Genomic DNA, 55543 nt, shown 5'->3' with positions numbered 1-55543 from the left:
GAGCGGTGGTCGAGGTCATGACCACCGGACGGTACGGCGGCAGCCGACCTCCCGTCGGCGGAACCGCCGGCCTGTCACCGGACGGTAAGAAATGCCCAGGTGGTAAGCGTTCGGTAAGCACATTCCGGCCTCCGCCGGCCCGGTGCCGCCCTAGCGTCGGCGGTATGCCGACTCAGATCGACGTGGTGCTGCCCTGCCTGGACGAGGCGGCCGCCCTGCCCGGCGTGCTCACCGCGCTGCCACCCGGTTACCGGGCCATCGTGGTGGACAACGGCTCCCGGGACGGCTCGCCCGAGGTGGCCGCCCGACACGGCGCCCGGGTGGTCCACGAGCCCCGGCGCGGCTACGGCGCGGCGGTGCACACCGGCCTGGAGGCCGCCGACGGTGAGCTGGTCTGCGTACTCGATGCGGACGGCTCCTTCGACCCGGGCGAGCTGCCGGCCATGGTCGCGCCGGTCGCGGCCGGGACGGCGGATCTGAGCGTGGGCCGGCGGCGACCGGTCGGCGCCGGGGTGTGGCCGTGGCACGCCCGGGCCGGCACCGCGCTGGTCGCGGCGCTGCTGCGCCGTCGAGGCGTACCGCTGCGGGACCTCAGCCCGATCCGGGTGGCCCGCCGCGACGCGCTGCTCGCCCTCGGCGTCGCCGACCGGGCCTTCGGCTACCCCCTCGAACTGCTGATCCGGGCGGCCGCCGCCGGGTGGCGGATCCAGGAGCTGGATGTGACCTACGCGCCCCGGGCCGCCGGCACCCGGTCCAAGGTGTCCGGCTCGGTCCGGGGCACCCTGCGAGCCACCCGCGACTTCGCCGGCGTGCTGCGCACCGTGGACGGCCCCCGGTGACCGTCCTGCTGGTGGTCGCCAAGGCTCCGGTGCCCGGGGCGGTGAAGACCCGGCTCTGCCCTCCGGCCACCGCGGAGCAGGCCGCCCGGATCGCCGCCGCCGCGCTGCGCGACACCCTCGACGCCGTCCGCGCCACCCCGGGGGTCACGCCGGTGCTGGCCTGGGCGGGCCGGCTGACCGAGGCGGAGGACGCCGTCGAGCTGACCGCCGCGCTGGCCGGCTGGTCCGTGCTGGACCAGCGCGGGGTTGGGCTGGGCGACCGGCTCGCCAACGCGTACGCCGAGGTGGCGGCGGCGTACCCGGGCCGGCCGGTGCTCCAGATCGGGATGGACACCCCGCAGCTGACCCCGGCCCGCCTGACCGGCGCGGTCCGCCGGCTGCGCGTCGCCGACGCGGTGCTCGGCCGGGCGCGCGACGGCGGCTGGTGGTCGCTGGGGTTGCGCGATCCCCGGTACGCGGAGGTGCTGCGCGAGGTGCCGATGTCGACAGCCGACACCGGTCACGACACCTGGGCGGCGCTGACCGGGCGGAGACTGCGCGTCGCGCCGCTGCCGGTGCTCCGCGACGTCGACGAGTGGCCCGACGCCCTGGCGGTGGCGATGGAGGTGCCCGAGGGCCGGTTCGCCCGGCGGGTCGCGACGGTCCGGCTCGCCCTGGTGCCGGGGGACCGGCGGTGAACCCGGTCGACACGGCGGCCCGGCTCACCGGGCCCGGGGAACCGCTGGTCCAGGATGCCTTCGGCCCCGCGCTCGCGGGCCGGCCAGCCGGCGGGCGGTGGCTGGTGCAGGGTGACGGTGTGCGGAGCCGGCTGCCGGTGGACCGCTGGCACGGCCCGGCCGAGCCGGCGGTGGCCGTAGTGGTCGCCCGGTGTGCGGGGCCGACGCTCGACCTCGGCTGTGGGCCGGGCCGGCTCACCGTGGCGCTGGCCCGGGCCGGGCTGTCGGCGGTCGGTGTGGACGTCTCGCCGACGGCGGTGCGGCTGACCCGGGCCCGGGGTGCGGTCGCCCTGCACCGCAGCCTGTTCGATCCGCTGCCCGGCGAGGGCCGGTGGGCGCACGCGGTGCTGCTCGACGGCAACATCGGCATCGGCGGCGATCCGATCGCACTGCTGCGCCGGTGCGGTGCGCTGCTCGCGCCCGGCGGCACGGTCCTGGTCGAGCTGGAGCCGCCCGGGGCCGGGATGTGGCAGGGCCAGGCCCGGGTGGCCGCCGCGCACCGGGCCGGCCGGCTGCTGCTCGGCCCGGCGTTCCGCTGGGCCCGGCTCGACACGCACGCCGTGCCGCCGGTCGCCCGCGCCGCCGGCCTGACCGTGCGGGAGCTGTTCCACCGGGGCCGACGCTGGTTCGGCGAGCTGACCGTCGACCACCCGCTCGAATCCGACCACACCTGACCCGCGTCGGCCGGTCGACTCGGGTCAGGCCGCCGGGAGACGCACCACGAAGCGGCAGCCGCCGACGACGTTCTGCACGTCCACCCGACCGCCGTGCGCCTCGACCAGCCCTCGGACGATCGCCAGCCCCAGCCCGCCGGAGCCCTCCCCGCCCGAGCGGGGCGTACGGGCCGGCTCACCCCGGAACGCCACATCGAACAGTCGGGGCAGGTCGTCCTCGGGGATTCCGCCGCAGGTGTCGGCGACCGCCAGCCACGCGGCATCCCGTTCGCACCCGGCGTCCACCCGGACCGTGCCGTCGCTCGGGGTGTAGTGCACGGCGTTGAGCAGCAGGTTGCCCACCACCCGGGCCAGCTCGGGCTCGCTGGCCAGCACGGTCGGCCAGCCGGACTCGGCGGCCACCAGGCGGATCCGGCGGGCCTCGGCCAGGGGCGCGGTGCCGGCCAGCGCGTCGGAGACCACCTCGCCGAGCGGCACCGCGGACAGCGTCAGCCGCAGCGCCCCGGCGTTGATCCGGGACAGCTCGAACAGGTCGTCGACGAGACGGGTCATCCGGTCGGTCTGCGCGCGGATCCGCCGGTGGTACTCGGCCACCGTCGCCGGATCGTCGACCACCCGGTCCTCCAACGCCTCGGCCATCGCCCGCAGCCCCGCCAGCGGCGTCCGCAGATCGTGCGACACCCAGGCGACCAGGTCCCGACGGCCCTTCTCGACCCGTCGTTCCCGCTCCCGGGCCTGGTCCGCCCAGACCGCGGCCACCGCCAGCCGGCGACCGAAGTACCAGCCGACGCCGAGGCTGACGACCGCCGCCGCGGCCACCGTGAGCAGCACGACCTGGAGGTCGTGCGGAGACAGGAACATCGCCTGGGCGACCACCACCACCCCGGCCACCACGGCGGCCACGGTGACGGTGAGCAGGACGCACACGTGCACCGTGATCGACCGGTCGCGCAGCAGCCGCAGCGTCAACGCGCCGACCAGGCCGACGCCGATCGCCGCCCCGAGCGCCGCGCCGAAGATCAGCGCCAGGTCACGCATCGGCCGGCTCGTACCGGTAGCCGACGCCCCAGACGGTGACGATCCGCCGGGGCTCGGCCGGATCGTCCTCGACCTTCTCCCGCAGCCGTCGCACGTGGACGGTCACGGTGGACTGGTCGCCGAAGTTCCAGCCCCACACCCGCTCCAGCAGTTCGGTGCGGCGAAACGCCCGCCTCGGATGCCGCATCAGGTGCGCCAGCAGGTCGAACTCGCGCAGCGTCAGGGCCAGCTCGCCGCCGTGCAGCCGGGCGACCCGCGGCCCGGTGGCCACCTCCAGCCCCGCGTCGACCAGCACCTCCGCCGCCGGCCCGGCCTGCTCCCCGGCTCGGCGCAGCACCGAACCGACGCGCAACACCAGCTCGCGCGGCGAGAACGGCTTGCCCAGGTAGTCGTCCGCGCCCAGTTGCAGGCCGAGCACCCGATCGGCCTCGTCGCCGCGCGCGGTCAGCATGATGATCGGTACGCCGTCCGGCCGCTCCCGCAGCCGCCGGCACACCTGCAACCCGTCCAGCCCCGGCAGCATCAGGTCCAGCACCACCAGGTGCGGCGTCCGATCCCGCACGGCGTCCAACGCGGCCAGCCCGTCCCCGACGTGGCTCACGTCGTACCCGGCGTGCTCCAGGTAGCGGCAGACCACGTCGCTGACGGTCCGGTCGTCGTCGACCACGAGCACCCGCTGCGCCACCGGTCACCTCCCCGGCCAGCCTAGCCAGCACCAGCGCCGGGCCGAACCGGCAGATCTTGCGGTTCCCTTACGTCGGCGTCACCCTCATTGCCGCGGAGGACGGAAGCGCCTTGCTGGCCGACCCTCGGCGGCGGACATGCGCTGTCGCGTGAGCTGTCCCGCTCGCGGACGCGGGTATCAGCTGGGCTGAGGCGGACACTCCACGACTGCGATCGAGTTTCCGGCGAAAATCCGCAGGTGCGGGTGCTCAGAGAAGATCTGAACTGCCTCGTCGTGCGAGTCCGCTTCTACGATGGTGTAGCCAGTCATGGGGTCGGTGAAATCCTCGACACCCCGCGCTGTGACCAGCTTCTTCGCGTTTAATGGAGCGCCGGGATCGACGAGGGCCTTCTCGTTGGCCTGCGCCCATGACGCCCAAGCGTTGATGAACTCGGTCTGCTGCTGTTCGGTGAGTTCGGCCTTGCCGGCCTCATCGGCCGCGCCGTTGAAGAGTGCAAGGAACTTGCCCATCCCCGCATGGTACCGGCGGCCTGTTGATGCCGCCGAGCCATGAAGGGCCCGGGTGTGCTGGCCGGTCAGGCCGGCGGTACGACGGGAGAGAGCTGATGCGGATTCTGATCGTGACCGCGGGTTCGCGAGGTGATGTCGCGCCCTTCACGGGCCTGGGCCAGCGGCTGCAGCAGGCGGGCCACCAGGTAGCGCTTGCCGCACACGGCCGGTTCGCCGATCTCGTGCGCGAGGGCGGGCTGGAGTACCGGGCCCTTCCCGGCGATCCGGTCGAACTCGTACGCGCACGCACGGCTGCCCCCTCCCCAGAGGCCGCGCGATCGGTCTTCGCCGCGTTCCTCGACGAACTGGGCGAGGGTGTGTTGGCCGCGGCAGCCGCCGGCACCGACATACTGCTCACGGCTCACGGCCCGGCCCCGCTGGGCCGGCTCGTCGCCGAAGGCTTCGGCATCCCGAGCGTAGGCGTCTATCTCGCGCCAGGGGTTCCCACCAGGGAGTTCCCGCCACCCGGCTGGCCCGCCGGGCAGCTCCCGCCCGCTGACAACATCGCCGCTGGCCGCGACCTGCTCGCCCGGACCGACTCCCTCTACGCCGACGTTCTGCGGCGGTTGCGCGCCCGGCTCGATCTCCCCGCCGCCACCGCACAGGCGCCGGACGACTGGCCGATCTGCCACGGGTTCAGCCCAACAGTGGTGCCCCGGCCCGCCGACTGGCCCGCGACGGTGCGTGTGACCGGATACTGGTGGCCGGTCAGACCACCGGGGTGGCAACCCCCGGATCTGCTGGTCGACTTCCTGGGGGCCGGTCCCCCTCCGGTGTTCGTTGGGTTCGGCAGCATGACCCCGAGCCACGAGCGACTTCAGGCCGTCGTCGAGGTCGCCGTCAAACGTGCCGGCGTGCGCGCCGTCGTCCAGTCCGGCTGGGCGAGACTCGAACCCGAAGGTGACGACATCCTGCGTGTCGGCGACCTGCCCCACGACTGGTTGTTCCCCCGCACGGCTGCCGTGGTCCATCACGCCGGAGCAGGCACCACCGGCGCCGGGCTGCGTGCGGGAGTACCAGCGGTCCCGGTGCCCGTCCTGGTCGACCAGCCCTTCTGGGCGGACAGGCTGCACCGCCTCGGCGTTGCCCCGCACCCACTGCCACTGCATGAGCTGACCGCCGACACCCTGACCGCAGCGCTGCGGTCCTGCCTCGACCGATCGACCTATCACGAGCGCGCCACCGAACTTGCTCGCCGGATCCGCTCCGACGACGGTCCTGCTGTTGTGCTCTCGCTCATCACGCAGCTCGAAGACGGGCGCTGACGGGTGAGCAGGTGAGGCCCGGCGTGCGGTGGTGGTCCAATACCCGGATCGCGCGGTCCCGACCGAGTGATCAGCGGGCCGGCGCCGGCTGCGTACGATGCGGGGCTGAGTTCCCCTCGTCGCGGCGGAGGTATCGGACAGATGGCAGGCCAGCACGAGGGCTTCGCCCTCGGCGTCGACCTCGGTACCTCCAACACGGTCGCGGTGCTGCGCTGGCCGGACGGGCGGACCCGTCCGCTCTTGATGGACGGTCAGCCGGTCAGTCCGTCCGCCGTGTACGCGGACCCGGACGGCACGCTGCACGCCGGTTGGGACGCCCGGCGGTTGGCCCAGGCCGATCCGGCCCGGTTCGAGGCGAACCCGAAGCGTCGGGTGGATGAGCCGGGCGTGTTGCTCGGTGACCGCTCGTACCCGCCGGCCGAGCTGCTCGCCGCGGTGCTGGCGGCGGTCGCGCGGGCCGCGGTGGGCACGGTCGGCTTCCTGCCTCCGGCGGTGGTCACCTGCCCGGCGGCCTGGGACGCGACGCGGCGGCAGGTGCTCGGTGACGCCCTGATGCGGGCCGGCTGGCCGCAGGCGGCTGAGCACACCCTCGCCGGGCCGACGCCGCCGGGCACCCGGCTGCTGCGTGAGCCGGTGGCCGCCGCCCGCTACTACACGCAGGTGCTGCACCGGCCGGTGCCGGTCGGCGGCGCGATCGCGGTGTTCGACTTCGGTGGCGGGACGCTCGACGTGGCGGTGCTACGCAACGAGGGCGCCGACCCGTGGGGTGACTCGGGCTTCAGCGTGGTAGCCGACGGTGGTCTGCCCGACCTCGGTGGCCTGGATCTCGACGCGGCGCTGGTGCAGCGGGTCGGCGAGCTGGTCGGTGACCGGCACGCCGCGCAGTGGGCCCGGCTGGTTCGCCCGGCGGATCCGGCGCAGCGCCGCGACCAGGTGCGGCTGTGGGACGAGGTCCGGGGTGCCAAGGAGACGCTGTCCCGGTCCACCGTGGCGCCGGTCGCCGTACCCGGGGTGCCCGATGCGGTGCGGCTGACCAGGGCCGATGTCGAGCGGGTGGCCACGCCGCTGCTGCGCCGCGCGGTCGACCGCGCCCGGGAGGTGATTGCCGCCGCCGGGCTGAGTCCCGACCAGCTCGCGGGGCTGTTCCTGGTCGGCGGGTCGTCGCGGATCCCGCTGGTGGCCCGGATGCTGCACGCCGAGCTGGGGGTGGCCCCGACGGTGCTGGACCAGCCGGAGTTGCCCGTGGCCGAGGGGGCGCTGACGGACCTGCCGCTGCGCCGACAGCTGCCCGCGCCGGCGTACGCCGGGCCACCCCTCGCCCCGCCCGCTCCGGCCGCAGCACCCGCGCCGCCGGCACCAGCCTCGCCGGCCAAACCGCTGGCCTCGCCAGCCGGACCGCCGCCCGCACCAGCCGTACCCGCGCAGGCGCTGGCCGCACCGGCCGGGCCGTCGTTCGCGCCGACCTCGCCAGCCGCGCCCGGTTCGATCGCGGCGACGGTGCCGGCCGCCGCTGGTTCCACCGCGCCGACGGTGCCGGCCGCTGCTGCTTCGACCGCGCCGACGGTGCCGGCCGCTGCTGCTTCGACCGCGCCGACGGTGCCGGCCGCGCCGGCCCGCGTACCGGCAACCCTGGCCGGCGGTTCCGGTGCCACCCCGCCGCCGACCGCCCCGGCTTCCCCGGCGCGCTGGCGGCAGGCCCGCTGGCTCGTGCTCGGCGCGGTGCTCGCCCTGGCCGGGGTGGCCACCGCGGCGACGCTCTATCTCCTCCGTGACCGTTACCCGGACCTGGAGTTCCGGTCGCTGCGTGAGCTGTCCCGGCCGCCGGCCGGCCCCGAGAGGCCGGCCGGTACGTGGACGGCGGTGCTCGAGGACCGGGCCTACCTCGGGTACCCGCTGGCGGACAAACGGCTGGAGGTGGTCGCCGTCGACACCGGCAGCGGCGACGAGCTGTGGCGCAAGCAGACCGAGGTCACCGCCGACGACTGGGCGGGGCTGGTGGCCGTCCCCGGGGCGGTCGCGGTCATCGCCGACGCGCCGGGCGACAGCACCCCCCGCGAGCTGGCCGTCCTCGACGGTCGCTCGGGCGCGCAGCGCTGGAACCGGGCCATCCGTGGTGACGACACCGTGTACTTCGCCGACGGTGTGGCGGTGCTCGTGGACCGGGCCGGCGGCCGACTGGTCGGCCTGCGTCTGAGCGACGGCGACGAGACGTGGACGGAGCCCAACCCCCGCGGCCAGTACGAGGGCCGTCGCACCGTCGTCTGGCCGGTGGGCACCGACGAGGCGGCCGGCGGGCCGGCGTACCTCGACGGCTCGCCCCGCAACCCGTGGACGAGCAAGGGACGGCGACTCGTGCAGATCGGTGCGGACCGGTCGGCTCGGTTGCTCGACATGGCCACCGGATCCGTGCTGCGCCGGTGGGACAACGTCGCGGACCTCGACGACCTGGTGGTGGCGCACGAGGACCGGCTCTACGTGGCCGCGAATGACGGCGGGTACCAGCTGCTGGCGTACGACCTGAACTCCGACGCCACGCCCGTGGTTCTCTATCGGGCCGGGGACGATCAGCGCCGCCCGGCGGAGCTGGTCGCCTGCGGAAAGCGGCGGGCGTGCCTGCTGGAGGTGCCGAACAGCGAGGCCGAGCGCACCGAGGTGGTGGCCGCGACCGAGGGTGAGAACACGGTTCGGTGGTCGGCACCGAATGTGACCGGCCTGGTTCCGCTCGGCGCCCAGCTGCTCGCCCAGCGGGAGAGCCCGGAGACGACCGTCACCCTCTTCGACGCGAAGGGCAAGCCGGTGCTGCGGGACCGCCGGGGAGTGGCGGTCCGCCTCGATGAGGGAAACCTGCTGGTCTTCGCCAAGGCGCCCAGCACGGTGGCGGACAACCGGGTCCTGGCCGGCGTGTGGGCCGAGTCGGGCGAGGTCGACGAGCTGGGTGAGCTTCAGGACGTCCGCAGCGCGTCCTGCTCGTGGAACACCCGGGTGATCGCGTGCGGCGCGGACAAGGACTTCGTCCTGTACCGCTTCGCCGACGACTGACCGCGGCGGCCGGGCAGCCGGCCGGCCTCGTCAGGCCCGGATGATGTTGGTGCCGTCGACCCGGACGGGGATCTCGGTGAGCCCCCGCGTCGCGGGGCCACCGAGGCGAGCGCCGTCGCTGGCCGAGAAGGTGGAGTTGTGCGCCGGGCAGGTGATGACCCCGCCGTTGGGCGCGCCGACCCGCACGCCCTGGTGCGGGCAGGTCGCGTCGTACGCGGTGAAGGCGCCGGCCTCGGGCTGGACCACCAGCACACCGTCGACGACCGTGCCGCCGCCGACCGGCACGTCGGCGGTACCGGCCAGCACGGTGCCGGGTGTGGCAGCAGCCTGACCGGCGGGGGAGTCGCCGGCGCCGCAGGCGCTCAGCAGTCCGGCCGCGCCGACCGCACCGGCCCCGGTCAGCAGCGCCCGCCTGCTCAGGCACCAGCGGTTGTCGCGGAGGAACTCCTGCCCGTCGTACACCGTCGTCAACCTCTCCGTCGGCGGACCGGACGGTTCTCGTCCGGGCGCGGTCGCCGCATCGGGCGACGACGCGCCCGGGTGGGTCCGGTGGCTCGCCGGACCAGCCTGCCGCACCAGGCTGAACACGCGGTGCGAGCCGGCTGAATGATGGCTGGGCACACGTCCGCCGACGTCGCCGCGCCGGCCGCCGGGACGGCCCGTACGATGCTGCGGTGATTCTTCGGGGTACGGTCCGGGCCGATCGTCCGCTGGTGGTGCTCGCCGTCGAGGAGGAGGCCCGGTACCTCCCGCCGGAGCTGCCGGTGCTGCTCACCGGGATGGGCAAGGTGAACGCCGCCAGCGCGGTGGCGGCGGTGCTGGCCGCCGGCCCGCGCCCCGCCCTGCTGTTGAACCTGGGCACGGCGGGAGCGCTGCGGCCCGGCTGGGCCGGCATCCACGAGGTCGCCACGGTGCTCCAGCACGACCTGGACACCGCGCTGCTGCGCACGCTGACCGGCCAGACGTACGGGGCGCCGCTGCCGCTGGCCGCCGAGGGCGCCGTGCTGGCGACCGGCGACACGTTCGTTGCCGACGACGCCGCACGGGACCGGTTGGCGCAGCGCGCCGACCTGGTCGACATGGAGGGGTACGCGGTGGCGTGGGCCGCCAGCCAGGCCGGCGTGCCGTGCCGGCTGGTCAAGCAGGTCAGCGACGAGGCGGGGGAGGGCGCGGCGCGGACCTGGCGGGATTCGGTCGACGCCTGCGCACGGGACCTCGCCGAGTGGGCCGCCCGACACCTCCCCTGACGGTCGCGGGGTCAGTCGTCGGTTCGCCGCCACTCCAGCCCCGGCCTGGTCTCCCGACCCCCGCCGGGGGTCAGGATGTGACCGGCCAGCCCGGCCGCCACGACCACGGTGACCAGCAGCGGCGGCCAGCCGCCGGCCCACGGCAGCACCAGCAGCGGCAGGAGCTGCCAGGCCAACCGCCGCCACGACACGTTGTTGGTCACCATCCAGGTGAACAGGACGCGCCCGAGCACGAACAGCAGCGGACCGCCGACGATCAGCATGAGCCACCGCACCGGCGTCGCTCCGGTCGGCCGGGCGATGACCAGGTCGAACGCCGCCGCCGTGCCGACCACGCCGGCCAGCATCACCAGATGGGTGTACGGAGCCAGTCGGGACGCCAGCCTCGCCTCGGCCCCGGCCAACAGGAACTGACCGGCCCGGAAGACGTAGATCTGCCAGAGCAGCAGCATGATGGCGAAGGCGCAGGAGAGGGCGATGAGCCGGAAGCGGTCGAGCTGCGTCCCGCTGACCTCCAGGGTGGGCACCAGGATGATGTCGCCGAGGGCCAGGATGATGAACTGCTGGTACCGCTCGCCCAGGTGCCCGGTGGTCCGGTCGTACTGCTCGATGGGCACCTGACCCAGCCAGGGCGTCGGGTACCGGACCGCCGCGAAGAACAGGTCGATCGCGATCGCCACGGCCCAGAGTCTCCAGTCCGGCGCACCGGTCACCGCACCGGCGATCCAGAAGACGCCGGAGACCACGAACCAGAACAGGAACCGCGTGGCCCGTCTCTTGGCCGCCTGGTGCCCCTGCCGGTGCAACGAGGTGATCAGGACGACGCCGCGCACCACGTGCGTGGTGACGTACGCGATCGCGAAGACCATCGCGTGCCCCGCCGAGAGCATCGGCAGCGCCGCCGCCATCCCCACCGACCCCACCATGGCGACCATCAGGATCACCTGGATCGGGCGCTGATCAGGGTCGTAGAACTCGGTCGTGGTCGAGGTGACCGACCAGGTCCACCAGATGGCCGTCAGCGTCAGCAGCACCTCCGCGGCGCCGGTCCAGGATTCACGTTCGGCGATCAGCTTCGAGACCAGAGCGAGGGCGGCCACGAAGACCACGTCGAAGAGCAGCTCCAGCAGGGTGGCCCGGGCCGATCCTTCCGGGCGGCGTACCAGCGCCGCAGTGCCTCCGGTGGTCATGCCCGGCCTCCCGCCGCATCCTTGGAGGATTATCGGCGGCGCCGGCGGGGCCCGTCCCCGGATCGACGATTCCCGCCGACCCCTGGTCACCCGCGCGACGGGGCGTGGTTGCCATGGCGACAGCCGCCGGGCGATGCTTGACGGAATCCATATATCTCGATCTCTTCGGAGGTTCGGATGCGCCGCAGCCCGCTCGTCGCCCTCGTCCTGACCGCACTCCTGCTCGTCGCGCCCGGCGCGGCGCAGGCCGCCGTCCCCGACCGGGCCGGCCCCGCCGCGCCCGCCGCCGACCCGACGGCCGTGCTGGCCGGCGTACGCACGCCCGGCACCGCCTGGGGCCACGACCCGGCCACCGGCCGGATGACCCTCACCGTCGACGACACCGTGGCTCCCGCCCAGCTGGCGGTGCTCCGGACGGTGACCGACCGGGCCGGCGCTCTGCTGCGCCGGGAACCCGGAACGCTGCGCACCCTGATCGCCGCCGGACAGGCCATCTACGGCGGTGGCAGCCGCTGCTCGCTCGGCGCGAACGTGCGCAGCGGCAGCACCTACTACGTGGTCACCGCCGGGCACTGCACCACCGTCGCCGGCGCCTGGTACGCCGACAGCGCGCAGACCACCGTGCTCGGCACCCGCACCGCCACCAGCTTTCCCAACAACGACTACGGCCTGATCCGCTACACCGGCCGGATCGCCCACCCCAGCGCGGTCTACACCTACCCGGGGCTGTTGACGATCTACGGCGCCGGCAGCGCGTACGTCGGTCAGGCGGTGTGCCGCAGCGGCGCCACCACCGGGGTGCGCTGCGGCACCGTCACCGGCCTCAACCAGACCGTCAACTACGCCGGCGGCAACGTGGTCTACGGCCTGATCCGCACCAACATCTGCGCGGAGCCGGGGGACAGCGGCGGGCCGCTCTACGTGGCGGCCACCGGCACCATCATCGGCATCCTCTCCGGCGGCAGCGGCAACTGCACCTCCGGCGGCACCACCTACTACCAGCCGATCGGGGAGGTGCTGGCCGCGTACGGGCTGACGCTGCCCTGATCCTCGTCGCGCCGGGCTGGACGGGTTGCCCGTCCTGCGCGACGCGCCTAGGCTCGGCGCACCCCGAACCCCCGCCCGGAGGACGTGTGCCGACCCCCGACGCCCGACCCGACCTCGCGACCATCCCGGCCGGTTCCCCGTCGGTCGAGGTGGCCACGGTGGGGGAGACCATGGTGGTGCTCTGCCCCGCGCCCGGCGAGCCGTTGGAGCACGCCGAGCGGGTCGCCGTCTCGGTCGGCGGCGCGGAGTCCAACGTGGCCGGCTACCTCGCCCGGCTCGGGCACCGGGCGACCTGGGTCAGCCGGGTCGGCGACGACCCGTTCGGCCGGGCCGTCGTGCGGCACGTCGCCGCCACCGGCGCCCGGGTCGATCTGGTGGCCGTGGATCCGACGGCCCCCACCGGGCTGTACGTCAAGGACCCGGGCCCGGCGGCGACCGAGGTGCACTACTACCGCGCCGGCTCGGCCGCCTCCCGCATGGACCCCGACGTGTTGGCCGACCGGCGGCTCGCCGGCGCCCGGGTGCTGCACCTGTCCGGGATCACCCCCGCGCTCTCCGCCACCTGCCGAGCGCTGGCCGAGCACGCGGTGACCGACCGGCCGTTGCCGGGCGCGCTGGTCAGCTTCGACGTCAACCACCGGGCCCGGCTCTGGCCCGCCGACCGGGCCGCGCCGGTGCTGCGCGACCTCGCCGACCGCAGCGACCTGGTCTTCGTGGGCCAGGACGAGGCGGACACGCTGTGGGGCACCGCCGACCCGGTGGCGGTGCGCCGGCTGCTGCCGGGACCGGCGACGGTGGTGGTCAAGGACGGCGCAGTGGGGGCCACCGCCCTGTGCCGCGACGCCGAGGCGGTCTTCGTCCCGGCGCCCCGGGTGGCGGTGGTGGAGCCGGTCGGCGCCGGAGACGCGTTCGCCGCCGGCTACCTCGCCGGGCTGCTGCGCGGCCTCGACACGGTACGGCGGCTGCGTCTCGGGCACCTTTTCGCCGCCCAGGCGCTGGTCAGCAGCGGCGACAACGCCCCGGTGCCGCCGTGGGCCTGGTTCGAGCGGCTGCTCGACGCCCCCGTCGAGACCTGGTCGCCGCTGGACCTGACCGCCCGCGATCTCGGATGGAGTGGATCATGACGACTGCGGACTTCGACCACGTCTTCGGTACTGCCCGGGTGATGGCGATCCTGCGCGGCCTGCCGGTGGCGGAGACCGTCCGGCTCGCCGGCCGGGCCTGGGACCTCGGCATCGACGTGGTGGAGGTGCCGGTGGCGACCGCCGACGCGGTGCCGGCGCTGCGCGCGGCCGTCGAGGCGGGCGGTGAGCGCGGCCGGGTCGTCGGCGCCGGCACCGTGCTCGGCGTGGAGCAGGTCGCGGCGGCGGCCGACGCCGGGGCCGCGTTCACCGTGGCGCCCGGCCTGGACCTCGCGGTCGCCGACGCCGCCGCCGCGCGCGGCCTACCGCACCTGCCCGGCGTGGCCACGCCGACCGAGGCGCAGCAGGCGTTGCGCCACGGCCTCACCTGGCTCAAGGCGTTCCCCGCGATCGCCCTCGGACCGGCCTGGTTCCGGGCGGTCGCCGGTCCGCTGCCCCAGTTGCGCTTCGTGGCCACCGGTGGCCTCGACGCGGGCAACGCCGGCGCGTTCCTCGACGCCGGCGTGCGGGTGGTGGCGGTCGGCTCGGCGCTGGCCGATCCCGACCAGTTGGACCGGCTGTCCGAGCTGGTCGCCCTCGGAGCGTCCGCCCACTGAGCCCGGGCCGCCGCCCGGCGTCAGCCGGTGGCCGCCGCCCGATCGAGAAAGAGCAGCCGGGCGCGCTTCTCCGGCAGGTCGATGAGCGGGCCGGGCCGGAAGCCGGCGCGCACGAACCGGTCCACGGCCTTGTCGTTGCGGGCGTCCGGCTCCATGACGATCCGCAGCCGGCCCGGGTCGGCGAGGACGAAATCCAGGATCGCGCGGAACAGGGTTCCGGTGAAGCCGCGCTCGACCGTCACCGGTGGCCCGATGAGCAGGTGGACACCGACGTCGCCGGGGCGCACGTCGTAGCGCTCGCCGACCGGGTCCGCCTCGGGCTGGTAGGTCTGCGCCAACGCCACCGGCACGCCGTCGCGGTGCACCAGGTACGCGTGGTGGGTGGCCAGCGAGTCCAGGTACGCGTAGATCTCGCGCACCCGCTCACGGCTCGCCTCCCGCATCCCCCAGAACCGGGCCCGCTCCTGGGTGACCCAGCCGTGCAGCAGGTCGACGTCCTCGTCGGGCCGCACCGGACGGATGGTCACCACTCCGAAACCGGGGATGTCCCGCCGGTAGTGGTGCGGATCGACGGTCGTCGGGTCAGTGCTCATCCCGCTCCTCGGTGAGCTGCTCCCAGTCCGTGGTCACCGGCAACAGCTCCCCGGCCAGCCAGGCTGGGCTCTGGTCGTCGTGGTGCGGGTCGCCGGGCACCCCGCAGGCGCCCAGCGGGACCACCCAGCGGCTGTCCTCCCGACGGGCCAGGTCCCAGACGAAGCGCGCGGCCGGCCCCCGGAAACACCGGTGCGTCACCCCGGGCACGCTGGAGGTCGCCAGCACGCAGTCGTGATCGCCGGCGAGGCGGGGGCCGGGGTCGGCGTCCGGGTCGGGCAGGGCCCGCCACGGCGTCAGCCGGTGCAGGTCCCCCCAACGCACCGGACCGTCCGCCGCGCCGGCGACCTCCTCGGCCGTCGCGCGGACCAGCGCCGCCACGTCCAGGCCGGGCAGCCGGGCGGTGCCGAGCAGGTGCTCCAGCGCGTAGCCGACCCGCGGCGTCAGCGCCAACCAGGGCGCGAACACGTCCGGGTACGCCGGCGGCTCGGCCAGCGCGGCCAGCGCCGGGTGGGCGGCGAGCCGGCGTACGACGGACTCCCGCAGCATGGCGAAGTCCGCGGCGTCGGTGCTGTCGACGGCCATCCGCCGGTCCCAGCGCAGCAGCCGATCGCGCAGCGCGCCGGCGTCCGGACCGAGCCCGGTCACCCCGGCCAGGACCGCCAGCAGCGGGCCGGCCGACGCCAGGTACGTGTCGGTGTGCACCGCGGCCAGCCGCTCGGCCGTCCAGTCGCGGCCGGCGTCGAGCAGCTCGGCGATCCGGTGCGCCCGGTGCGGCGGGGCGAACTCGACCCCGAGCGGCGCCGCCAGCCCCCGCTCGTTGGCCATCACCGCGCGGCCGGCCACCTCGGCCCGGGGCAGCGGCGTGTACCAGCCGCGCCAGGCGTACTCGGCCCGCCAGGCCGGCACCACCCCCCGGCCGTTGCCCGGATCCCGGACCGGCACCGCGCCCGCGACCCGGTGCAGCAGCCCGCCGGCGGTGTCCGCCGCCTGCACCACGTTGACCGGCTCCACCCAGTGCCGCAGCGCCCGGTCCACGTCCGCCACGGTCCGGGCGCGCAGCAGCTCCGGCAGCGCCGCGAAGCCGAGTTCGGCGCGGACCCGGGGTGGATAGCGGAGGCTGATGGCCGCGGACGCGTCCGGCCCGCCGGCGATCACCGGGCCCCGCTCGGTCTCCACCACCTCGACCTCGACCGGGTCCGCCCCGGCCACCTCGATCGTCTCGACGTGGGCGTGCACCGGTCGCCACCCGTCCGGGCCGAACGCCTCGACCACCGGACCCTGGCGGCGCAGCCGCTCGGCGTACACGTCCTGGTAGTCGGCCATCGCGTTGGTGATGGCCCAGGCCACCCCGCCGGTGTGCGCGAAGTGCGCGATGCCCGGCACGCCCGGCATCGCCAGCCCGACCACGTCGTACTCCGGGCAGGCCAACCGGATCTGCTGGTAGACACCGGGATCCTCGATGAACCGGTGCGGGTCACCGGCGAGCAGCGCGGCCCCGGTGCCGGTCCGTTCGGCCGCGAGGAGCCATCCGTTGCTGCCGGCCACGGCCGGACCGTCGGTGGCGAACAGATCGATCGCGGCCGGACCGAGCCGGTGCGCCACGTGCTCGCGCCAGAGCTTGCTGGGGAAGCCGGCGAACAGGATGTGGTGGCCCAGCCAGACGGCCAGCGGCGTCCACGGCTGCCACCGGCCCGGGGTCAGCCCGGTGGCGGCGAACTCGGGCGTCCGGGCCGCCCCGGCGGCGAGGCCGGCGTTCACCCCGGTCACGTACGCGCCCACCCAGGCGGCGGTCGCCGGGTCGAGCGCGGCGTGGCAGCGGCGGGCGGTGTCGTCGAGCCGGACCTGCCGGGCGAACCGGTCCCAGCCGAGCGCGTCGACGCCGAGGAAAGCGGCGCTGGTGCCCTGGGCCCGGTGCCGTTCCACCTCGATCTGCCAGGCCCGGTCGTACGCGGTCACCCGCCCCTGCGCCGTCGCCAGGGCCAGCGGGTCGTCGGCCCGCAGGTGCGGCACGCCCCACCGGTCGCGGAACCGCTCGGCGCTCACGCCGGCTCCGGGGCGGGCGCGGCGCTCCGACGCCGGGCGGCGGGGATGACCAGAGGGGTGCCGGTCTCCGGATCGTCGATCACCCGGCAGGGCAGCCCGAACACGTCGGCCACCAGGTCGGCGGTGACCACCGAGGCCGGTTCCCCGGAGGCCACCACCCGCCCGTCGCGCATGGCGATCAGGTGGGTGGCGTACCGGGCGGCGTGGTTCAGGTCGTGCAGCACCGCGACCAGCGTGCGTCCCTGCTCCTCGTGCAGGCGGGCGCAGAGGTCCAGGATCTCGATCTGGTGGGCGATGTCGAGGTAGGTGGTCGGCTCGTCGAGCAGCAGCAGCGGGGTCTGCTGGGCCAGCGCCATGGCGATCCAGACCCGTTGCCGCTGGCCGCCGGAGAGCTCGTCGACCGGGCGGTCGGCGAGGTCGGCGACACCGGTGGCGGCCATCGACTCCTCCACCACCCGTTCGTCCTCCCGGGACCACTGTCGCAGCAGCCCCTGGTGTGGGTACCGCCCCCGGGCGACCAGTTCGGCGACGCTGATCCCGTCCGGCGCGACCGACGTCTGCGGCAGCAGGCCGAGCGTGCGGGCCACCTTCCGGGCGGGCACCTCGTGGATGTCCCGACCGTCCAGCAGCACGGCGCCGGTGCTCGGGCGCAGCATCCGGGACAGGGCGCGCAGCAGGGTCGACTTGCCGCAGGCGTTCGGGCCGATGATCACCGTGAACGACCGGTCGGGCACCGCCACGGTCAGGTCCTCGGCGATGACGCGCCGGTCGTACGCGAGGGTCAGCGCGGTGCCACCGAGCCGTGAACTGCCGGGGTGCATGGGTGCTCCTTCGAAGGCGTCGCGGGTGTTCACAGCCGACCCGCCCGGCGTTCCATGGCCAGCAGCCAGACCAGGTAGCCGCCGCCGATCACCCCGGTCACCACACCGACCGGAAGCTGGTGCCCGGTGAAGGCCCGCTGGGCCAGCAGGTCGGCGCCGACCAGCAGCGCCGCGCCGACGGTCATCGACGGCACCAGGTTCGGGCCGGGCGCCCGGGTCAGCCGCTTCGCCACGTGCGGCGCGACGAGCGCCACGAAGGACACCGGCCCGGCGGCGGCCGCCGCGAACGAGACCAGCAGCACGGCCGCGGCGAGCAGCAGCAGGCGTAGCCGGCGCACCGGCACGCCGAGGGCGCTGGCCGTGTCGTCGCCCAACTCCATCATCCGCAGCGCCGGGGCGCAGCCGATCAGCAGCAGCGGCGCCAGCACGGCGGTGACGGCGAGCAGCGGCCCGGCGTTGGCCCAGCCCCGCCCGTCCAGGCTGCCGGTGAGCCAGAGCACCGCGCGGGCGGCGTCCATCAGCGGCGCCCGGGTCAGCAGGTAGCCGTTGACCCCGGTCAGGATCGCGGAGATGCCGATGCCGACCAGGATGAGCCGGAAGCCGTGCACCCCGCGTCGCCAGGCGAGCGCGTAGATCACCAGGCCGGTGGCGAGACCACCGACGACCGCTGCGCCGGCCAACGCCAGGCTGCTGCCGCCGAGGACGATCACGACCAGCGCGCCGGCCGACGCACCCTGGGTGAAGCCCAGGATGTCCGGGCTGCCCAGCGGATTACGGACCAGCGACTGGAACACCGTGCCGGCCAGCGACAGCGCCGCGCCGACCAGCAGGGCGGTGACCAGCCGGGGCAGTCGTAGCTCGTGCACGATGAACTGCTCCGCCGGGGTGCCGCCGCCGGTCAGGGTGCGCAGCACGTCGGCGGCGCTCATCGGATAGTCGCCGCTGCCCACGGCGACCAGACCCAGCCCGGCGGCGAGCAGCGCGGCACCGGCGCCGACGACCAGCGCGCGGGGACGGAACCGCAACGAGAGCCGAGAGGTGCGGATGACGGTCACGGGTGAGCCACCCGTCCGCGGGTGACCAGCCAGAGGAAGAGCGGACCGCCCAGCACGGCGGTGACCATGCCGACCTGGAGTTCACCCGGTCGACCCAGCACCCGGCCCAGCACGTCGGCGCCGAGCAGCAGCACCGGCGCGAGCACCGCGCAGTATGGCAGCAGCCAGCGCAGATCCGGGCCGGTCAGGGCGCGGACCAGGTGCGGCACCAGCAGCCCGACGAAGACGATCGGCCCGCAGGCGGCGGTCGCCGCGCCGCAGAGCAGGGTGACCGCGACGATCACGGCGGCCCGGATCAGCGCGGGTCGGGCGCCCAGGGCGCGCGCCGCGTCGTCGCCGAGCGCGAGGGCGTTCAGCGGGCGGGCGGCGCCGAGCGCGACCAGCAGACCGACCAGGATGAATGGCAGCACCCGGGTGACGGTCGCGGAGTCCGCGCTGGCCAGTGAGCCGACCGTCCAGAACCGCAGCCGCTCCAGCGAGGCGGTGTCCAGCAGCATCACCGCGCTCACGTACGAGTAGAGGGTGGCGTTCAGCGCCGCGCCGGCCAGCGCGAGGCGGGCCGGCGTGGCCCCGCGCCCGCCGCCCACGGCGTAGACCAGCGCGGTGACCACCGCCGCGCCGAGCAGCGCGAACCAGACGTACCCGCCGATGGCCGTGACGCCCAGGAAGGCGGCGGCGGTGGCGACCGCTGCGGAGGCGCCGGCGTTGATGCCGAGCAGCCCGGGGTCGGCCAGCGGATTGCGGGTGAGGGCCTGCATCACGGCGCCGGCCACCCCGAGGGCCGCGCCGGCGATCAGCCCGAGCAGGGTGCGTGGCAGGCGCATCCGGTGCACCACCGCGTACTCGGTGGCGTCGCGGTGCAGCAACCCGGACCAGACGTCGCCGAGCGGCATGGACTTCGCGCCGACCGCGATGCTGAGCAGCAGGACGACGCCGAGCAGCGCCACCGCGCCGACCAGGCCGGCGGCGCGGGCCGCCTGGCGACCGCGCCGCGCCGGCGGTGAATCGGGGGATGGTGTCGCCAACCGGGCCGGTACGGCACGTGCCGGTCTGGTGGCGGAGGGTGTGGCGTCCAGTGTGGGCTCCGGGGTGTGGCGACACGACGTACCGCTGTTGACAACGAACGAGGTTAGGCTAACCTAACCCCGCTGCCCTGGTCGACCCCGGCCGTTCCCCTGATCGAAAGACACCGCCATGCCCGATGCCCTGTCCGCCCGTCGCCTCTCCCGTCGCGGCCTGCTGGCCGCCGGTGGCGCCGCCACGCTGGCCACCCTGCTCGCCGGCTGCGGCAAGGATGACGCCGCGAAGCCCGCTGCCAGCACCGGAAGTGGCCCCTGGTCGTTCACCGACGACCGCAACCAGAAGGTCGAGGCGGCAGCTCGTCCGACCCGCGTGGTCGCCTTCACCGGGGTCGCGGCTGCCCTGATCGATTTCGGTCTCGACAAGCAGCTCGTCGGCGTGTTCGGCGAGACCAAGCGCGCCGACGGCACGGCCGAACCGCAGGCCGGTGACCTGAACATCGAGGCCGTGGAGATCCTCGGCAACGTGTGGGGCGAGTTCAGCCTGGAGAAGTACGCGGCGCTGCGCCCCGAGCTGCTGGTCACCCACATGTACGACCCGGACGCGCTCTGGTACGTGCCGGACGAGAGCAAGGCCAAGATCCTGCCGCTGGCGCCGAGCGTGGCGATCACCACCGCCCGGGTGCCGATGACCAAGCCGATCGAGCGGTACGCCGCGCTGGCCGAGTCGCTCGGCGCCGACCTGTCCGCGAAGAAGGTCACCGACGCGAAGGCCCGCTTCGAGGCCGGCGCCGAGGCGGTCCGCCAGGCCGTCAAGGCCAACCCGGGGATCAAGGTCATGGCCTGCTCCGGCAGCCCCGACCTGTTCTACGTCTCCAACCCCAAGGTGAGCACCGACCTGATGTACTTCGCCGAGCTGGGCGTGGACATCGTGGTCCCCACCAAGCTCGAAGCCGGTGACTACTTCGAGGCGCTCAGCTGGGAGAACGCCGGCAAGTTCCCGGCCGACCTGATCCTGCTGGACAACCGCAGCACCGCGTTGCAGGCCAAGGACCTCACCGCCAAGCCCACCTGGCAGCAGCTGCCGGGGGTCAGGGCCAACCAGGTGACCCCGTGGGACACCGTGCCCCGCTTCTCGTACGCCGGCTCCGCGCCGCTGCTGGAGAACCTCGCCACCGCCATCCGGAACGCGAAGAAGGTCAGCTGACGCCATGACCGCGAGCACCGTCGAACTTGTCGCCCTGCAGTACCGCTTCTACGCCGCGCACGTCGTCCGGGCCCGCCGGGTCGGCGCCTCGCTGATCCGGGTCACCCTCGGCGGCGCGGAGCTGGTCGACTTCGCCGGTGGCGGCCGGGACCAGAGCGTCTCGCTCTTCCTGCCGCACCCGGGGCAGGACGCCCCGGTGGTCCCGGTCGAGCTGGGTGAGGACTGGTTCGGCGCCTGGCGGGCTCTCCCGCCGGAGGTGCGCGCGGTCATGCGTTCGTACACCATCCGGGAGCACCGCCCGGCCGCCGTCGAGGTGGACATCGACTTCGTCAGTCACGGTGACACCGGTCCCGCCGCCCGCTGGGCGGAGCGGGCGGGGCCCGGTGACCGGGTGCTGCTGCTCGGCCCGGCGGTGCGGGACAACCGCAGTGTCTGCTTCCGCCCGCCGGACGGCACCGACCTCGTGGTGCTGGCCGCCGACGAGACCGCGCTGCCGGCCGTCGCCGGCATCCTGGCCTGGCTGCCCGCCGGCGCCCGGGTCCGCGCCTGGATCGAGGTGCCGGCCGCGGCCGACATCACCGAGCTGCCCACCGCGGCGGACGCGGAGATCCGCTGGATCGTGCGCGGCAGCACCCCACCCGGCAGCGACCTGCTGGTCAGCGCGATCCGCGCCGCCCGGCTGCCCGCCGCCACCCCGTACGCCTGGATCGCCGGCGAGTCCGGGGCGGTGCGGGCGCTGCGCCGGCACCTGGTCGGCGAGCGGGGCATCGACCGCCGGCGGGTGACCTTCGCCGGCTACTGGCGGCGCGGGCTCTCGGAGGAGGACCTGCGCGCCGAGGCACTGGCCGGCGCCACCGCCTGACCGGCGACCCCCATCTGAAAGGCAGCACGCTCCCGGCGCCAACGCGCCGGGGGAGGGTTCCGGCTGCCCATCGTCGAGAACGTGGAGGACATCCCGTGACCGTGCCGACGTATTCCGTCGAGACCACCGCGCCGCCGTCGGCGCCGGCCGCCGCGCACGCCCACCTGCTGCACGGCGACTCGGTCGAACAGTACCGGCGGACACTCGCCGACGGCGTCGAACGGGTCGCCCGCCGGGTGGCCACCGTGGGCCGGCCCAGCACCGGGATCACCCCGGCCGAGCTGGCCCCCGTGGTCGACCGCGTCGACCTGGACCGGCCCCTGGGCAACGCCGACGCCGCACTGGACGAGCTGGAGGACGTCTACCTGCGCGACACCGTCTGGTTCCACCACCCCCGCTACCTCGCCCACCTGAACTGCCCGGTGGCCATCCCGGCGCTGCTCGGCGAGGCGGTGCTCACCGCGGTGAACTCCTCCCTGGACACCTGGGACCAGAGCGCCGGGGCCACCCTCATCGAACGGCGTCTGATCGACTGGACCGCCGAACGGATCGGCCTCGGCCCGAACGCCGACGGTGTCTTCACCAGCGGGGGCAGCCAGTCCAACCTCCAGGCGCTGCTGCTGGCCCGGGAGGAGGCGTGCGCCGCCGCGATCACCCCGGCGGCCCGCGCCGAGCTGCTGCCCCGGCTGCGCGTGCTCACCTCCGCGGCCGGCCACTTCAGCGTGCAGAAGTCCGCCAAGCTGCTCGGCCTGGCCCCGGACGCGGTGATCGCGGTGCCCACCGACCCGCAGCGGCGGATCCGGCCCGCCGCCGTCCGTGACGAGATCGCCCGGTGCCGGCAGGCCGGGCTGGTGGTCATGGCGGTCGTCGGCACCGCCGGCACCACCGACTTCGGCTCCATCGACCCGATCGCCGAGCTGGCCGCGGTCTGCTCGGCGGCCGGCGTCTGGCTGCACGTGGACGCCGCGTACGGCTGCGGGCTGCTGGTCTCGCCGACCCGCCGGCACCTGCTCGACGGCATCGAACGGGCCGACTCGGTGACCGTCGACTACCACAAGTCGTTCTTCCAGCCGGTCAGCTCCAGCGCACTGCTGGTGCGGGACCGGCGGGTGCTGCGGCACGCCACCTACCACGCCGACTACCTCAACCCGGCGCGGATGGTGGAGCAGCGGATCCCCAACCAGGTCGACAAGAGCCTGCAGACCACCCGCCGCTTCGACGCGCTGAAGCTCTGGCTGACCCTGCGGGTGATGGGCCCGGACGCGCTCGGCGAACTCTTCGACGAGGTGATCGACCGGGCCGCCGACGCCTGGGAGCTGGTCAGCGAGGATCCCCGCTTCGAGGTCGTGACCCGCTCCCAGCTGAGCACGGTGGTCTTCCGTTACCTGCCCACCGGCCCCGGCCGGGAGCTGGCCGACGCGGCCAACCTGCACGCCCGCGAGGCGCTGGCCGCCTCCGGCGCCGCGCTGGTCGCCGGGACCCGGGTCGACGGCCGGCACTTCCTGAAGTTCACCCTGCTGAACCCGGCCACGACCGTCGACGACGTCGGCCACGTGCTCGAACTCATCGCCGCCCACGCCGGGCGGTACGTGCTGGAGCACACCGCCGTCGACCTGACCTGCCACGTCGGCTGATGCCGGCGTCCCCGAACGCGCCGCGTCGGCTGGCGCCGAACCCGAACCCGTGCCTGGAGGGCAGGATGTCCACCCACGACTTCATCGCCATCGGGCTGGGCCCGTACAACCTCGGCCTGGCCTGCCTCACCGCCCCGATCGACGACCTGGACGGGGTGTTCCTGGAGGCCCGGCCGAGCCTCGCCTGGCACCCCGGCATGCTGCTGGAGTCGGCCCGGTTGCAGACCCCGTTCATCGCCGACCTGGTCAGCCTGGCGGACCCGACCTCGCCCTACTCCTTCCTCAACTACCTGAAGGAGATCGGCCGGCTCTACCCGTTCTACATCCGGGAGAGCTTCTACCCGCTGCGCAGCGAGTACGACGCCTACTGCCGGTGGGCGGCGGCCAAGCTGCCGAACCTGCGCTTCGGCCAGACGGTCACCATGGTGGAGTACGACCGCACCGACGAGCGGTACGTGGTGCGGGCCAGCACCGGCGCGGGGGAGACGGTCGAGTACCGGGCCCGGCACCTGGTGCTCGGCACCGGCACCCCGCCGCACCTGCCCCCGGCCGTCGCGGGGCTGCCCGGCGACGCGGTGCACAACTCGCGCTACCTGGAGCACCGGGACGCGCTGCGCACCAAGCGCAGCATCACCGTGGTGGGCAGCGGGCAGAGCGCCGCCGAGATCTACCACGACCTGCTCGGCGACCTCGACCGGTACGGCTACCAGCTGAACTGGGTCACCCGTTCGCCGCGGTTCTTCCCCCTCGAATACACCAAGCTCACGCTGGAGATGACCTCGCCGGACTACGTGGACTACTTCCACGCGCTGCCCGAGGCGACCCGCTACCGGCTGGAGTCGGAGCAGAAGGGCCTGTTCAAGGGCATCAACGCCGACCTGATCAATGACATCTTCGACCTGCTCTACGCGCACAGCGTCGACGGGCCGGCGAACACCCGGCTGCTCACCAACACCGAGCTGACCAGCGCCGAGCACCACGACGGGGCGTACACGCTAGGGTTGCGCCAGGTCGAGCAGGAGCGCGACTTCACCCTGCGGACCGAGGGTCTGGTGCTGGCGACCGGCTACCACTACCGGGTGCCGGAGTTCCTCGCGCCGGTGCGCGACCGGATCCGCTGGGACGCGCACGGCCGGTTCGACGTGGCCCGCAACTACAGCATCGACCACACCGGCCGGGGCATCTTCCTGCAGAACGCGGGCACCCACACGCACAGCATCACCTCACCGGACCTGGGCATGGGCGCGTACCGCAACTCATGGATCATCCGGGAGCTGCTCGGCCGGGAGCACTACCCGATCGAGAAGAGCATCACCTTCCAGGAGTTCGGCGCGCCCGCCGGGGTGGCGTCGTGACCGTCGTCTTCGCCCGCGTCGACGACCGGCTCGGTGAGTTCGCGCTACGGACCCTCGACCCGGACTCCGACGCCGCGCTGCTGCACGCCTGGGTGACCCACCCGAAGGCGGCGTTCTGGCTGATGCAGGACGCCGACCCGGCTCAGGTGGCCGAGGAGTACCGGCGGATCGCCGCCCACCCGCACCACGACGCGTACCTCGGCCTGTACGACGGGCGTCCCGCCTTCCTGGCCGAACGCTACGACCCGGCGCACGTCGAGCTGGTCGGCCTGTACGACGCCCAGCCCGGGGACGTCGGCATGCACTTCCTCTGCGCGCCCACCGGCGCCCCGGTGCACGGTTTCACCCGGGCGGTGCTCACCACCGTCATGGCGTGGCTCTTCGCCGACCCGGCGGCCCGGCGGGTGGTGGTCGAGCCGGACGTGCGCAACACCGCCGTGCACGCGCTGAACGCCGCCGTCGGGTTCGAGGTCGTCGGCGCCATCGCCAAGCCCGAGAAGGAGGCGCTGCTCAGCGTCTGCACCCGGGCGCAGTTCCACGCCGCGACCGACCGCGCGACCCGACGGGCCGCGACCGACCGCGCCGCCGTCACCCGACCCGAAGGAGCCCCGGCGTGACCACCACCGCCATCCCCACCCAGCCGTCCTCCGCCGCCGCGTCGGGCGCCGTCGACCCGGTCCGACATCTCACCCCGCAGCGCTGGGCCCGGGCCAACCGGCTGCTGGTCCGCAAGGCCCTCGCCGAGTTCACCCACGAACGGCTGATCACCCCGGAGCCCGTACCGGCCCCCGACGGCGACGACCGGCAGTGGTACGAGGTCCGCAGCGACGACGGCACCGTCACCTACCGGTTCGCCGCTCGGGTGCTCGCGTTGGCGCACTGGCAGATCGACCCGGACAGCATCACCCGGCACCGCGACGGCGCCGCGCTGCCGCCCGACGCGGTCGACCTGATCGTCGAACTGCGCGACAGCCTCGGGCTCTCCGCGCGGGTGCTCCCGGTCTACCTGGAGGAGATCACCTCCACCCTCGCCGGCGCCGCGTACAAGCTGGCGCAGTCCGCGCCGAGCGCCGCCGAGCTGGCCGGGGCGGACTTCCAGACCATCGAGACGTCGATGACCGAGGGCCACCCCTGCTTCGTGGCCAACAACGGCCGGCTCGGCTTCGGCGTCGACGAGTACCACCGGTACGCCCCGGAGGCCGCCGCGCCGGTCCGGCTGGAGTGGCTGGCCGCGCACCGGGACCACTCGACGTTCAGCAGCGCCGCCGACCTCGACTACGACACTCTCATCGAGGGTGAGCTGGACGCGGACACCCGGGCCCGGTTCGCCGCCACGATGGCCGACCTCGGGCTGGACCTCGCCGACTACCACCTGATCCCGGCGCACCCGTGGCAGTGGTGGAACAAACTGGCCGTCACGTTCGCCGGTGAGCTGGCCGAGCGTCGGCTGGTGCACCTCGGCCCCGGGCCGGACGACCACCTCGCCCAGCAGTCCATCCGCACCTTCTTCAACGTCACCGAGCCGCGCCGGCACTACGTGAAGACCGCGCTGTCGGTGCTGAACATGGGCTTCATGCGGGGGCTGTCGGCCGCGTACATGGCGGCCACCCCGGCGATCAACGACTGGCTGGCCGACCTGATCGCCGGCGACGAGGTGCTCGCCGGCACCGGGTTGACGGTCATCCGGGAGCGGGCCGCGGTCGGCTACCGGCACCGGCAGTACGAGGCGGCGACCGACCGCACCTCCCCGTACCGCAAGATGTTCGCCGCGCTGTGGCGGGAGAGCCCGGTGCCGGGTCTCGCGCCGGGTCGACGACTGTCCACCATGGCCGCCCTGCTGCACGTGGACAGCGACGGCGGCTCGCTGGCGGCGGCACTGATCGCCCGGTCCGGGCTGGCGCCCGAGGTGTGGCTGCGCCGCTACCTGGACGCCTACCTGACCCCGCTGCTGCACAGCTTCTACGCCCACGACCTGGCCTTCATGCCGCACGGCGAGAACGTCATCCTGGTCCTCGACGAGCAGGACACGGTCGAGCGGGTGATCTTCAAGGACATCGCCGAGGAGATCGCGGTGATGAGCACCGAGGTCGAGCTGCCGCCGGCGGTGGAGCGGATCCGGGTCGAGGTGCCCGACGACACCAAGCTGCTGAGCATCTTCACCGACGTGGTCGACTGCTTCCTGCGCCACCTCAACGCGGTGCTGGTCGAGGCCGGCGTACTGACCGAGGAGGACTTCTGGCGTACGGTCGCCGCCTGCGCCGCCGACTACCTGGACCGGGTGCCGCACCTGGCCGAGCGGGCCCGCCGCTACGACCTGTTCGCCCCGGAGTTCGCGCTGTCCTGCCTCAACCGGCTGCAACTGCGCGACAACCAGCAGATGATCGACCTGGCCGACCCGTCGGCCGCCCTCCAGTTCGTCGGCACGCTGGTCAACCCGCTGGCCCGCTACGCGCCGGCCCGGTGACACCGGTCGCGCCCCGGCCGGGTAGGCGAGCCTGACACCCGGCCGAGGCGCGACCGCGCGAGACGCCCGCGTATGCAACCGACGCTGTGGCGCATGGCCAGGGCGCTCACCGGCCGGTGCAATGGAGACATGAGTTTCCTGCGCACCACGAGCCTGATCGCCGCCACCGTGACCACCGGCCTGACCGCCGGGCTATTCACCGCGTTCGCGTACGCGGTCATGCCGGGCCTGAGCCGCACCGACGACCGGACTCTGGTGCTCGCCATGCAACGGATCAACGAGTCCATCCTGAACGGGTGGTTCGCCGTCTGCTTCGGTGGTGCGCTGGTGTTCACGCTGCTGGCGGCGGTGTCACACCTGGGCGCCGGGCACCGCGCGGTGCTGCCGTGGATCGTCGCCGCGCTGCTGCTGTACGTGGTGGTGCTCGGTGTCACCGCCGTCGTCAACGTGCCGCTCAACAACGTGCTGGCTCAGGCCGGCGACGTCGACCGGGTCGCCGATCTGGCCGGCCTGCGGGAGCGCTTCGAGGCCGCGTGGGTGCGCGGCAACGTGATCCGGGCCATCGCCTCGACCGGCGCGTTCGGGCTGCTCACCTGGGCGCTGGTCGGGCTCGGCCGGCTGTCCGGCTGAGCGCGCTCCGGCTCAGTCGACCGTGCCGATGCGCCGGAAGGCGCGGGCCAGCTGGACGAGATCGAGGCCCTCGAGGTGGTCCAGGAACCGCCGCCGCACGGCGGCCAGGTGGCTCGGCCAGGACTCCTCGAGCCGGGCGAAGCCGGCGGGGGTGAGGACGGCGTTCCAGCCGCGGGCGTCCTGCTCGCTGCGCACCCGCTCGACCAGGCCCTGCGTCTCCAGCCGGGTGATGGTGCGGGTCATTCCGCTGAGCGAGAGCTGGCACTCCGCGGCGAGTTCGTTCATCCGCATCTGCCGGCCCGGCGCCTCGGAGAGGACCCGGAGGGCGGTGTACTCGGTCAGCGGCAGCTGACGGTCGCCGGTCATGTCGGTGTCGATGGCCCGGGGCAGGACGAACATCAGCTGGCCCAGGGCGCGGACCAGCGCCTCCTCGTCCGAGTTGAGGGGACGGAGGGGCTCTGCGGAGGTGCCGGACATACCCCCATCCTAGTTGCTTGACCGAGCAACTGCGTGCCCGCGCTGTGATCCTCGACATGGTGCCGACATTTGCTTGACCAAGCAACAAGTGGCTAGCGTTCACGTCGCCAGGCAAGGACTTCTGAAAGGCGCAACCATGACCAGGATCGGGATCATCCTCGGGAGCACCCGCCCGGGCCGCAACGGCGAAGCCGTCGCCCGCTGGGTCCTCGAGGTCGCCAAGCAGCGCTCCGACGCGGAGTTCGAGCTGATCGACCTGCTCGACTACAAGCTGCCGCACCTCGACGAGGCGTACCCGCCGGCGATGGGCCAGTACACCCAGCCGCACACGCTGCGCTGGGCCGAGACGATCGCGTCGTTCGACGGGTTCGTGATGGTCACGCCCGAGTACAACCACTCCACCTCGGGCGCCCTGAAGAACGCCATCGACTTCCTCTACGCCGAGTGGAACAACAAGGCCGTCGGCTTCGTCAGCTACGGCTCGGTCGGCGGCGCACGGGCCGTCGAGCACCTGCGCCTGATCTCCGGTGAGCTCCAGATGGCCGACGTGCGGTCCCAGGTGGCGCTGTCGCTCTTCACCGACTTCGAGAACTTCAGCGTCTTCAAGCCCAACGACCACCAGCGGGACGCCCTCAGCGTCACCCTGGACCAGGTCGTCGCCTGGAGCACCGCGCTCGCGCCGCTGCGCCAGAGCTGACCGCTTCCAGCGATCCGGAGCCGGCCGTGGGGATCCCTCCCGCGGCCGGCTCAGCTCGTCGGGAGGTCGCGGGTGGTGCCGTCGCCGACGGCGCGCAGCTTGTCGGGGTTGGCGACGTTGTGAATGGTGGTGATGCGGCCGTCGGCGTCGATGTCGAACGTGACGGTGGCGATCACCCGGCCCGCGCCGTTGAACACCACGCCCGGCCCGCCGTTGATCTCGACCAGGGCGGCGCGCATGTCGTCGGGCTGCACGCCCTGGTAGGTGACGGTGCCGATGGCCGCGAACCAGGCGGCGACCGTCTCCGCTCCCACGATCGGGCGCAGGGCCTGGCGAACCTTGCCGCCGCCGTCGGTCCACAACGTGACGTCCGGCGACAGCAACTCCATCAGGGTGTTGATGTCGCCGCCGGTCGCGGCGGCGAGGAACCGCTCGGTGACCCCGCGCTGCTGGGACCGGTCCGCGGTGAAACGCGGTCGCCGGGCGCGCACATGCTCCCGGGCGCGGTGCGCGGCCTGGCGCACGGCGGCCTCGGAGCGTTCCACCGCCACCGCGATCTCGGCGTGGCTGAAGTCGAAGACCTCCTTCAGGACGAACACCGCCCGCTCCAGCGGGCTGAGCGTTTCCAGCACCACCAGCATCGCCATCGACACCGACTCGGCGTCGGTGACGGTGTCCGCGGTGTCGCCCTCGGTCAGGACGGGCTCGGGAAGCCACGGCCCCACATAGGTCTCGCGTTGATGCTGGCTGGAGCGCAGACGCTGCAACGCGAGATTCGAGACGATGCGCGCCAGGTACGCCCTCGGGTCGGCCACCTCGGAGCGGTCGGCCCCGGACCATTTGATCCACGCCTCCTGGACGGCGTCCTCGGCGTCGGCCGCGGAGCCGAGAATGCGGTAGGCCACCGAGAACAGCAGGTTGCGATGGCGGTGGAACACCTGCTGGTCGGCGTCCGACCGCGGGCGGGTCACCGCGCATCCCGGAGCCGGGTGAAGCGACCCCCGCGCGGCCAGAACGCGCCGGAGGAGGGCAGCTTCACCATGCGGCGGTACGTCGGCCAGGGGGAGGCGCTCACCGTCTCCTTGTACCAGACCGCCACGCGGCCGGTCAGACACACCCGGCGGGGGCTGTCGTCCGGGTGGGTGAACTGCACGACCGCGTCATGGCGGCCCAGGCTCACCGGGGTGTGGTAGTACCCGAACCGGAACGGTCGGGGCAGCTTGCCGTCCAGCGCGCGGGCGATCGACACCGCCGCGTGCACGCCGGTCGGCATGCCGCTCTGGCAGGTGCCGTGCAGGACGCCGTAACCCTGGCGGATCGCCGCCGCGTCACCGATCGCGTACACGTCCGGGTGCGACACCGACCGCAGTGTGGCGTCGGTGACGACACGACCGCGTTGGTCGACGGTCAGATCCGCGGCGGCCGCCAGCGGTGACACCCGCGTACCGCCCGTCCACAGGACGACGTCGGCCGCGATGGACGTCCCATCCGCCAGTTCGACCGAGTCGGGCAGCACCTTCGTCACCGCCGCCCCGCAGCGCACCTGGACACCGAGACGGTCGAGCGCGGCCCGCAGGTACGCCCGGGCCCTGGGGTTCATGGTGACGCCCGGTTCCTGCCGGCCGACCAGCACGACGTTCAGCTCCGGATGCCGCTCGGCGATCTCCGCGGCCGACTCGACCCCGGTCAGCCCGCTGCCGACCACCACCACCGTGCCGCCGGCCAGCCGCGCCAGCCGCTCGGCCAGCGACGCCGCGTCCTCGGCGCTGTCCAGGGTGTACGCGTACTCCTCGACCCCCGGCACCAGCGCCGTGTCGGCCACGCTGCCCAACCCGTACACCAGCGTGTCGTAGTGCAGGACCCGGCTGTCGTCGATCCGGACGGTCTTCGCCTGCGCGTCCACCGCCGTGACCCAGCCGCGGACGAACTGCGCGCCCGTGTCGTCCAGCAGCGCCGGGATGTGCATCTCACGCAGCTGCTGCCCGGTCGCCACCAGGTGCAACCGCAACCGTTCGGTGAACCGCTCCTGCCCGTTCACCAGGGTCACCTGCACGTCAGTGCGCCGCCGCGTGCGGGCGGCGAGCTGGATCGCGGCGGCCATGCCCGCGTACCCCGCGCCCAGGATCAACACGCGGTGTGCGCTGGCCGTGCCGGCTTCGTGTGCTGCGCTCATCGTCTGGCCTCTCTCGTTGTGTGACGACCACGAGATGCGCGCCGCCCGACGATTCGTGACATGGCTCGGTGTGACGGCCGACACAGCCGGTGCGGGGCGTCCCGGGCCACTACCCTCGTCGCCATGAGCCGACCTGTCGGGGCGGTCCGGCCTCCGCTGTGGCGCGACCGCATGTTCGGCACGTACTGGATCGCGCAGTCGCTCTCCGCGGCCGGCGACTCGTTCGCGTACCTCGCGGTGCCGCTGCTGGTGCTCCAGGCGACCGGCTCGGTGGCCCGGATGGGCCTGCTCACCGCCGTCGCGGGCGCGGCATCGGTCGTCGCCGGGATCTTCGGCGGTGTGCTGGTCGACCGGTACGACCGCCGCACCCTGATGATCGTGGCGGACCTCGCCCGCCTGGTGCTCTACGGCCTGGTGCCACTGGCCTGGCTCGCCGGGCCGCAGGTCTGGCTCCTCTTCGTCGTGCTGCCGATCTGCGAGGCGGCCGGGATGGTGTTCCAGGTCGCCGCGGTGACCGCGGTGCGCAACCTGGTCGACCGCGATCAGATCACCGAGGCCAACGGGCGGTTACAGGCGACGTACGCGGCGGCGGCCGTGGTCGGGCCGCTGCTCGCCGGCGTGGTGTCGGCCCGGTTCGGCCCGGCCGTGGCGATAGCCGTCAACGCGGCGAGCTTCGCGGTCTCCGCGGTCGGCCTGTGGCTGATCCGGCTGCGACCCGTCCAGGACGACGACGCCGCCCCGGTGACCCGGCAGCGACCGCTGGTCGAGTTCCTGGCCGGGGCGCGGTTCCTGTGGCGTCAGCCCGTGCTCCGCGCGCTGACCGTGCTGCTGTCGGTCTTCATCTTCCTGACCTACGGCTTCACCGACGTGCTGATCTACCACGTCACGCACGACCTCGGCGGTTCCGAGGGCACCGTCGGCACCGTCCTCGGCCTGGCGGCGGTCGGCACGGTCGCCGGGGCGCTCCTGGTGGCCCCGCTGCGCCGCCGGCGCGGCTTCGGCGTCACCTGGATCGGCGCGCACGCGATCTGCGGTCTCGCCGTGGCGGGCGTCGGCCTCGCGACGACCGTGCCGGCGGTCACCGCGCTGACCGCCGTGTACCTGTGCTGTCTGAGCGTCGGCGGGATCTGCTCGATGTCGCTGCGCCAGGAGATCACACCCGATCACCTGCTCGGCCGGGTCACCTCGGCGTTCTGGAGCACGCACTACGCCCTCGGGCCGGCCGGGGCGGTCGCGCTGACCTGGGCCGCCGCCCGCTACGGCGCCGCGGCGGTCGCCGTCGTGGCGGGGGCGGGGTGTCTGCTGGTGGCGGTCGGCGGCCTGTTCACCCCGATCCGTCGAGCCGGCGCGGAGCCGCCTCGGTTGCCCGCCGCCGTACCGGCAGATCCGGTCACAACTCCTGGTACATGACGTGCAGGCCGACCCGGCCGAGGGTGGGGTGACGGAACGCCCCCGGGACCGTGCCGATCACCTCGAAGCCCTCCCGCCGGTACAGCTCGACCGCCGACCGGTTGCACTCCACCACGGCGTTGAACTGCATCCCGGCGTACCCCTGGTGGCGCGCCCATCCCACCGCGTCCCGGCACAGCGCGGTGCCCACGCCCCGACCCCGGGCGCCGGCGGCGACCATGAAGCTCGCGGTGGACACGTGCGAGCCCGGCCCGGGCCGGTTGGTGCCCATCTTCGCGGTGCCGAGCACCCGCTCACCGTCCACGGCCACGACGGTCCGCCCGGGTGGGGCCTCCGCCCACATGCCGTACGACTGCTCGGCGGTCATCGCGGGGTCGTAGGGGAAGGTCTCCTGTGCCCGGATCACCTCCTCGATGATCGGCCACACCTGCGACCAGTCCTGGTCGACGAACTCCCGAATCAGCACCGGGGGAGGCTAAGCCCCGGACGAGCCCCGGACAATCGGTTATCCCCGGGGTGCATCCGGGCCGCGCACCCGATGCGAAGCATGGATCGTGACGAGACGTCACGGATCCGTCGCTTCGACGAAAGGCCCGCTGATGAAGATCGCACGACTCGCCGCCCGGATGGCGGTGGGCGCCATGGCCACCGCGCTGGCCACCACCGCTGTGGCCGTGCCGGCCGCCCAGGCGACCGGCAAGACCAAGCCGCTCGGCACGACGTCCCTCGCCCAGGTGCTCACCAAGGACAAGAGCGGCTTCGACCGCAACTCGCGTGACTTCGACGTGCTGACCGCGGCCGTGCTGGCCGTTCTGGAGGCCAAGCCGAACTCGCCGGTCAAGGTGCTCACCGACGGCACCGTCGCGCTGACCGCGTTCATCCCCACCGACGCCGCCTTCCAGCAGTTGGTCCGCGAGATCACGCAGGCCCGGAAGCTGCCGAGTGAGAGCGCGGCCTTCACCGCCGTCGCCGGCCTGGGCATCGACACCGTGGAGAACGTGCTGCTCTACCACGTGGTGCCCGGTGCCACGATCGACCGCAGGACGGCGGTCCGGGCCGACGGCACGGACCTGCCCACCGCGCTCGGTTCGACCGTGGAGGTCGACGTGCGCACCTACCTGTACATCTTCCGCCAGGTGCGGCTCATCGACGCCGACACCAACGACCGTGACGCGCGCGTCACCACCTTCGACGTCAACAGGGGCAACCGGCAGATCGCGCACGCCGTGGACCGGGTGCTGCGCCCGATCGACCTGCCCTGACCCGGCCGGGTGGCGTCCGACCACGCGTCGGACGCCACCCGCGTCAGTCCCGGTCGAGCGCGGCGATCTCCTCGTCGAGCAGGGCCGTGAGCTGGGCGTGCCGCCCGGGATGGCTCCGCGCGGTCATGCCGCGGCTCGGCATCTCCACCGTCATCAGCAGGTACAGGTGCAGTCGGTAGAGACCGAGCCGGCGGCACGCCGCCGCGTCCAGCACCAGCGGCTCGGTGGTTGCGGCACGGTAGCCGCGCAGCAGCGGATGCTCCGGCTCGTCCTCGATCCGCCGGAACAGCAGCGGCGAGACCAGGTCCAGCAGCGGATCACCGAAGAGGAACCGTTCACCGTCCACCAGCCCGGACAACCGCAGCCGGCCGTCCGGGTCGGGCGCGGCCAGCACGTTGCCGTCCCAGCAGTCGAAGTGCAGCAGCGCCGGGCGGCGCACCTCGTCCAGCACGCCGACGTGCCGCCCCACCAGGGCCCGCAACCGGTCCGGAGTGACCGGCAGCGGGACGGCCCAGTCGGCGGCGTCGTCGAGCAGCGCGTCGAGCATCGCGGCGAACGCCTCCGACCAGGTCGCCCCGGCCGCCCGTGCACCCTCGTAGCCGAACCGGTCGCCGGTGATCCGGTGCAGCGTGGCGAGGGTCGCCCCGAGGTCGTACCGCGCCGGGCCGTCGTCGACCGCCGCGTCGGCCGCGGCCAGGTCGGGCAGCGACCGGCCGGGCAGCATCCCGGTCATCAACCATTCGCCGTACGCCGGGTCGGCGCCGTGGTGCAGCACCGGGGGTACGGGCACCTGCGGCGCCCGCTCGGCGACGAGCCGGAAGTACCGCGCCTCGGCCGCGCAGAGCCCGCGCTCGTAGCGCAGCAGCGGCGTACCGGGCGGCGGGGACAGTTTCAGCACCACCTCGCGGTCGTCGTCGAGCCGCACCCACCAGACCGTGGCGTACCCGCCGCCGTCGAGCGGACCGGCGTCCAGGACCCCGACCCGCGGCCCGAACGACGCGTGGACCAGGTACGTCACGTCGTCCGTCGTGAGTGGACGCTGTGTCGGGCTGACCAGGGTCATGAGGCGTCGTCACCCCGACGCGGCCGTGGCGCCGCGCCCGCTGTGTCCCGTGTGGACCGTGGGACGGGGCCGGCGGTGTCCCGCCGGACCAGCTCGGCGGGGAGCACCTCGACCCGGGGCGCCGGCGCCTCCGCGCCAAGCACCAGGGACATCGCGCGGACCCCCATGTCGACCAGCGGCAGCCGCACGGTGGTCAGCGCCGGGGTCACGTCCCGGGCGATCGGCATGTCGTCGAAGCCCACCACGGAGACCCGCTGCGGCACGGCCAGCGAGCGGGCCCGCAGGGTGGCCAGCGCGCCGATCGCCATCGAGTCGTTGAGCGCCACGATCGCGGTCAGCTCCGGGTCGGCGTCCAACAGCCGGGCGGTGGCCTCGGCGCCGCCGTCGCGGTCGAACTCGGCGTACCGGATCCGCCGCTCGGGCAGGTCGTGGCCACCCTCGGCGAGGGCCTGCCGGAGCCCGGCCAGTCGGTCGGTGGTCGTGGTGAGGATGCGCGGGCCGGCCACCACGCCGATCGCCCGGTGGCCCAGGTCGCACAGCTCCCGGCCGGCCAGATAACCGCCGGCCCGGTTGTCCGGCATCACCGCGTCGCCGGAGTGCTCGTGCCGGCCGATCACCGCGACCCGCCCGCCGGTCGCCTCGTACGCGGCGAGCTTCTCGTTGAGCTGCCGGGTGAACGCGTCGTCGTGGTAGCCGGAACCGGCCAGGATCAGCGCCGCCACCTGGTGCCCGCGCAGCAGCTCCACGTACTCCAGCTCGCGGTCCGGGTCGCGGTAGCTGTTGCAGATCATCAGCAGCCGGCCCTGATCGGTGGCGACCCGTTGCAGCCCGCGCGTGATCTCGGCGAAGTACGGGTCGGAGACGTCGTGCACGATCACGCCGACCGCGCTGCGATGCGAGCGGGCCAGCAACTGGGCGTGCGCGTTCGGCACGTACTGCAACTCGGCGACGGCGGCGAGCACCCGCTCGCGCAGCTCGTCGGTGACGGGCTTGCTGCTGCCGTTGATCACGCGGGAGGCGGTGGCGGGCGAGACGCCCGCGCGCCGTGCCACGTCGGACAGGGTCGCCATGGCCGCCCCTCGGTCTGTTGACGGCGTTTCGCCGTGCCGGCTAGCGTCACGGTACCGCAGAGAAAGCCCTTTCCCGCAGGGAGGCCCGGCCATGTCCGAACGCTTCGCGGTGCTTCACCTCGGCGACCTCACCGTGCTGCCGGCGGCGGCCGACAGCGACGACCACGTCGATGCCTGACCGGTCGGCCCCGCTGCCCGGCGGGATCGGGGTGTCCCGGCTGCGCGTCTACGACACCGTCGCGCCGGACGGCGTGGTCGGCGGCACCCCGCACGTGCATCTGTGCTGCACCGAGGGGTACGTGGTGACCGGCGGCGAGGGCGCGGTGCAGACCCTGACCGCGGCCGGCTACCGGGAGATTCCGCTGCGGCCGGGCGCGGTGGTCTGGTTCGAGCCGGGCACCGTGCACCGTCTGGTCAACGGCGGCGGGCTGACCATCGTGGTGCTGATGCAGAACAGCGGCCTGCCCGAGGCCGGCGACGCGGTGCTCACGTTCCCGCCCGAGGTGCTGGCCGACCCGGCCGCGTACGCCGCCGCCGCGGCGCTGCCCGGCGGGGGAGCGCCGGGCGCCGACGTGACCGCCGCGTACCGCCGACGGGATCTGGCAGTGACCGGCTTCCAGGCGCTGCGGACGGGCGGACCTGCGGCGCTGGCCGCGTTCCACTCCGCGGCGGTGGCCCTGCGCAGGCCGTTGCTGGCGCGCTGGCGGGAGCGCTGGGCGGCCGGCGCGGGTCGGGCCGCCGCCGGCACCGGCGAGCAGCTCGACGCCCTCGACCGGGGCGACCCGGGGCACCTGGGCGAGGCCGGTGTGTACGCGGTGGACGAGCCGGTCGAGCGGGGCCGGCTGGGCATGTGCGGCCTGCTCGACACCTACCCGGCCACCGCCTGAGCGTCCTTCTCGGCACCTGACCGGCCACCGCCTGAGCGTCCTTCTCGGACGGTCGGCGCTCGGTCATGGCTGATCGACTCGGGTTCGGTGAAATCGGGGTGATCGAGGGCAGGCGATGGCCCGGTTTCCAGGAAGTCGAGTCGACCTTGGAACGACCGTCGCGGGCGGGGCCGGGGCGGGCGGCGAACAGATCGAGGAAAGGCCTTGCCTGGCGTCGGGGTGCCGCCTACGCTCCTGGAAAGCGTTTGCCTGATACGCCGACCGGCCCGGTCCGTGGGTGCCCGTGCCGGGCTTCGAGGAGGTTCCGCGTGACCGAGAACGCTCTGGGCACGGCGGGCCAGCAGGCCGCCACCGAGGCGGCGGGCGGTGACCGGACGGCCACTTCCTCGCCCCCGCCCGGGTCCGCCGGTGGGCCGGCTCCCGTCGACAGCGCCCAGCCGTCCACCGTGGGCGGTCCACCACCCGACGCTGGCGGCCGACCGCCACGACCGACGCTCGGCCGGCGGGCGCTGGCACTCGCCGACTCGCTCTGGCGCCCGGCGCTGGTGCTGGCGGCGTTCTTCGCCGCCTGGTGGTTCGTCGCCGCCCGGGAGTACGTGCCCAACTATCTGGTGCCCACCCCCGGTCAGGTCTGGACCACCATGACCGACCAGTGGTCCGAGCTGGCTCGGCACACCATGGTCACCCTCTATGAGACGGTGCTCGGCTTCGTGCTGGCCGCCGCGCTGGGCCTGGCGGCAGCGGTCGCCATCGCCTACTCGCGCACCCTGGACAAGGCGCTCTACCCGATCGTCCTGTTCGCACAGGTCATCCCGAAGATCGCCATCGCACCACTGCTGGTGGTCTGGTTCGGCCTCGGCCTCACCCCGAAGATCATTCTCGCGGTGCTCATCGCGTTCTTCCCGGTGGTCATCTCCGGCGTGGCCGGCCTGCGCTCCACCGACCCGGAACTGCTCGACCTCGCCGCCACCATGGGCGCCGGGCCGTGGCGCACCTTCCGCAAGATCCGCTTCCCGAACGCGCTGCCGCACCTGATGGCCGGCCTCAAGGTGGCGGTCACCCTCGCGGTGGTCGGTGCCGTCGTCGGTGAGTTCGTCGGCGCCAGCGAAGGGCTCGGCTACGTCCTGTTGCTGGCCAACGGCAACCTCGACGCCCCGCTGCTGTTCGCCGACCTGATCCTGATGTCCGCCATCGGCATCGTCCTGTTCGTCCTCGTCGAGATCGCCGAGGCTCTGCTCATCCCGTGGCACGCCAGCCGCCGGGCCGGCGTGTCCCTGACCACCTCCTGACCGACCCCATCACGGAGGCACCGATGAAACGCACCGCCACCACCATCCTGGCCACCGCCGCGCTGCTGCTCGCCGCCACCGGCTGCGGCGGGAACGACTCCGCCGGCGAGACCGGCGCCGACGGCAGCAAGCAGGTCACCCTCACCCTCAACTGGGTGCCCTACGGCGAGCACGCGCCCTTCTACTACGGCCTGCAGAAGGGCTACTACTCCGCCGAGGGCATCGAGCTGAAGATCCTGCCCGGCAACGGCTCGGGCAACACGGTCAAGCAGGTCGCCCAGAAGCAGACCGACTTCGGCTGGGCCGACAGCCCGGTGCTGCTCAAGTCCGTGGCCAGCGGGATGCCGGTGCGCAGCCTCGGCGCGTACCTGGAGAAGGGCCCCTCCTCGGTGGAGTTCTTCACCGAGGAGAACATCAAGACCCCGGCGGACCTCAAGGGCAAGACCGTCGGCGGCACCCCCGGCGACGCCCTCTACGCGACCTTCCCGGCCTGGCTGGAGAAGAACGGCCTCAAGAAGGACGACGTCAAGGTCGTCAACGTGGACGCCGCCGGCAAGATCGCCGCACTGGCCGAGGGCAAGGTCGACGCCATCATGGGCTTCTTCCACGACCAGGCGCCCACCATCGAGAGCAAGACCGGCAAGAAGGTCGACGTGCTGCTCTTCGCCGACTACGGCATGAACCTGCTCGGCACCGGCCTGATCGCCAACACCCAGACCCTGCAGAAGGACCCGGAGCTGGCCCGTAAGTTCGTCCGGGCCACCCAGAAGTCCTGGGCCGAGGCCGCCCGCGACCCGGCCGGCGCGGTGAGCGCGATGACCGCCCTCGCCGAGAACGAGCCCGCGCCCGAGGTGCTCACCAAGCAGCTCACCCTCAACCTGCCGCTGATCGGCGCCGACGGCCCGCCCGGCGTGAACACCGAAGCCCAGTGGAGCGAGACCATCGACCTGATGTCCCGCTACGCCGAGCTGAAGGACCCGGGCGCGCCCAACGCGTACTGGGACGCCTCGTACGCGGCCCAGGGGTGACCCCGGTGACCGCCGCGCCGGCGCAGGCCGGCACCGCCATCGGGATGTCCAACCTGACCGTCCGCTTCAGCTCCCGGCGGTCACAGACCACCGCGCTGGACGACGTGTCGCTGGACATCGAGCCGGGGGAGTTCGTCACCATCGTCGGTCCGTCCGGCTGCGGCAAGTCCACGCTGTTGAAGATCGTTGCCGGGCTGGTCCGGCCGACCAGCGGAGAAGTGTCGCTGCTGGACCGCCCGGTCCGCGGTCCACAGAAGGAGATCGGCTTCGTCTTCCAGAAGGCCGCGCTGCTGGAGTGGCGCGGCGCGCGGGCCAACATCCTGCTCCAGGCCGAGATGCGCGGCATGGACCGGGCGCAGGCGGCCCGCCGGGCGGACGAGCTGATCGAGATGACCGGCCTGACCGGCTTCGAGAAGGCACTGCCGCACGAGCTGTCCGGCGGTATGCAGCAGCGGGTGGCGCTCTGCCGCGCGCTGCTGCACGCCCCGCCGGTGCTGCTCATGGACGAGCCGTTCGGCGCCCTGGACGCGCTGACCCGGGAGCAGATGAACGCCGAACTGCACCGGATCTGGCGGGAGACCGGCACCACGGTGGTGCTGGTGACCCACTCCATCGCCGAGGCGGTCTTCCTCGGCACCCGGGTCGTGGTGATGAGCGCCCGACCCGGCCGGATCATCCGCACCTTCCCGGTCGAGCTGCCGGCGCACCGCGACTACGCGCAGGTGATGTCGGATCCCCGCTTCGACCGGCTCGCCACCGACCTGCGCGGGTTGCTCGGCAGCGCGGCCGCCAACCACTGAGCCCGCATCGGCACGACCAGCACGACGGAAGGAACACCATGACCCGCAGGTCGATCGGCATCATCGTCAACGGCGTGACCGGAAGGATGGGCTACCGGCAGCATCTCGTCCGCTCGCTGCTGGCCATCCGCGAGTCCGGCGGCGTGACGTTGGCCGACGGCACGACCATCTGGCCGGAACCGGTCCTGGTCGGGCGCAACGAGACGAAGCTCCGCGAACTCGCCGAGCGGCACGGGCTGACCGACTGGACCACCGACCTGACCTCGGCGCTGGCCCGGAACGACGTCGAGATTTACTTCGACGCCCAGGTCACCCAGCAGCGGGAGAAGGCCATCCGGCAGGCCATCGAGGCCGGCAAGCACATCTACACGGAGAAGCCCCTCGCGGAGGACACCGCCGGCGCGCTCGACCTGGCCCGGGCCGCCGACGCCGCCGGGGTACGCACCGGCGTCGTGCAGGACAAGCTCTTCCTGCCCGGCCTGCGCAAGCTCAAGCGGCTCATCGACGGCGGCTTCTTCGGCCGGATCCTGTCGGTGCGCGGCGAGTTCGGCTACTGGGTCTTCGAAGGCGACTGGCAGCCGGCCCAGCGTCCGTCCTGGAACTACCGGGCCGAGGACGGCGGCGGCATCACCGTCGACATGTTCCCGCACTGGCACTACGTGCTGGAGGAGCTGTTCGGCCGGGTGGCCGCCGTGACCTGCGTGACCGCCACCCACGTGCCCGAGCGGGTCGACGAGGACGGCCGCACCTACCCCGCCACCGCCGACGACGCCGCGTACGGCATCTTCGAACTCGACGGCGGGGTGATCGCGCAGATCAACTCGTCGTGGACCGTGCGGGTGTACCGCGACGAACTGGTGGAGTTCCAGGTCGACGGCACCGAGGGCAGCGCCGTCGCCGGCCTGCGCACCTGCCGGGTGCAGCACCGGGCGGTCACCCCGAAACCGGTGTGGAACCCGGACCTGCCGGTCACCGAGGACTTCCGGGCGCAGTGGACCGAGGTGCCCGACAACGACGAGTTCGACAACGGCTTCAAGGTGCAGTGGGAGGCATTCCTGCGGCACGTGGTGGCCGGCGAGCCGTTCCGCTGGGACTTCCTGGCCGGCGCGCGCGGCGTGCAGCTCGCCGAGCTGGGGCTGCGCTCGGCCCGCGAGGGCGTCCGGGTCGAGGTGCCGGAGCTGACGTCATGACCGCGGAGGTGGTGCTGCCCGGCGGGCGGCGGCACCGGCTCGCCGGGGGGAGCGGATTTCCCCGCCCGGCCGCCCCGGCGACCAGCCGGATCGCGTACGCCGCCGCGCACGTGGTCGCCGACCCCGCCGGGGAGAACGTGCCGGGCGCGCCGGCGACGGTGGACTGGGACACCACCCTCGCGTTCCGGCGGCACCTCTGGTCGTACGGGTTGGGGGTCGCCGAGGCGATGGACACCGCCCAGCGGGGGATGGGGTTGGACTATCCGGCCACCCGCGAGTTGATCCGGCGCAGCGCCGCCGAGGCGCGCGCGGTGGGCGGACGGATCGTCGCCGGGGTCGGCACCGACCAGCTGCCGGCCGGTCCCGCCACCCTGGCCGCGGTCACCGCGGCCTACCGGGAGCAACTCGACGACGTACGCGCGGCCGGCGCCCGGCCGGTGCTGATGTGCAGCCGGCACCTGGCCGCCGTGGCCCGCGGCCCGGAGGACTACCTGCGGGTGTACGACGATCTGCTGACCGCCGCCGACGAGCCGGTGGTGCTGCACTGGCTGGGTCCGATGTTCGATCCGGCGCTGACCGGCTACTGGGGTGCGGTCGACCTGGAGCTGGCCGCCGACACGGTGGTCGAGCTGATCAAGGCGCACCAGTCCAAGGTGGATGGCATCAAGGTGTCGTTGCTCGACGCCGCGCGGGAGGTCGCGTTGCGCCGCCGCCTGCCCGCGGGCGTACGCCTCTACACCGGCGACGACTTCCACTACCCGGAACTGATCCGGGGCGACGAGGTGGGCCACTCCGACGCGCTGCTCGGGGTGTTCGCGGCCATCGCGCCGGCCGCCGCCGCCGCGCTGGCCGCCCTGGACCGGGGCGACCTGGCGGCGTACGACGAGATCTTCGCGCCGACCGTGCCGCTGGCCCGGCACCTGTTCGCGGCGCCGACCTGGCACTACAAGACGGGGATCGTGTTCCTGGCGTGGCTGGCCGGGCATCAGGACCACTTCACGATGGTGGGCGGCGCGCAGTCCGGCCGGTCCCCGGCGCACCTGGCCACCCTGCTCACCCTGGCCGACGCCGCCGGGCTGCTGCCCGACGCCGACCTGGCCGCCGCCCGCGCCCGGGCGCTCTTCACGGTTGCCGGAGTGCGGCAATGAGCCTGGAGCGCTTCTCGTTCAACCAGGCCACCGCCCAACACTGGCCGCTGCCCGAGGTGGTGGCCGGCTGCGTGGCGGCCGGCGTGCCGGGCATCGGGCTGTGGCGGGAGCCGGTGGCCGCGTACGGGCTGGCCCGCTCGGCGAAGCTGGTCCGTGACGCGGGCCTCACCGTCACCTCGCTGTGCCGGGGCGGCTTCTTCTCCGCCGAGGACTGGCGTACGGAGAACCTGCGGGCCATCGAGGAGGCGGCCACCCTGGGCGCCCCCGAGCTGGTGCTGGTCTCCGGTGGGCTGCCGCCGGGCAGCCGGGACATCGACGGCGCGCGGCGGCGGGTCGCCGACGCCATCGGCGAGCTGGCCCGGCACGCCGCGGCCGCCGGGGTACGCCTGGCCATCGAGCCGCTGCACCCGATGTTCGCAGCCGACCGCTGCGTGATCACCACCCTGGGCCAGGCGCTGGACATCGCCGAGCGTTTCGACCCGGCGGTGGTGGGCGTGGTCGTGGACGCGTACCACGTCTGGTGGGACGACACGGTGTACGCGCAGATCGACCGCGCCGGAGCCCGGATCGCCGCCTTCCAGGTCTGTGACTGGGTGACCCCGCTGCCGGAGGGGGTGCTGCTCGGCCGGGCGCTGCCCGGTGACGGCTGCATCGAGCTGCGCCGGCTGCGCGAGGCGGTCGACGCGGCCGGTTACGCCGGCCCGATCGAGGTGGAGGTCTTCAACGCCGAGGTGTGGGCGCGCCCGGGCGCGGAGGTGCTGGACGCGGCGATCGCCGGCTACCTGCGTCACGTTGTCTGACCGGCCTCCCGACGGCGCGCGTCCGTCCACCGTGGGCGAACTGACCGGTGGACGGCGCTGGCCGTCGGCGGTCGGCGCGTGGCTCGGCATCGGCACCGCCCCGGCCACCCTGGTGCTCGGCGCGGCGATGGCCGCGCGGCACGGCGGCGCGGTTCCGGTGGCCGGGCTGCTGGTCGGCGGGGCGCTGATGGCCGCGCTGCTCTGGGGACAGGGCCGGATCGGCCTGCGCCGGCCGCTCGGCGACGGCGGGACGCTGACCGCGGTGCTGCCCGCGTACCTGGGGAACACCTCGCGGCTGCTGCTGGCGGCCGTGCTGACCGTGTCGATGGTCGGCTGGAACGGGTTCAACGTCGGGCTCGGCGGCGCCTCCCTGGCCGCCCTGACCCACCTGCCGGGCTGGGCGGGGCCGGCGCTGCTGGAGGTGGCGGTCCTCGCCGTCTCCTGGGCGCCGGCCCCGTTCGGCAACCGGATCGCGGTCCTCACCACGCTCAGCGCGGTGGTGCTGGTCGGCTGGTGCCTGACCGTGCTGCCGCCGCCGGGCACGCCGGTCCGTGTCGCCGGCGGCGGGCTCGCCGACGCGTCCGCCCTGATCGGGTACGCCGCGGTCTTCGCGCTGCGCGCACCGGACTTCAGCGTGGGCCTGGCCCGGCGGCGGGACCTCGCCTGGTGCGTGGGGCTGCTGGTCGGGCCGGCGCTGCTGGGTCTGCTGGCCGGCGCCGGCCTGTGGCTGCGTACCGGCTCGGCGGACGTGGTCGCGCTGCTCGCCACCGGGTCGGGGCTGGCCGCGTACGCGAATCTGTTCGTCGCGGTGGCGGTCTTCGCCGCCGCGCTCACCACCACGTACTCCGGTGCGCTGGCGATGCGCGGCCTGACGCCGCGGGTGCCGGCCCGCGCGGCGATGCTCGCCATCGCGGTGCTCGGCGGGGCGCTGGCCGTGGCGCGCTTCGACCGTCTCGTCCTGCCATGGCTCACGCTGCTGGCCGCCGCGCTGCCGGTGCTGGTGGTGCCGATGGCCGCGGAGGCGGCGGCCCGCCGGCGGGGTCGCGCCCCGCGTACCGTGCCCGCCTGGTGCTGGGTGCCGCCGGCGCTGCTCGCGGTGGCCTGCACGCTCGCCGGGGTGGGCGTCGCCCCGCTGCTCGGGCTGGCCCTCGCCGGGGCGTGCACGGCGCTCTGGCGGCGCCGCCATTGATGCTGGTCCCGCCGGACGACGAACTGCTCGCAGTGGTGGTGTCGACCACCCAAGACCAAGGGTTCGGGATCCGTGCACATCCCACTGACTGCTTGGCGTCGATTGAGGGGTTTTGCAGGTGGGGGAACTCTGGCAGCGGAGACGCAGCCCGCGCAGTCGAAGCCGATTCAAGATAGGCTCGTGGCCAGCATCCTTCTGTCGTCGCGCTAAAACTAAGGACTACCGGCAGCAACGTCCCGAGCAACTTCGGCGGTACACCACCGACCTGATCGGACGGTGGAGTGAAGTGGACTGGACTGGAGCGGGCTTGGGGAATCATGTATCCACGCCGGAGGAGTTCGGCCGATATGCCTTCGCTATCCAGTCGGCAATCAGCATCCCGGGCGTACGTACAGTCCTCTACGTGAACGACTTGGACACACTGGATCTGACGGGCCTAGCGGAGGTCGCCGCGGTGCACTACCGCTGGAAGGGATTCAGCAGCCACACTGAAGTGATCTGTCGGATCAAGGGTATATCCTTAGTTCAAGTGGACGAGCTGGAATTCACTCAGGGCGCAAGAGTTCTTTGGCCCAAGCGCACTCCGGATCCTTTAGCGACCGGCCTCAGCGCCTTTCCTGGGAAATTCCAGGCTGTCATTTTCGACAGCTCCGACCTCGCCGGGCTGAACTTCACGCGTATTGACACGGTATTCATCCGATTCGAGCACCTACTGTATGGTGCCGTTGCTAAAACGCGCGTGCGGCCCGGGCCTCTTGCTGGGTTGCAAGAGTCGATCCGGGCCGAGCTGGCCGCGGTGGCGCGAGCATTGCCAGACGGAGTCACGCTGCTGGTTCGTGGGCTGGACGTCCGGAGCGACGACCGCGTGCTCGCAGGGTACTTTTTCCACTCCAAGGAAGCCAATCCGGAACTGGGCCAACACGGCACTCGATATCTGCAGGGTCGCCCAGACCTCGTGGGTTTCATGGCCGCGATGCTCCGCGGTTTGCCAGCCGAAGTGCGGTTCGCATGCCCATTTGTGACGACGCACCACGAGTACCAAGCGTTTTCTGAAAGATATTCGGATCTGTTTGATCTGCCGATAGTGCCGTTCGCTGAAAGTCCGTCGATCTTTTTCGAGGCCTCGAAATACCGGGTCGACAAGCTGTGCATCGGGTTGAAGGATGTCGCCCAGTTCTATTTCGCTGCCGACCGAGCAAACCCGAACGTCGCCGACGCCGTCAGCTATACCGACGACGGACTACTTTGCGGGATCGTTGGCGCGGTGCGAACGGCTGTTGGTCAAGGGGTTGCGGTGTACCTACACCAGCAGGCCGACTTTTTCAAATCGTACGCCGTCGCACTCGGCCGATTGCCGTGGATGCCGTCATTAGCCGTTTCTGAGCTTAAATATTCGGAAACGGAATGGAAGGAGTAGGTGTTGTGAAGGCCAAGAAATTCGACTTTCGAACACTGGTGATCGATGACGACGAGGCGGTCCTGCGTCGCCTCTCCGACGCGCTGCGCGGACAGACTGTTCAGGTGGGGCAACGGAGAGTCCAGCCGATCGTGGACACACTTAAGGTGGTAGTGGAAGAGCGCGACGGCGGATACCATTTTTCGGAGCAGACCCTGCGAGATGTGGTGGAAATTGCGCGGAACCGCTATGAGTTCATCGTGGTCGACTACACCTATGCGTCGAAGCTCATGCAGCCGAAGCAGTGGCGGGAGGGCGCGGCAGCCAAGGTCAATCTGGACTCAAATGATCATCTTCTCACCTTGGTCGATCTGCGGGACGCGCTCGAAAAGTACGCTGACGGCCGATACGCGAGTAAGATTCAGGGCTTTTTCGAGCAGGCCAGCCAATTGCTTCTCCGCAGTTTTCAGCACGACAGGAAAAAAGATGTCCTTGGCCCATATCAGCACCGCCTCGACAATACCAAGGGAGTTTTCCCGAACTCGACGTACTATCAGATCGATTCGTTCCAAATGATCTACAACTCTGACGGCGATCTGCGACGCCAGTTCTACACCGCCCCCCCGAACGGGCGAGAGTTTTATCGGAATCTGGTTATGCAATTCACCCTACTCCACTACAACTCGGCGATGTACCGCTTCCTCGCCGAGCGGGCCGGGAAGTTGATGATCGCTAAGAATTCGTTCCGGCTGTGGCTCCTAGTGACTTTTGTCGCGGCTGGCGGGGCATTCATCTCCGCGCTCGCTGATCCCATTGCAGATGCGGTCAAGCAGCGTGACATTGTCAACGCAGGTGTTCTGACCATGGTGGGGATCATCGCGACACTCGCCGTGACGTTCATCGTCACGCTGGTTGCCGAGCGATATACCCGTTCCTACGTCGCCACTGCCGATTAGCTCGGGGAGCCCGTTCATGATTGTCGTGGCGATCGAGGGGTACGACGGTTCGGGCAAAACCACGCTGGTGCGCGAGCTCGTGTCCGCGCTTGACAGGCGCGGAATCCGTTGCATCGTGGTGGGGCGGTCCGCCGAAGATTCCAACAGTCACGTGGCAGCGATGACCGCTGTAATTAAGAGCTCGGACGGTGGATCGGACACCCTGCCGCCCCTTGCCGACATGTTCCTGCGACTGGCCAGATTGCACGCTCGGATCGGCGTGATCAACGGGCTCGACTGCGATGTCGTACTGCTTGATCGGTTCCTGCTCTACGACATCTCGCGTGTTCCCGTAGAACTCTGCGTGCAGCACGCCGCACTGTTGGAGCGGGTCGCCAACACACTGCACATGGACCTGACGATCCATTTGACCACAACGTTCGACCTACTGTGGAAGCGGGTGACCGGCCGGCCTGTATACGACCTGAGCCCCAAGGAACGCCGGGGGCGCGCATACAACCTCGAGGGTTACCAGAGGTTCGAGCAAGTGCTCGCTAGGCAACGGCTGTACGACAACCTGCACACAATCGACTGCGCTCAGCCGGTTGATGTGGTGTCCGACATGGCCCTCGCGCTGATCCTCTCGGCTGGCCTTGGCGACCGGCGCTCATGAGAGCGGTGTCGGTCACGTCGAATGTTCAGCGGCGCGATCGTTCTGCCCGGTGGGCGGGCAGGATCGACCCCGCCCGCCACCGGCCCATGGTCAGTTGATGGTGATGGTCAGGTTGGCTGAGCGGGTCTCCCCACTGGTGTAGGTGACCGTCACCCGGGCGGTGAAGGTCCCCTTGCGCGGGTAGCTGTGGGCGGTCGACCGCAGCGTCGCCCCGTGCGTGATGGCGGTGTTGTCGCCGAAGTCCCACGCGTAGTCGGTGATGCTCTGCCCGGACGGCGCCGTCGCGGTCGCGGTCAGGGTGGTGGTCAGTGGCGCGGTGCCGTTGCCGGGGCTGGCGGCGAGGGCGAGCGTCCCGCCGGGCTCCTGCTTGACGCCGGCCCCGTTGAACCGTAGCCAGTCCAGCGCGAGCAGGTCCGGGGTGCCACCGACCTGGGCGGCGTTGACGAACTTCGCGTACAGGGTGGTGGTGCCGGCGGGCTTGTTCGTCAGCGTGACGGTGGGCGAGACCAGGTTGTCCCAGCCGCCGGTCGAGCCGATGGTGGCCCTGCCGATCAGTGTGCCGGTGGGTGAGCCGGTCCGCAGCTCGATGTCACCGCCGACCCCGCCGTTGGTCACCCCGAGCGTCACCGAGCCGACGTTGCGCAGGTCCACCGGGCCGTACGCCACCCAGTCGTTGTGGTCGACGTCGCCGAGCCGCTTGCCGGCGCGGGCGGTGGGCCGGTCGTTGACCGTGACGCCGGACTGGCCGCTGAAGTGTTCGGCCTCCTTGCTCTTGGGTTGCAACTGGACCCGGGTCGACCCGGTCAGCGCCGGTACGCCGCCGGCCGCGCCGCCGTCGGTGTACTGCGCGGTGATCAGGGTGTAGAGGTTCTGCCCCGGTCCGTGCCCGTCACCGGCGTCCGCCTCGGTGGCCAGCAGACCGGAGCAGCCGGTGTAGACGTCCAGCGGGTGGGCGTGCGAGTCGTGGCCGAGCTGGGTCTGCACGGTCACCTTGGAGCAGTCGATGGTGGTCTCCTCCGGGTCGGTGACCGTCACCGTGTACGGGATCTTGTCGCCGAAGTCGAAGAACCCGCCGTCGGGCACACTGATCGTCACCGTGGGCCGGGTGTTGCCGACCACCACGTCGGTGACCGCGGTGGCGGTCAACCCGTTGCCGCTGTTGCGTACGGTCAGCCGGGCGGTGTGTTTTCCGGCCGTCGCGTAGGTGAAGCTCGGGTTGGCGGCGGTGGAGTCGGTGCTGCCGTCGTTGGTGAAGTCCCAGGCGTAGCTGAGCGCCGAGCCGTCCCCGGCGGTCGATCCGGCCGAGGAGAACGCCACCGTCAGGGGCGTACGTCCGCTGTCCGGGGTGGCGGCGATCTTCACGGTCGGCGGTCTGCCGTTGGCCACGTAGTCGATCCGATAGATGCCGGCGCCGGCGTTGCTGCCGCCGCGACCGCTGCCGGTGCCCTCGCCGAAGTCGATGACGTAGAGCGAGCCGTCCGGGCCGAACTCCGCCTCGAAGGGCTGGATCCAGCTCATGTTGCCGAAGATCCCGTTGATCGACTGGAGATCACCGACGGCGGTCGGGCCGAAGCGCGCGTTGCTGAAGGTCTGCGCCGTCTTGTGGATCGACAACGTCTTGAACCACCTGCGGGTCAGCTCGTAGGTGATCCACTTGCCCTCGAAGTACTCCGGGAACTTGGTGGTGCGGGTGTTGGCCGGGTCGAAGTCGTAGACCGGGCCGCTCATCGGGCCACCACCGCCGGTGCCCAGCTCGGGGAACTGGGTGGAGGCGGAGTACGCGTACCAGACCAGCGCGGACCTCGCTGCCGGCAGGGTGGTGAGCCCGGTGTTGTTGGGGGAGTTGTTCACCGGCGCGGCGCAGTTGAACTTCGCCCCGGAGGTGCTGGTGGCGAAGTTGTAGTCGTTGAACGGGATGTTGTTGCCCACGCAGTACGGCCAGCCGTAGTTGCCCGCGGCGGTGATCCGGTTGAACTCGACCGTCCCCTCCGGACCGCGGTTGGGGTCGGCGGCGCGGGCGTCCGGGCCGTAGTCGGCGACCAGCACCGCGTTGGTCTGCGGCTCGATGGTGATCCGGAACGGGTTGCGCATGCCCATCGCGTAGATCTCCGGCCGGGTCCTCGCGGTTCCGGCCGGGAAGAGGTTGCCGCTGGGCACGGTGTACGTACCGTCGGCCTGGGGGGTGATCCGCAGGATCTTGCCGCGCAGGTCGTTGGTGTTGCCGGCGGTGCCCTGGGCGTCCCAGGCGGCGCGGCCGGAACGCTCGTCGATCGGGGTGTAGCCGCTGGAGGCGAACGGGTCGGTGTTGTCGCCGATAGCGGCGTACAGCCGACCGGCCGCGTCCATGGCCAGGGAGCCACCCATGTGCGAGTTGGCCCGGCCCTCACCGCGGTAGGTGGGGATGGCCAGCAGCCGCTTCTCCGAGGAGAGCGCGACGCTGTTGTTGGCGACCGTGAACCGGGACAGGTTGAGCTGTTTCAGCGTCTTGTCCGACCAGAGCAGATAGATCCATCCGTTGCTGGCGAAGTTGCGGTCCAGCGTCATGCCGAGCAGCCCGTCGGACTGGTCGGTCATCGCCGAGGTGTACGCGAGGTCCAGCAGCGTGGTGACCTGGAGAGTGTCCTGGTTGACCACCTTCAACGCGCCGGTGCGCTGGATGTAGTAGACCTTCCGGTCCGGGGCGACGGCCAGCTCGAAGGGGTCGGCGAGGTTCTCGGTGACCAGCCCCACCCGCTCGAAGTTGCTCGTCTTGGTGGCCGAGCAGTCGCCGGCGACCGCGCCGGCCGCCCACTCGATGCCGTAGCGCAGGTGCTCCAGGAACGGCGGGCTGCTGAACTGGGAGCTGGCGTGCCCACCGGCGGTGAACCAGGACCGGCCGCCGTCGTAGCGCTGGCACCAGGAGTACGCGTGGTCGACGCCCTCGTCCAGCCCGTTGATCCCGTCGCGCACCTTGATCTGCGCGAGGGTGTGCACGTTGCCGGTCGGGTTGGTCCGCCAGTTGTACCACTCCTCGCTCTGCTCCCACAGCTCCGGCAGGTTCCGCGTCGAGGGGTGCGCCCGGTCGAGCACCTTGACCCGGCCGGGGAAGGTGCCGCCGGTGGACGAGAAGTCGGGGTGGAAGTCGAAGATCGTGCCGACCAGGCCCTCGTACCACGGCCAGTCGCGTTCGCTGGCCGAGGCGGCGTGCAGGCCGGTCCAGCCGCCGCCGTTGCGGATGAACGTCTGCAACGCGGCCCGCTGGCTGGCGTTGAGCAGGTCACCGGAGGCGGGGGTGGAGTTCGTGTTGTTGAAGACCAGGGCGTCGAAGGTGGCGAGGTTGGCGTCGGTGAACGCGGCCGCGTCGGTGGTGGCGACGACCTCGAAGTTGTGGGCGGTGCCGAGCTGCTGGATCGCGGCCACGCCGGCCGGGATGGAGTCGTGGTAGAAGTTGGTGATCTTGGAGAAGACCAGCACCCGGAAGCGGGGGGCAGCCTCGGCGGGCAGGGCGGTGGTGGTGCTCAGCACGGTGGCGACGGCGAGCAGGGCGAGGCAGAACGCGCGTAGCGATCGGGGCATGGGGGCGCTCCCTGTCGGACGGTGAGGGTCGGAAAGCGCTTTCTTCGCTGCCCGCCTCACGCTACTGACAGCCAGTGATGGGCGTCAATAGGCGCTAGGTAAGCGGTTTCCTGCTCCGAACTTCTTCGCCGGGGCGGTGCTGCTGGTCGCGGCGACCGTCTCCTACGCCCGGCGCTCGCGGCGCCCCCTCGGTGGCGGTCACATCCCACCGTGCTGACCCGTCCGTGCAGCAAGCAGAAGGAGTGCTCATGTTCGCCGCTCACGTCACCGTCACCATCCTCGCGTCGGTCTTCACCGGCATCGCCGCCGTCACCTACCTGATCGGCCACGACTACCCGAAGGCCCAGGCCGACATGAAGCGCGTGCCACGATCGTGGTTACCGCTGCTGGGCATGGCGCTGGCCGCCGGCTCGGTGGGGCTGCTGGCCGGGTTCGCCGTACCGTTGCTGGGCACCCTCGCCGCCGCCGGCCTCGTGCTGTACTTCCTCGGCGCACTCGCCGCACACCTGCGCGTCGGTTCCCGCCAGCTCGTCGGATGGGCCGTGTTCTTCTCCACCTCGGTGGCCGCCCTGGTCGTGAACCTGAGCTACCACTACTGACGTACGGCACGCCACGGCGGGGCGATCCTCTCGCCCCGCCGTGGTCCTGCTACCGGGTCGCCGGGGTCAGCGGCCGGCCGGCGGCGCCGTCAGCTCGGCGTGTCGCACCCGGTAGTCCCCGCGCGTCACCGTGGCGAACGCAGCCGGCGCGAGACAGGTGCCGACCCGGGCCGGACCCCACTCGCCTGCCTCGTTCTGGTCGGCGCTCGCCGACCAGGTGAAGCCCACCCGGTCGCGGTCGCGGCCGCCGTCCTGCACGCTGAAACCGACACGCTTGCCGAGGAAGTCGCTGGCCAGCTCGTCGGCGCGGGTGACGATCGCGGTCAGGGTCGCATGACCCGGGCTGGTGATCATGCAGTCGACCGCCGCTTCGAACCGTACGGTGATGCCCTGCTCGGCCAGCCGGTGCGCGACCCGCACCGTACCGGTCGCGTCTGCCGGCGAGCCGTTCTCCCCGCCGGGAAGCGGGATCGGGCGGCTGTACGGCACCGACCGGACGTCGAAGGCGAACGACCGCACGTCGTCGTCCTGCCCGTACGGCAGGGCGAACTCCGCCGAGCCGGTCACCCGCGCCGGGCTGCGGTCCGCGGCCCCGGCCGGCGCCCCCGCCGCCGCGATGACGGCCGCGGCGACCATTCCCCATCCGAGCATTCTGCGCATGTTGTTCCTCCCGATCCGGCCACGGTTGTCGCGGCCCTGCGATACATCCAGGCTCAGCGATGCGGGAAGAAGATCGATCCCCTCGGCGGGGGAAGACGCTAGCTCGCGTACGGGAAAACGGGCCCTCTCCAAGGACGTCAGCCCAGCGCGGCCGCCTTGCGCAGCAGCACTGAGCGTTCGGGCCGATTGGCGCACAGCCGGGCCGCCAGCTCCAGCTCGGCGCGCGCGTCCGCGCGCCGTCCGAGCCGGGCCAGCAGCTCACCGCGGACGGTCGGAACCAGGTGCGAACCGGGCAGCCGGCCCGCGGCGATCAGCTCGTCCACCATGGACAGGGCTCGCGCCGGACCCGAGGCCATGGCCACGGCGACGGCCCGGTTGAGTTCGACCACCGGCGAGGGCGCGACCCGGCCGAGCGCCTCGTAGAGCAGCACGATCCGGTCCCAGTCGGTCGCCTCGACCGAGGGCGCCGACGCGTGCGCGGCGGCGATCGCGGCCTGGAAACCGTAGGGGCCGAGACCGCGACTCGACGCCCTGGCCAGCGCGGCCAGCCCACGGCCGATCGCCGCGCCGTCCCACCGACGCCGGTCCTGGTCCTCGAGCAGGACCGGCGAACCGTCCGGGCCGGTCCGCGCCGGGAAGCGCGCGGCCGTCAGCTCACACAGCGCGAGCAGGCCGTGCACCTCCGGTTCGTCCGGTTGCAGCGCGGCCAGCGTGCGGGTCAGCCGGATCGCCTCGTACGCGACGTCGGGACGCAGCAGCCGGTCACCCGACGTGGCCGTCGAGCCCTCGCTGAAGATCACGTAGAGGACGCTGAGCACGCCGCCCAGCCGCTCCCGGCGCTCGTCGGCCGCCGGTAGCTCGAACGGCACCCCGGCCGCCGCGATCGTCTTCTTGCCCCGGGTGATGCGGGCCTGCACGGTCGGCACGGGTACCAGGAACGCGCGGGCGATCTCCTGGCTGGACAGGCCGCCGACCACGCGCAGGGTCAGCGCCACCCGGGCCTCCGGGGAGAGCACCGGGTGGCAGCTGACGAACATCAGCGCCAGGATGTCGTCGTCGATCCTGTCGGGGTCGACGTCCTCGTCGACCGCGGGGTCGGCCGCCAGCAGGGCGTACCGGGCCTGGAGAGCGGCTCGGCGGCGGATCGCGTCGATCGCCCGCCGCCGGGCCGTGGCCATCAACCAGCCGGCCGGATTGGCCGGAGAGGCGAGCGGCCACGACACCAACGCCTCGGCCACCGCCTCCTGTGCCGCGTCCTCGGCCAGCCCGAAATCGCCGGTGAAGCGGGTCAGCGCGGCGACGATCCGCGCCGACTCGGTGCGCCAGACGGCCTCGACCTCGGCCGTACCCATCAGACCTGGCCGTTGCTCTCGGCGCCCGGCGGGACCTCGTCGGCCTCGGCCACCCGCCGGACCTCGATCTTGGAGCCGGGGGCCGCCGGGACCCGCGTGGCCCACTCGACCGCCTCCTCTTTCGAGGCGACATCGAGCAGGAAGTAGCCCCCGAACAGTTCCCTGGTCTCCCCGTACGGCCCGTCGGTGACCACCGGGGCCCCGCCGCTGAAGTCGACCACGACGCCCCGCCCCGGATCGTCCAGCCCTTCGGCCGCGAGGAGAACCTCGGCCTTGATCATCTCCTCGATGAACCGGCCGGTCGCGGCCATCGCCTCGTCGATCGAGGCCATCATGGCCGCGTTCGACTCATCGGTGCCCCGCATGATCAGCATGTACCTCGGCATCGCGTTCTCCTCGTCCGGCGGGGCCGCCTCTCGACCCTGGCACCCACACGTCGAACGGGCGGACCGGGGATCGACACGGCCCCGGGACAATCTCCGGCCGGGGACCCGGACGCCATGCTGATCGGACAGCTTAACGCCGCAGCGGTGGACGGAGGCAACGCTCACCTCGGCTACGACAGCCCCCGTCAGCTCAGCGGCACCTGCGCCGGCCGGTCGCCGTCCCCGGCGACGACGACGCCCTGGGTGGTGCTGATCGGGGCCGTGATGATCCGGCTCGGCACCACGGGCGCGTCCCGGCCCGTGCCCCGGCGACCGGCGTCACCGCTGGACTGCTCGTGGTAGTCCTGCTCCACGTTGACCGACCAGACGTCGTGGGCGCTGCCGGTGGCGATGTTCTCCGCGGTGAGCATCGCGGTCAGCATCGAGTGGTCCTGGTTGTTGTAGCGGTGCATGCCGTTGCGGCCCACCGGGTGCACGTTCGGCACCTCCTCGGCCAGCCAGGCCCGGATCACGTCCACGTTGTGCTGGTACCGCTCGTCGTACACCGGGTAGGCCTTCGGCATCCGCACCACGTAGCCGGCCTCCACCACGCCGGGCCGGGCCAACCCCAGCCGCTCCAGCTCCGCGGTGGCCAGCGCCACCAGATCGGCGTCCGGGGTACGCCACATCTCGTCGTCCTCGAAGACGAAGTACTCCAGGCCCAGACAGGTACGGCCGTCCTTGACCAGGTACGGCGACCAGGAGCCGAAGTTCTGGATCCGGCCCACCCGCACTCCGGGGTCGTGCACGTAGATCCAGTTGTCCGGGAAGGAGAACTCGGCCGGCACCACCAGCGCGACGGTCAGGAAGTCGCGGTAGCGCAGGTCGGCGGCGCAGGCCAGCACCTCCGGCGGCGGCGCCGGACGCAGCGCGGTCACCAACTCGGAGATCGGCATCGACGAGATGACGTGGTCGGCGGCTTCGGTGCGCTGCCCGCCCGCGCCGTTGACCGTCACGCTGATCGCCCGCCGTCGCTCCGGGTCGCGATGCACGGCGGTGACCCAGGTGCCGGTCGACACCTCGCCGCCACGGTGGCGCACCTGCTCGGCGCAGCGCTCCCACATCATCCCGGGCCCGTACTTCGGGTACTGGAACTGCTCGATCAGGCTGGTCACGTCCGTGCGGTACCGGCGGGGCAGCACCGCGTTGCGGATCGCCTTGGCCAGCGACAGGTTCTTGATCCGCTGTGCCGCCCAGTCCGCCTGGAGCCGGTCCGCCGGCATCCCCCACACCTTCTCCGTGTACGTCTTGAAGAAGATCGAGTACAGCCGCCAGCCGAACCGGGCCGACACCCAGCCCTCGAAGTGCGACTGGTCCCTGGGCGGGCGCAACCGGGCGCGGGCGTACGAGCCCAGGCAGCGGGTCGCCTCCGGCAGCCCCAGGTTGCGCAGCGCGTTCACCGCGCTGAGCGGGTAGTTGAACAGCGCGCCCCGGTAGAAGATCCGGCTCATCCGGGGGCGGGTCAGGAAGTCCTCGTCCGGCAGGATCTCGTGCCAGAACGCCTCCACCTGCGGCACCTTGGTGAAGAACCGGTGCCCGCCGATGTCGAACCGCCATCCGTCGCGCTCCACGGTCCGGCTGATCCCGCCGACCACCTCGTCGGCCTCGAACACCCGGACCGGCAGGCCGTGCCGGAGCAGCTCGTACGCCGCCGTGAGGCCCGCCGGCCCCGCCCCGATGACCACCGTGCTGACCTGCTCGCCCATGCCCCCGCGCTCCCTGCTCACCGCTGTGGTTGAGGCGCGGCGCGTACC

General features: G+C 72.6%; 52 protein-coding genes. 31 read left to right on the top strand and 21 right to left on the bottom strand.

Annotated features, from left to right (window positions below):
* The first annotated feature begins 164 nt into the window (after positions 1-164).
* The 3 genes from EAD89_RS17300 (at position 165) to EAD89_RS17290 (ending at position 2229) form a co-directional block, all read left to right on the top strand.
* Entirely contained in the window at positions 165-839 is a 675-nt protein-coding gene (locus EAD89_RS17300) for a glycosyltransferase family 2 protein (protein WP_121676475.1), read from the top strand.
* Positions 836-1516, top strand: coding sequence for a DUF2064 domain-containing protein (locus EAD89_RS17295; RefSeq protein ID WP_121676474.1), 681 nt, complete (start codon positions 836-838; stop codon positions 1514-1516). Before EAD89_RS17300 ends, EAD89_RS17295 begins: the two co-directional genes overlap by 4 nt.
* Positions 1517-1617: 101 nt before the next feature.
* A complete protein-coding gene (locus EAD89_RS17290; protein WP_305034185.1) occupies positions 1618-2229 on the top strand; it encodes a bifunctional 2-polyprenyl-6-hydroxyphenol methylase/3-demethylubiquinol 3-O-methyltransferase UbiG in 612 nt (203 codons plus the stop codon).
* Positions 2230-2253: 24 nt separating this feature from the next.
* Here the strand turns inward: EAD89_RS17290 and EAD89_RS17285 are convergent, their stop codons facing one another.
* The 3 genes from EAD89_RS17285 to EAD89_RS17275 form a co-directional block, all read right to left on the bottom strand.
* Positions 2254-3267 carry a sensor histidine kinase KdpD gene (locus EAD89_RS17285; RefSeq protein WP_121676472.1) on the bottom strand — a complete coding sequence of 338 codons (1014 nt, stop codon included), beginning with the start codon at positions 3265-3267 and terminating at the stop codon, positions 2254-2256.
* Positions 3260-3952: a response regulator transcription factor gene (locus EAD89_RS17280; protein ID WP_121676471.1), complete on the bottom strand. Its 693-nt coding sequence runs from the start codon at positions 3950-3952 to the stop codon at positions 3260-3262. Before EAD89_RS17280 ends, EAD89_RS17285 begins: the two co-directional genes overlap by 8 nt.
* A gap of 177 nt (positions 3953-4129) precedes the next feature.
* Positions 4130-4462 carry a hypothetical protein gene (locus tag EAD89_RS17275; RefSeq protein WP_121676470.1) on the bottom strand — a complete coding sequence of 111 codons (333 nt, stop codon included), beginning with the start codon at positions 4460-4462 and terminating at the stop codon, positions 4130-4132.
* Between the two features lie 95 nt (positions 4463-4557).
* On the opposite strand from EAD89_RS17275, the gene EAD89_RS17270 reads away from it, so the two are divergent.
* A complete protein-coding gene (locus tag EAD89_RS17270) occupies positions 4558-5766 on the top strand; it encodes a glycosyltransferase (protein ID WP_121676469.1) in 1209 nt (402 codons plus the stop codon).
* A 141-nt stretch (positions 5767-5907) separates the two neighbouring features.
* The gene (locus tag EAD89_RS17265) at positions 5908-8805 is read left to right on the top strand and encodes an Hsp70 family protein (protein WP_121676468.1); all 2898 of its coding nucleotides are present in this window, start codon (positions 5908-5910) and stop codon (positions 8803-8805) included.
* 30 nt (positions 8806-8835) lie between these two features.
* Here EAD89_RS17265 and EAD89_RS17260 read toward each other — a convergent pair whose 3' ends face one another.
* Positions 8836-9267 carry a Rieske (2Fe-2S) protein gene (locus EAD89_RS17260; RefSeq protein WP_121676467.1) on the bottom strand — a complete coding sequence of 144 codons (432 nt, stop codon included), beginning with the start codon at positions 9265-9267 and terminating at the stop codon, positions 8836-8838.
* Positions 9268-9479: 212 nt separating this feature from the next.
* On the opposite strand from EAD89_RS17260, the gene EAD89_RS17255 reads away from it, so the two are divergent.
* Positions 9480-10052, top strand: coding sequence for a nucleosidase (locus EAD89_RS17255; RefSeq protein ID WP_121676466.1), 573 nt, complete (start codon positions 9480-9482; stop codon positions 10050-10052).
* 11 nt (positions 10053-10063) lie between these two features.
* Here EAD89_RS17255 and EAD89_RS17250 read toward each other — a convergent pair whose 3' ends face one another.
* A complete protein-coding gene (locus EAD89_RS17250) occupies positions 10064-11242 on the bottom strand; it encodes a low temperature requirement protein A (RefSeq protein ID WP_121676465.1) in 1179 nt (392 codons plus the stop codon).
* A gap of 177 nt (positions 11243-11419) precedes the next feature.
* Between EAD89_RS17250 and EAD89_RS17245 the strand changes: the two genes are divergently transcribed.
* From EAD89_RS17245 to EAD89_RS17235, 3 genes are all read left to right on the top strand, one after another.
* Positions 11420-12289, top strand: coding sequence for a S1 family peptidase (locus EAD89_RS17245; protein ID WP_121676464.1), 870 nt, complete (start codon positions 11420-11422; stop codon positions 12287-12289).
* 86 nt (positions 12290-12375) lie between these two features.
* A complete protein-coding gene (locus EAD89_RS17240) occupies positions 12376-13413 on the top strand; it encodes a sugar kinase (protein WP_121676463.1) in 1038 nt (345 codons plus the stop codon).
* Complete coding sequence (locus tag EAD89_RS17235; RefSeq protein ID WP_121676462.1) at positions 13410-14027, top strand: bifunctional 4-hydroxy-2-oxoglutarate aldolase/2-dehydro-3-deoxy-phosphogluconate aldolase; 618 nt, start codon at positions 13410-13412, stop codon at positions 14025-14027. The genes EAD89_RS17240 and EAD89_RS17235 overlap by 4 nt, the downstream gene beginning before the upstream one ends.
* 20 nt (positions 14028-14047) lie before the next feature.
* On the opposite strand, the gene EAD89_RS17230 is transcribed toward EAD89_RS17235, so the two are convergent.
* Genes EAD89_RS17230 through EAD89_RS17210 form a run of 5 tightly spaced genes read right to left on the bottom strand, consistent with a single transcriptional unit; the run spans position 14048 to position 19565 of the window.
* Positions 14048-14620, bottom strand: a complete 573-nt coding sequence (locus tag EAD89_RS17230; protein ID WP_121676461.1) for a GNAT family N-acetyltransferase — start codon at positions 14618-14620, stop codon at positions 14048-14050.
* Positions 14610-16664, bottom strand: a complete 2055-nt coding sequence (locus EAD89_RS17225; RefSeq protein WP_121676460.1) for a penicillin acylase family protein — start codon at positions 16662-16664, stop codon at positions 14610-14612. Before EAD89_RS17225 ends, EAD89_RS17230 begins: the two co-directional genes overlap by 11 nt.
* Positions 16661-17485, bottom strand: coding sequence for an ABC transporter ATP-binding protein (locus EAD89_RS17220; protein WP_121676459.1), 825 nt, complete (start codon positions 17483-17485; stop codon positions 16661-16663). Before EAD89_RS17220 ends, EAD89_RS17225 begins: the two co-directional genes overlap by 4 nt.
* A 29-nt stretch (positions 17486-17514) precedes the next feature.
* Complete coding sequence (locus EAD89_RS17215) at positions 17515-18540, bottom strand: iron chelate uptake ABC transporter family permease subunit (protein WP_121652759.1); 1026 nt, start codon at positions 18538-18540, stop codon at positions 17515-17517.
* Positions 18537-19565 carry a FecCD family ABC transporter permease gene (locus EAD89_RS17210; RefSeq protein ID WP_368666370.1) on the bottom strand — a complete coding sequence of 343 codons (1029 nt, stop codon included), beginning with the start codon at positions 19563-19565 and terminating at the stop codon, positions 18537-18539. The genes EAD89_RS17215 and EAD89_RS17210 overlap by 4 nt, the downstream gene beginning before the upstream one ends.
* A gap of 169 nt (positions 19566-19734) precedes the next feature.
* On the opposite strand from EAD89_RS17210, the gene EAD89_RS17205 reads away from it, so the two are divergent.
* The 7 genes from EAD89_RS17205 (at position 19735) to EAD89_RS17175 (ending at position 27711) form a co-directional block, all read left to right on the top strand.
* Positions 19735-20766, top strand: a complete 1032-nt coding sequence (locus EAD89_RS17205) for an ABC transporter substrate-binding protein (protein ID WP_121652761.1) — start codon at positions 19735-19737, stop codon at positions 20764-20766.
* A gap of 4 nt (positions 20767-20770) precedes the next feature.
* Positions 20771-21628, top strand: coding sequence for a siderophore-interacting protein (locus EAD89_RS17200; protein WP_121676457.1), 858 nt, complete (start codon positions 20771-20773; stop codon positions 21626-21628).
* Positions 21629-21723: 95 nt separating this feature from the next.
* A complete protein-coding gene (locus EAD89_RS17195; protein ID WP_121676456.1) occupies positions 21724-23262 on the top strand; it encodes an aspartate aminotransferase family protein in 1539 nt (512 codons plus the stop codon).
* 65 nt (positions 23263-23327) lie between these two features.
* Entirely contained in the window at positions 23328-24617 is a 1290-nt protein-coding gene (locus EAD89_RS17190; RefSeq protein WP_121676479.1) for a lysine N(6)-hydroxylase/L-ornithine N(5)-oxygenase family protein, read from the top strand.
* Complete coding sequence (locus tag EAD89_RS17185; RefSeq protein WP_199733542.1) at positions 24614-25234, top strand: GNAT family N-acetyltransferase; 621 nt, start codon at positions 24614-24616, stop codon at positions 25232-25234. Before EAD89_RS17190 ends, EAD89_RS17185 begins: the two co-directional genes overlap by 4 nt.
* Positions 25231-27081, top strand: a complete 1851-nt coding sequence (locus EAD89_RS17180) for an IucA/IucC family siderophore biosynthesis protein (RefSeq protein ID WP_233578771.1) — start codon at positions 25231-25233, stop codon at positions 27079-27081. The genes EAD89_RS17185 and EAD89_RS17180 overlap by 4 nt, the downstream gene beginning before the upstream one ends.
* A 129-nt stretch (positions 27082-27210) precedes the next feature.
* Complete coding sequence (locus EAD89_RS17175; RefSeq protein ID WP_121676454.1) at positions 27211-27711, top strand: DUF1772 domain-containing protein; 501 nt, start codon at positions 27211-27213, stop codon at positions 27709-27711.
* A 12-nt stretch (positions 27712-27723) separates the two neighbouring features.
* Here EAD89_RS17175 and EAD89_RS17170 read toward each other — a convergent pair whose 3' ends face one another.
* A complete protein-coding gene (locus EAD89_RS17170) occupies positions 27724-28188 on the bottom strand; it encodes a MarR family winged helix-turn-helix transcriptional regulator (protein ID WP_121652766.1) in 465 nt (154 codons plus the stop codon).
* Positions 28189-28324: 136 nt separating this feature from the next.
* Between EAD89_RS17170 and EAD89_RS17165 the strand changes: the two genes are divergently transcribed.
* Positions 28325-28885, top strand: a complete 561-nt coding sequence (locus EAD89_RS17165; RefSeq protein ID WP_121652767.1) for an NADPH-dependent FMN reductase — start codon at positions 28325-28327, stop codon at positions 28883-28885.
* Positions 28886-28935: 50 nt separating this feature from the next.
* Here EAD89_RS17165 and EAD89_RS17160 read toward each other — a convergent pair whose 3' ends face one another.
* The gene (locus tag EAD89_RS17160) at positions 28936-29856 is read right to left on the bottom strand and encodes an RNA polymerase sigma-70 factor (protein ID WP_121676453.1); all 921 of its coding nucleotides are present in this window, start codon (positions 29854-29856) and stop codon (positions 28936-28938) included.
* The gene (locus EAD89_RS17155) at positions 29853-31058 is read right to left on the bottom strand and encodes an NAD(P)/FAD-dependent oxidoreductase (protein ID WP_121676452.1); all 1206 of its coding nucleotides are present in this window, start codon (positions 31056-31058) and stop codon (positions 29853-29855) included. Before EAD89_RS17155 ends, EAD89_RS17160 begins: the two co-directional genes overlap by 4 nt.
* A gap of 123 nt (positions 31059-31181) precedes the next feature.
* Between EAD89_RS17155 and EAD89_RS17150 the strand changes: the two genes are divergently transcribed.
* On the top strand, positions 31182-32468 hold the full coding sequence (locus tag EAD89_RS17150; RefSeq protein WP_121652790.1) for an MFS transporter: 1287 nt from the start codon (positions 31182-31184) through the stop codon (positions 32466-32468).
* Here the strand turns inward: EAD89_RS17150 and EAD89_RS17145 are convergent.
* Positions 32449-32934, bottom strand: a complete 486-nt coding sequence (locus EAD89_RS17145) for a GNAT family N-acetyltransferase (RefSeq protein WP_121652770.1) — start codon at positions 32932-32934, stop codon at positions 32449-32451. The two genes, EAD89_RS17150 and EAD89_RS17145, sit on opposite strands and share 20 nt — an antisense overlap.
* 133 nt (positions 32935-33067) lie before the next feature.
* Here EAD89_RS17145 and EAD89_RS17140 point away from each other — a divergent pair, with 133 nt between their 5' ends.
* The gene (locus EAD89_RS17140) at positions 33068-33730 is read left to right on the top strand and encodes a fasciclin domain-containing protein (protein WP_121676451.1); all 663 of its coding nucleotides are present in this window, start codon (positions 33068-33070) and stop codon (positions 33728-33730) included.
* A 43-nt stretch (positions 33731-33773) separates the two neighbouring features.
* On the opposite strand, the gene EAD89_RS17135 is transcribed toward EAD89_RS17140, so the two are convergent.
* Complete coding sequence (locus EAD89_RS17135) at positions 33774-34748, bottom strand: phosphotransferase family protein (RefSeq protein ID WP_233578770.1); 975 nt, start codon at positions 34746-34748, stop codon at positions 33774-33776.
* Between the two features lie 41 nt (positions 34749-34789).
* On the bottom strand, positions 34790-35863 hold the full coding sequence (locus tag EAD89_RS17130; RefSeq protein ID WP_121676449.1) for a LacI family DNA-binding transcriptional regulator: 1074 nt from the start codon (positions 35861-35863) through the stop codon (positions 34790-34792).
* A gap of 170 nt (positions 35864-36033) precedes the next feature.
* Between EAD89_RS17130 and EAD89_RS17125 the strand changes: the two genes are divergently transcribed.
* The 11 genes from EAD89_RS17125 to EAD89_RS17075 all read left to right on the top strand — a co-directional run bounded on the left by EAD89_RS17125 (position 36034) and on the right by EAD89_RS17075 (position 47198).
* Positions 36034-36750, top strand: a complete 717-nt coding sequence (locus EAD89_RS17125; RefSeq protein ID WP_121676448.1) for a cupin — start codon at positions 36034-36036, stop codon at positions 36748-36750.
* Between the two features lie 308 nt (positions 36751-37058).
* Positions 37059-38039, top strand: a complete 981-nt coding sequence (locus EAD89_RS17120; protein WP_199733541.1) for an ABC transporter permease — start codon at positions 37059-37061, stop codon at positions 38037-38039.
* A gap of 23 nt (positions 38040-38062) precedes the next feature.
* On the top strand, positions 38063-39067 hold the full coding sequence (locus EAD89_RS17115; protein WP_121676476.1) for an ABC transporter substrate-binding protein: 1005 nt from the start codon (positions 38063-38065) through the stop codon (positions 39065-39067).
* Positions 39068-39111: 44 nt separating this feature from the next.
* Complete coding sequence (locus tag EAD89_RS17110) at positions 39112-39867, top strand: ABC transporter ATP-binding protein (protein WP_368666371.1); 756 nt, start codon at positions 39112-39114, stop codon at positions 39865-39867.
* A 38-nt stretch (positions 39868-39905) separates the two neighbouring features.
* Complete coding sequence (locus EAD89_RS17105) at positions 39906-41057, top strand: Gfo/Idh/MocA family protein (protein ID WP_121676447.1); 1152 nt, start codon at positions 39906-39908, stop codon at positions 41055-41057.
* Positions 41054-42205, top strand: coding sequence for a dihydrodipicolinate synthase family protein (locus EAD89_RS17100; RefSeq protein ID WP_121676446.1), 1152 nt, complete (start codon positions 41054-41056; stop codon positions 42203-42205). The genes EAD89_RS17105 and EAD89_RS17100 overlap by 4 nt, the downstream gene beginning before the upstream one ends.
* Entirely contained in the window at positions 42202-43005 is an 804-nt protein-coding gene (locus tag EAD89_RS17095; RefSeq protein ID WP_121676445.1) for a sugar phosphate isomerase/epimerase, read from the top strand. The genes EAD89_RS17100 and EAD89_RS17095 overlap by 4 nt, the downstream gene beginning before the upstream one ends.
* Positions 42998-44194 (top strand): hypothetical protein, encoded by a 1197-nt coding sequence (locus EAD89_RS17090; protein WP_147458822.1) that lies wholly within the window; start codon positions 42998-43000, stop codon positions 44192-44194. The genes EAD89_RS17095 and EAD89_RS17090 overlap by 8 nt, the downstream gene beginning before the upstream one ends.
* A gap of 403 nt (positions 44195-44597) precedes the next feature.
* A complete protein-coding gene (locus tag EAD89_RS17085; protein WP_158610749.1) occupies positions 44598-45611 on the top strand; it encodes a putative PEP-binding protein in 1014 nt (337 codons plus the stop codon).
* 5 nt (positions 45612-45616) lie between these two features.
* A complete protein-coding gene (locus EAD89_RS17080; protein WP_121676442.1) occupies positions 45617-46546 on the top strand; it encodes a hypothetical protein in 930 nt (309 codons plus the stop codon).
* A gap of 16 nt (positions 46547-46562) precedes the next feature.
* On the top strand, positions 46563-47198 hold the full coding sequence (locus tag EAD89_RS17075) for a hypothetical protein (RefSeq protein WP_121676441.1): 636 nt from the start codon (positions 46563-46565) through the stop codon (positions 47196-47198).
* A gap of 90 nt (positions 47199-47288) precedes the next feature.
* Here the strand turns inward: EAD89_RS17075 and EAD89_RS17070 are convergent, their stop codons facing one another.
* Entirely contained in the window at positions 47289-50753 is a 3465-nt protein-coding gene (locus EAD89_RS17070; protein ID WP_121676440.1) for a ThuA domain-containing protein, read from the bottom strand.
* Between the two features lie 248 nt (positions 50754-51001).
* On the opposite strand from EAD89_RS17070, the gene EAD89_RS17065 reads away from it, so the two are divergent.
* The gene (locus EAD89_RS17065; protein ID WP_121652783.1) at positions 51002-51352 is read left to right on the top strand and encodes a DoxX family protein; all 351 of its coding nucleotides are present in this window, start codon (positions 51002-51004) and stop codon (positions 51350-51352) included.
* A gap of 66 nt (positions 51353-51418) precedes the next feature.
* Here EAD89_RS17065 and EAD89_RS17060 read toward each other — a convergent pair whose 3' ends face one another.
* From EAD89_RS17060 to EAD89_RS17045, 4 genes are all read right to left on the bottom strand, one after another.
* A complete protein-coding gene (locus tag EAD89_RS17060) occupies positions 51419-52003 on the bottom strand; it encodes a hypothetical protein (protein WP_199733540.1) in 585 nt (194 codons plus the stop codon).
* A gap of 146 nt (positions 52004-52149) precedes the next feature.
* Positions 52150-53364, bottom strand: coding sequence for an RNA polymerase sigma factor (locus tag EAD89_RS17055; RefSeq protein WP_121676438.1), 1215 nt, complete (start codon positions 53362-53364; stop codon positions 52150-52152).
* A complete protein-coding gene (locus EAD89_RS17050) occupies positions 53364-53750 on the bottom strand; it encodes a YciI family protein (RefSeq protein WP_121676437.1) in 387 nt (128 codons plus the stop codon). The genes EAD89_RS17055 and EAD89_RS17050 overlap by 1 nt, the downstream gene beginning before the upstream one ends.
* Positions 53751-53935: 185 nt before the next feature.
* Positions 53936-55495, bottom strand: coding sequence for an NAD(P)/FAD-dependent oxidoreductase (locus tag EAD89_RS17045; protein WP_121652787.1), 1560 nt, complete (start codon positions 55493-55495; stop codon positions 53936-53938).
* Positions 55496-55543 lie beyond the last annotated feature (48 nt).

The sequence above is a fragment of the Micromonospora sp. BL4 genome (assembly GCF_003667505.1).
Lineage (GTDB): Bacteria > Actinomycetota > Actinomycetes > Mycobacteriales > Micromonosporaceae > Micromonospora.
The sequence above is the reverse complement of the archived record's forward strand: the minus strand, read 5'-3'. Positions and strand labels throughout refer to the sequence as shown.

Excerpts from the sequence above, each read along its gene's own strand:
- EAD89_RS17095 (WP_121676445.1), top strand. The coding sequence starts at position 42,202 with ATGAGCCTGGAGCGCTTCTCGTTCAACCAGGCCACCGCCCAACACTGG.
- EAD89_RS17140 (WP_121676451.1), top strand. The coding sequence starts at position 33,068 with ATGAAGATCGCACGACTCGCCGCCCGGATGGCGGTGGGCGCCATGGCC.
- EAD89_RS17200 (WP_121676457.1), top strand. The coding sequence starts at position 20,771 with ATGACCGCGAGCACCGTCGAACTTGTCGCCCTGCAGTACCGCTTCTAC.
- EAD89_RS17220 (WP_121676459.1), bottom strand. The coding sequence starts at position 17,485 with ATGCACCCCGGCAGTTCACGGCTCGGTGGCACCGCGCTGACCCTCGCG.
- EAD89_RS17110 (WP_368666371.1), top strand. The coding sequence starts at position 39,112 with ATGTCCAACCTGACCGTCCGCTTCAGCTCCCGGCGGTCACAGACCACC.
- EAD89_RS17070 (WP_121676440.1), bottom strand. The coding sequence starts at position 50,753 with ATGCCCCGATCGCTACGCGCGTTCTGCCTCGCCCTGCTCGCCGTCGCC.
- EAD89_RS17275 (WP_121676470.1), bottom strand. The coding sequence starts at position 4,462 with ATGGGCAAGTTCCTTGCACTCTTCAACGGCGCGGCCGATGAGGCCGGC.
- EAD89_RS17060 (WP_199733540.1), bottom strand. The coding sequence starts at position 52,003 with ATGCTCGGATGGGGAATGGTCGCCGCGGCCGTCATCGCGGCGGCGGGG.
- EAD89_RS17050 (WP_121676437.1), bottom strand. The coding sequence starts at position 53,750 with ATGCCGAGGTACATGCTGATCATGCGGGGCACCGATGAGTCGAACGCG.
- EAD89_RS17245 (WP_121676464.1), top strand. The coding sequence starts at position 11,420 with ATGCGCCGCAGCCCGCTCGTCGCCCTCGTCCTGACCGCACTCCTGCTC.
- EAD89_RS17100 (WP_121676446.1), top strand. The coding sequence starts at position 41,054 with ATGACCGCGGAGGTGGTGCTGCCCGGCGGGCGGCGGCACCGGCTCGCC.
- EAD89_RS17230 (WP_121676461.1), bottom strand. The coding sequence starts at position 14,620 with ATGAGCACTGACCCGACGACCGTCGATCCGCACCACTACCGGCGGGAC.
- EAD89_RS17065 (WP_121652783.1), top strand. The coding sequence starts at position 51,002 with ATGTTCGCCGCTCACGTCACCGTCACCATCCTCGCGTCGGTCTTCACC.
- EAD89_RS17300 (WP_121676475.1), top strand. The coding sequence starts at position 165 with ATGCCGACTCAGATCGACGTGGTGCTGCCCTGCCTGGACGAGGCGGCC.
- EAD89_RS17250 (WP_121676465.1), bottom strand. The coding sequence starts at position 11,242 with ATGACCACCGGAGGCACTGCGGCGCTGGTACGCCGCCCGGAAGGATCG.
- EAD89_RS17105 (WP_121676447.1), top strand. The coding sequence starts at position 39,906 with ATGACCCGCAGGTCGATCGGCATCATCGTCAACGGCGTGACCGGAAGG.
- EAD89_RS17175 (WP_121676454.1), top strand. The coding sequence starts at position 27,211 with ATGAGTTTCCTGCGCACCACGAGCCTGATCGCCGCCACCGTGACCACC.
- EAD89_RS17205 (WP_121652761.1), top strand. The coding sequence starts at position 19,735 with ATGCCCGATGCCCTGTCCGCCCGTCGCCTCTCCCGTCGCGGCCTGCTG.
- EAD89_RS17155 (WP_121676452.1), bottom strand. The coding sequence starts at position 31,058 with ATGAGCGCAGCACACGAAGCCGGCACGGCCAGCGCACACCGCGTGTTG.
- EAD89_RS17075 (WP_121676441.1), top strand. The coding sequence starts at position 46,563 with ATGATTGTCGTGGCGATCGAGGGGTACGACGGTTCGGGCAAAACCACG.
- EAD89_RS17165 (WP_121652767.1), top strand. The coding sequence starts at position 28,325 with ATGACCAGGATCGGGATCATCCTCGGGAGCACCCGCCCGGGCCGCAAC.
- EAD89_RS17170 (WP_121652766.1), bottom strand. The coding sequence starts at position 28,188 with ATGTCCGGCACCTCCGCAGAGCCCCTCCGTCCCCTCAACTCGGACGAG.
- EAD89_RS17265 (WP_121676468.1), top strand. The coding sequence starts at position 5,908 with ATGGCAGGCCAGCACGAGGGCTTCGCCCTCGGCGTCGACCTCGGTACC.
- EAD89_RS17235 (WP_121676462.1), top strand. The coding sequence starts at position 13,410 with ATGACGACTGCGGACTTCGACCACGTCTTCGGTACTGCCCGGGTGATG.
- EAD89_RS17270 (WP_121676469.1), top strand. The coding sequence starts at position 4,558 with ATGCGGATTCTGATCGTGACCGCGGGTTCGCGAGGTGATGTCGCGCCC.
- EAD89_RS17130 (WP_121676449.1), bottom strand. The coding sequence starts at position 35,863 with ATGGCGACCCTGTCCGACGTGGCACGGCGCGCGGGCGTCTCGCCCGCC.
- EAD89_RS17190 (WP_121676479.1), top strand. The coding sequence starts at position 23,328 with ATGTCCACCCACGACTTCATCGCCATCGGGCTGGGCCCGTACAACCTC.
- EAD89_RS17115 (WP_121676476.1), top strand. The coding sequence starts at position 38,063 with ATGAAACGCACCGCCACCACCATCCTGGCCACCGCCGCGCTGCTGCTC.
- EAD89_RS17285 (WP_121676472.1), bottom strand. The coding sequence starts at position 3,267 with ATGCGTGACCTGGCGCTGATCTTCGGCGCGGCGCTCGGGGCGGCGATC.
- EAD89_RS17055 (WP_121676438.1), bottom strand. The coding sequence starts at position 53,364 with ATGGGTACGGCCGAGGTCGAGGCCGTCTGGCGCACCGAGTCGGCGCGG.
- EAD89_RS17150 (WP_121652790.1), top strand. The coding sequence starts at position 31,182 with ATGAGCCGACCTGTCGGGGCGGTCCGGCCTCCGCTGTGGCGCGACCGC.
- EAD89_RS17125 (WP_121676448.1), top strand. The coding sequence starts at position 36,034 with ATGCCTGACCGGTCGGCCCCGCTGCCCGGCGGGATCGGGGTGTCCCGG.
- EAD89_RS17045 (WP_121652787.1), bottom strand. The coding sequence starts at position 55,495 with ATGGGCGAGCAGGTCAGCACGGTGGTCATCGGGGCGGGGCCGGCGGGC.